This window comes from Mycobacterium appelbergii, from assembly GCF_032883035.1.
GTDB classification, from domain to species: Bacteria; Actinomycetota; Actinomycetes; order Mycobacteriales; family Mycobacteriaceae; genus Mycobacterium; species Mycobacterium appelbergii.
The window spans coordinates 57,672-114,457 of record NZ_JAMQTH010000010.1 but is presented as its reverse complement, the minus strand read 5'-3'; the positions used below and the strand labels follow the sequence as shown (position 1 = coordinate 114,457).

Annotated in this window: 54 protein-coding genes and 2 tRNA genes (2 of these 56 cut by a window edge); 28 read left to right on the top strand and 28 right to left on the bottom strand. The window is 65.4% G+C overall.

The window, feature by feature from the left end; genetic code table 11:
• Positions 1-659 carry the 3' portion of an MCE family protein gene (locus M1247_RS22990; protein ID WP_317158700.1) on the top strand. 1,081 nt of this gene lie to the left of the window's left edge, so the window shows 659 of its 1,740 coding nt (coding positions 1,082-1,740); its start codon lies off the left edge, out of view; the stop codon is at positions 657-659.
• 70 nt (positions 660-729) lie between these two features.
• Here the strand turns inward: M1247_RS22990 and M1247_RS22985 are convergent, their stop codons facing one another.
• Complete coding sequence (locus M1247_RS22985; protein WP_317158699.1) at positions 730-1,236, bottom strand: Rv2253/PknI dimerization domain-containing protein; 507 nt, start codon at positions 1,234-1,236, stop codon at positions 730-732.
• 191 nt (positions 1,237-1,427) lie between these two features.
• On the opposite strand from M1247_RS22985, the gene M1247_RS22980 reads away from it, so the two are divergent.
• Positions 1,428-1,820: a hypothetical protein gene (locus M1247_RS22980; protein ID WP_317158698.1), complete on the top strand. Its 393-nt coding sequence runs from the start codon at positions 1,428-1,430 to the stop codon at positions 1,818-1,820.
• Positions 1,821-1,860: 40 nt separating this feature from the next.
• Here M1247_RS22980 and M1247_RS22975 read toward each other — a convergent pair whose 3' ends face one another.
• From M1247_RS22975 to M1247_RS22965, 3 genes are all read right to left on the bottom strand, one after another.
• Positions 1,861-2,289, bottom strand: coding sequence for an Rv2576c family protein (locus M1247_RS22975; RefSeq protein ID WP_317158697.1), 429 nt, complete (start codon positions 2,287-2,289; stop codon positions 1,861-1,863).
• A gap of 3 nt (positions 2,290-2,292) precedes the next feature.
• Positions 2,293-2,763, bottom strand: a complete 471-nt coding sequence (locus M1247_RS22970; RefSeq protein ID WP_410506924.1) for a hypothetical protein — start codon at positions 2,761-2,763, stop codon at positions 2,293-2,295.
• 180 nt (positions 2,764-2,943) lie between these two features.
• Positions 2,944-4,221: a cytochrome P450 gene (locus M1247_RS22965; protein WP_317158696.1), complete on the bottom strand. Its 1,278-nt coding sequence runs from the start codon at positions 4,219-4,221 to the stop codon at positions 2,944-2,946.
• A 189-nt stretch (positions 4,222-4,410) separates the two neighbouring features.
• Here M1247_RS22965 and M1247_RS22960 point away from each other — a divergent pair, with 189 nt between their 5' ends.
• The gene (locus M1247_RS22960; protein WP_317158861.1) at positions 4,411-5,016 is read left to right on the top strand and encodes a TetR/AcrR family transcriptional regulator; all 606 of its coding nucleotides are present in this window, start codon (positions 4,411-4,413) and stop codon (positions 5,014-5,016) included.
• Here the strand turns inward: M1247_RS22960 and M1247_RS22955 are convergent.
• The 7 genes from M1247_RS22955 to M1247_RS22925 form a co-directional block, all read right to left on the bottom strand.
• Positions 5,013-5,453 (bottom strand): hypothetical protein, encoded by a 441-nt coding sequence (locus tag M1247_RS22955; protein ID WP_317158695.1) that lies wholly within the window; start codon positions 5,451-5,453, stop codon positions 5,013-5,015. The two genes, M1247_RS22960 and M1247_RS22955, sit on opposite strands and share 4 nt — an antisense overlap.
• A 30-nt stretch (positions 5,454-5,483) precedes the next feature.
• Positions 5,484-6,212 carry a hypothetical protein gene (locus M1247_RS22950; protein ID WP_317158694.1) on the bottom strand — a complete coding sequence of 243 codons (729 nt, stop codon included), beginning with the start codon at positions 6,210-6,212 and terminating at the stop codon, positions 5,484-5,486.
• Positions 6,209-6,340, bottom strand: coding sequence for a hypothetical protein (locus tag M1247_RS22945; protein WP_317158873.1), 132 nt, complete (start codon positions 6,338-6,340; stop codon positions 6,209-6,211). Before M1247_RS22945 ends, M1247_RS22950 begins: the two co-directional genes overlap by 4 nt.
• Positions 6,341-6,358: 18 nt before the next feature.
• On the bottom strand, positions 6,359-7,159 hold the full coding sequence (locus tag M1247_RS22940; RefSeq protein ID WP_317158693.1) for a CbbQ/NirQ/NorQ/GpvN family protein: 801 nt from the start codon (positions 7,157-7,159) through the stop codon (positions 6,359-6,361).
• Between the two features lie 31 nt (positions 7,160-7,190).
• Positions 7,191-8,723 carry a nitric oxide reductase activation protein NorD gene (locus M1247_RS22935; RefSeq protein ID WP_317158692.1) on the bottom strand — a complete coding sequence of 511 codons (1,533 nt, stop codon included), beginning with the start codon at positions 8,721-8,723 and terminating at the stop codon, positions 7,191-7,193.
• A 192-nt stretch (positions 8,724-8,915) separates the two neighbouring features.
• Positions 8,916-9,647, bottom strand: coding sequence for a hypothetical protein (locus tag M1247_RS22930; RefSeq protein WP_317158691.1), 732 nt, complete (start codon positions 9,645-9,647; stop codon positions 8,916-8,918).
• Positions 9,648-9,687: 40 nt separating this feature from the next.
• The gene (locus M1247_RS22925) at positions 9,688-10,290 is read right to left on the bottom strand and encodes a TetR/AcrR family transcriptional regulator (protein ID WP_317158690.1); all 603 of its coding nucleotides are present in this window, start codon (positions 10,288-10,290) and stop codon (positions 9,688-9,690) included.
• Positions 10,291-10,473: 183 nt separating this feature from the next.
• Here M1247_RS22925 and M1247_RS22920 point away from each other — a divergent pair, with 183 nt between their 5' ends.
• From M1247_RS22920 to M1247_RS22905, 4 genes are all read left to right on the top strand, one after another.
• Complete coding sequence (locus M1247_RS22920) at positions 10,474-11,217, top strand: hypothetical protein (RefSeq protein WP_317158689.1); 744 nt, start codon at positions 10,474-10,476, stop codon at positions 11,215-11,217.
• A complete protein-coding gene (locus M1247_RS22915) occupies positions 11,214-11,972 on the top strand; it encodes a hypothetical protein (protein WP_317158688.1) in 759 nt (252 codons plus the stop codon). Before M1247_RS22920 ends, M1247_RS22915 begins: the two co-directional genes overlap by 4 nt.
• A gap of 92 nt (positions 11,973-12,064) precedes the next feature.
• Positions 12,065-12,586, top strand: a complete 522-nt coding sequence (locus tag M1247_RS22910) for a cytochrome c oxidase subunit 3 (RefSeq protein WP_317158860.1) — start codon at positions 12,065-12,067, stop codon at positions 12,584-12,586.
• Between the two features lie 5 nt (positions 12,587-12,591).
• Positions 12,592-12,891: a cytochrome C oxidase subunit IV family protein gene (locus M1247_RS22905; protein WP_317158687.1), complete on the top strand. Its 300-nt coding sequence runs from the start codon at positions 12,592-12,594 to the stop codon at positions 12,889-12,891.
• Positions 12,892-12,978: 87 nt separating this feature from the next.
• Here M1247_RS22905 and M1247_RS22900 read toward each other — a convergent pair whose 3' ends face one another.
• Both M1247_RS22900 and M1247_RS22895 read right to left on the bottom strand, forming a co-directional pair.
• Positions 12,979-14,124 (bottom strand): thiolase family protein, encoded by a 1,146-nt coding sequence (locus M1247_RS22900; RefSeq protein WP_317158686.1) that lies wholly within the window; start codon positions 14,122-14,124, stop codon positions 12,979-12,981.
• Between the two features lie 13 nt (positions 14,125-14,137).
• A complete protein-coding gene (locus M1247_RS22895; protein ID WP_317158859.1) occupies positions 14,138-14,569 on the bottom strand; it encodes a Zn-ribbon domain-containing OB-fold protein in 432 nt (143 codons plus the stop codon).
• Between the two features lie 85 nt (positions 14,570-14,654).
• On the opposite strand from M1247_RS22895, the gene M1247_RS22890 reads away from it, so the two are divergent.
• Positions 14,655-15,176 (top strand): VOC family protein, encoded by a 522-nt coding sequence (locus tag M1247_RS22890; protein WP_317158685.1) that lies wholly within the window; start codon positions 14,655-14,657, stop codon positions 15,174-15,176.
• Between the two features lie 10 nt (positions 15,177-15,186).
• Here M1247_RS22890 and M1247_RS22885 read toward each other — a convergent pair whose 3' ends face one another.
• Complete coding sequence (locus M1247_RS22885; protein ID WP_317158684.1) at positions 15,187-15,903, bottom strand: enoyl-CoA hydratase/isomerase family protein; 717 nt, start codon at positions 15,901-15,903, stop codon at positions 15,187-15,189.
• A 57-nt stretch (positions 15,904-15,960) separates the two neighbouring features.
• Here M1247_RS22885 and M1247_RS22880 point away from each other — a divergent pair, with 57 nt between their 5' ends.
• From M1247_RS22880 to M1247_RS22855, 6 genes are all read left to right on the top strand, one after another.
• A complete protein-coding gene (locus M1247_RS22880; protein ID WP_317158683.1) occupies positions 15,961-17,502 on the top strand; it encodes an AMP-binding protein in 1,542 nt (513 codons plus the stop codon).
• 80 nt (positions 17,503-17,582) lie between these two features.
• Positions 17,583-18,773 carry an amidohydrolase family protein gene (locus tag M1247_RS22875; protein ID WP_317158682.1) on the top strand — a complete coding sequence of 397 codons (1,191 nt, stop codon included), beginning with the start codon at positions 17,583-17,585 and terminating at the stop codon, positions 18,771-18,773.
• On the top strand, positions 18,770-20,278 hold the full coding sequence (locus M1247_RS22870) for a FadD3 family acyl-CoA ligase (protein ID WP_317158681.1): 1,509 nt from the start codon (positions 18,770-18,772) through the stop codon (positions 20,276-20,278). The genes M1247_RS22875 and M1247_RS22870 overlap by 4 nt, the downstream gene beginning before the upstream one ends.
• A 143-nt stretch (positions 20,279-20,421) precedes the next feature.
• A complete protein-coding gene (locus tag M1247_RS22865; protein ID WP_317158680.1) occupies positions 20,422-21,252 on the top strand; it encodes an Rv1363c family protein in 831 nt (276 codons plus the stop codon).
• Complete coding sequence (locus tag M1247_RS22860; protein WP_317158679.1) at positions 21,249-21,875, top strand: Rv1363c family protein; 627 nt, start codon at positions 21,249-21,251, stop codon at positions 21,873-21,875. Before M1247_RS22865 ends, M1247_RS22860 begins: the two co-directional genes overlap by 4 nt.
• Positions 21,876-21,974: 99 nt before the next feature.
• Positions 21,975-23,234, top strand: a complete 1,260-nt coding sequence (locus M1247_RS22855) for a low temperature requirement protein A (RefSeq protein WP_317158678.1) — start codon at positions 21,975-21,977, stop codon at positions 23,232-23,234.
• 3 nt (positions 23,235-23,237) lie between these two features.
• Here M1247_RS22855 and M1247_RS22850 read toward each other — a convergent pair whose 3' ends face one another.
• A complete protein-coding gene (locus tag M1247_RS22850; RefSeq protein ID WP_317158677.1) occupies positions 23,238-24,506 on the bottom strand; it encodes an MFS transporter in 1,269 nt (422 codons plus the stop codon).
• Positions 24,507-24,815: 309 nt separating this feature from the next.
• Here M1247_RS22850 and M1247_RS22845 point away from each other — a divergent pair, with 309 nt between their 5' ends.
• Positions 24,816-25,424 (top strand): MerR family transcriptional regulator, encoded by a 609-nt coding sequence (locus M1247_RS22845; RefSeq protein WP_317158676.1) that lies wholly within the window; start codon positions 24,816-24,818, stop codon positions 25,422-25,424.
• A 15-nt stretch (positions 25,425-25,439) separates the two neighbouring features.
• Here M1247_RS22845 and M1247_RS22840 read toward each other — a convergent pair whose 3' ends face one another.
• The 4 genes from M1247_RS22840 to M1247_RS22825 are packed head-to-tail and all read right to left on the bottom strand — an operon-like array spanning position 25,440 to position 29,371.
• Positions 25,440-26,240 carry an ABC transporter permease gene (locus M1247_RS22840; RefSeq protein ID WP_317158675.1) on the bottom strand — a complete coding sequence of 267 codons (801 nt, stop codon included), beginning with the start codon at positions 26,238-26,240 and terminating at the stop codon, positions 25,440-25,442.
• On the bottom strand, positions 26,240-27,079 hold the full coding sequence (locus M1247_RS22835) for an ABC transporter permease (RefSeq protein ID WP_317158674.1): 840 nt from the start codon (positions 27,077-27,079) through the stop codon (positions 26,240-26,242). Before M1247_RS22835 ends, M1247_RS22840 begins: the two co-directional genes overlap by 1 nt.
• Positions 27,058-28,263 (bottom strand): ABC transporter substrate-binding protein, encoded by a 1,206-nt coding sequence (locus M1247_RS22830; RefSeq protein WP_410506927.1) that lies wholly within the window; start codon positions 28,261-28,263, stop codon positions 27,058-27,060. The genes M1247_RS22835 and M1247_RS22830 overlap by 22 nt, the downstream gene beginning before the upstream one ends.
• A 22-nt stretch (positions 28,264-28,285) precedes the next feature.
• Complete coding sequence (locus M1247_RS22825) at positions 28,286-29,371, bottom strand: ABC transporter ATP-binding protein (protein ID WP_317158673.1); 1,086 nt, start codon at positions 29,369-29,371, stop codon at positions 28,286-28,288.
• A gap of 680 nt (positions 29,372-30,051) precedes the next feature.
• Between M1247_RS22825 and M1247_RS22820 the strand changes: the two genes are divergently transcribed.
• Genes M1247_RS22820 through M1247_RS22810 form a run of 3 tightly spaced genes read left to right on the top strand, consistent with a single transcriptional unit; the run spans position 30,052 to position 41,097 of the window.
• Entirely contained in the window at positions 30,052-39,285 is a 9,234-nt protein-coding gene (locus tag M1247_RS22820; protein ID WP_317158672.1) for a polyketide synthase, read from the top strand.
• Between the two features lie 44 nt (positions 39,286-39,329).
• Entirely contained in the window at positions 39,330-39,722 is a 393-nt protein-coding gene (gene acpS, locus M1247_RS22815) for a holo-ACP synthase AcpS (RefSeq protein WP_317158671.1), read from the top strand.
• 31 nt (positions 39,723-39,753) lie between these two features.
• The gene (locus M1247_RS22810) at positions 39,754-41,097 is read left to right on the top strand and encodes a dipeptidase (RefSeq protein ID WP_317158670.1); all 1,344 of its coding nucleotides are present in this window, start codon (positions 39,754-39,756) and stop codon (positions 41,095-41,097) included.
• On the opposite strand, the gene bcp is transcribed toward M1247_RS22810, so the two are convergent.
• Positions 41,094-41,567 (bottom strand): thioredoxin-dependent thiol peroxidase, encoded by a 474-nt coding sequence (gene bcp, locus M1247_RS22805; RefSeq protein ID WP_317158669.1) that lies wholly within the window; start codon positions 41,565-41,567, stop codon positions 41,094-41,096. The two genes, M1247_RS22810 and bcp, sit on opposite strands and share 4 nt — an antisense overlap.
• Before the next feature lie 103 nt (positions 41,568-41,670).
• Here bcp and M1247_RS22800 point away from each other — a divergent pair, with 103 nt between their 5' ends.
• The 3 genes from M1247_RS22800 to M1247_RS22790 all read left to right on the top strand — a co-directional run bounded on the left by M1247_RS22800 (position 41,671) and on the right by M1247_RS22790 (position 43,279).
• Positions 41,671-41,898 carry a DUF3618 domain-containing protein gene (locus tag M1247_RS22800; RefSeq protein WP_317158668.1) on the top strand — a complete coding sequence of 76 codons (228 nt, stop codon included), beginning with the start codon at positions 41,671-41,673 and terminating at the stop codon, positions 41,896-41,898.
• A 76-nt stretch (positions 41,899-41,974) separates the two neighbouring features.
• Entirely contained in the window at positions 41,975-42,112 is a 138-nt protein-coding gene (locus M1247_RS22795) for a hypothetical protein (RefSeq protein WP_317158667.1), read from the top strand.
• Positions 42,113-43,108: 996 nt separating this feature from the next.
• The gene (locus M1247_RS22790) at positions 43,109-43,279 is read left to right on the top strand and encodes a hypothetical protein (RefSeq protein WP_317158666.1); all 171 of its coding nucleotides are present in this window, start codon (positions 43,109-43,111) and stop codon (positions 43,277-43,279) included.
• A 70-nt stretch (positions 43,280-43,349) separates the two neighbouring features.
• On the opposite strand, the gene M1247_RS22785 is transcribed toward M1247_RS22790, so the two are convergent.
• Positions 43,350-43,425 (bottom strand) — tRNA-Lys (locus M1247_RS22785).
• Between the two features lie 152 nt (positions 43,426-43,577).
• Between M1247_RS22785 and M1247_RS22780 the strand changes: the two genes are divergently transcribed.
• Positions 43,578-44,798: a L,D-transpeptidase gene (locus tag M1247_RS22780; protein WP_317158665.1), complete on the top strand. Its 1,221-nt coding sequence runs from the start codon at positions 43,578-43,580 to the stop codon at positions 44,796-44,798.
• A gap of 91 nt (positions 44,799-44,889) precedes the next feature.
• The gene (locus tag M1247_RS22775; protein ID WP_317158664.1) at positions 44,890-45,261 is read left to right on the top strand and encodes a nuclear transport factor 2 family protein; all 372 of its coding nucleotides are present in this window, start codon (positions 44,890-44,892) and stop codon (positions 45,259-45,261) included.
• Between the two features lie 4 nt (positions 45,262-45,265).
• On the opposite strand, the gene M1247_RS22770 is transcribed toward M1247_RS22775, so the two are convergent.
• Entirely contained in the window at positions 45,266-45,733 is a 468-nt protein-coding gene (locus M1247_RS22770; RefSeq protein WP_317158663.1) for an SRPBCC family protein, read from the bottom strand.
• A complete protein-coding gene (locus tag M1247_RS22765; protein ID WP_317158662.1) occupies positions 45,730-46,416 on the bottom strand; it encodes a DUF899 domain-containing protein in 687 nt (228 codons plus the stop codon). Before M1247_RS22765 ends, M1247_RS22770 begins: the two co-directional genes overlap by 4 nt.
• 136 nt (positions 46,417-46,552) lie before the next feature.
• On the opposite strand from M1247_RS22765, the gene M1247_RS22760 reads away from it, so the two are divergent.
• On the top strand, positions 46,553-47,320 hold the full coding sequence (locus M1247_RS22760; RefSeq protein ID WP_317158661.1) for an SDR family oxidoreductase: 768 nt from the start codon (positions 46,553-46,555) through the stop codon (positions 47,318-47,320).
• 268 nt (positions 47,321-47,588) lie between these two features.
• Here the strand turns inward: M1247_RS22760 and M1247_RS22755 are convergent.
• Positions 47,589-47,661: transfer RNA gene (locus M1247_RS22755), tRNA-His, on the bottom strand.
• 41 nt (positions 47,662-47,702) lie between these two features.
• The gene (gene orn, locus M1247_RS22750) at positions 47,703-48,350 is read right to left on the bottom strand and encodes an oligoribonuclease (RefSeq protein ID WP_317158660.1); all 648 of its coding nucleotides are present in this window, start codon (positions 48,348-48,350) and stop codon (positions 47,703-47,705) included.
• 109 nt (positions 48,351-48,459) lie between these two features.
• Here orn and M1247_RS22745 point away from each other — a divergent pair, with 109 nt between their 5' ends.
• Complete coding sequence (locus M1247_RS22745; RefSeq protein WP_317158659.1) at positions 48,460-50,037, top strand: helicase HerA-like domain-containing protein; 1,578 nt, start codon at positions 48,460-48,462, stop codon at positions 50,035-50,037.
• A gap of 121 nt (positions 50,038-50,158) precedes the next feature.
• Here M1247_RS22745 and cmrA read toward each other — a convergent pair whose 3' ends face one another.
• The gene (cmrA, locus tag M1247_RS22740; protein WP_317158658.1) at positions 50,159-50,965 is read right to left on the bottom strand and encodes a mycolate reductase; all 807 of its coding nucleotides are present in this window, start codon (positions 50,963-50,965) and stop codon (positions 50,159-50,161) included.
• 43 nt (positions 50,966-51,008) lie between these two features.
• Between cmrA and M1247_RS22735 the strand changes: the two genes are divergently transcribed.
• Positions 51,009-52,307, top strand: coding sequence for an MFS transporter (locus M1247_RS22735; RefSeq protein ID WP_317158657.1), 1,299 nt, complete (start codon positions 51,009-51,011; stop codon positions 52,305-52,307).
• On the opposite strand, the gene M1247_RS22730 is transcribed toward M1247_RS22735, so the two are convergent.
• Together M1247_RS22730 and M1247_RS22725 are read right to left on the bottom strand one after the other, a co-directional pair.
• Positions 52,304-53,068: an MmpS family transport accessory protein gene (locus tag M1247_RS22730; protein WP_317158656.1), complete on the bottom strand. Its 765-nt coding sequence runs from the start codon at positions 53,066-53,068 to the stop codon at positions 52,304-52,306. The genes M1247_RS22735 and M1247_RS22730 overlap by 4 nt on opposite strands.
• A gap of 36 nt (positions 53,069-53,104) precedes the next feature.
• Positions 53,105-53,737, bottom strand: a complete 633-nt coding sequence (locus tag M1247_RS22725) for an SACE_7040 family transcriptional regulator (RefSeq protein ID WP_317158655.1) — start codon at positions 53,735-53,737, stop codon at positions 53,105-53,107.
• 82 nt (positions 53,738-53,819) lie between these two features.
• Here M1247_RS22725 and M1247_RS22720 point away from each other — a divergent pair, with 82 nt between their 5' ends.
• Positions 53,820-55,361, top strand: a complete 1,542-nt coding sequence (locus M1247_RS22720; protein WP_317158654.1) for a carboxyl transferase domain-containing protein — start codon at positions 53,820-53,822, stop codon at positions 55,359-55,361.
• A gap of 17 nt (positions 55,362-55,378) precedes the next feature.
• Positions 55,379-56,786, top strand: the 5' portion of a protein-coding gene (locus M1247_RS22715) for an ATP-binding protein (RefSeq protein WP_317158653.1). The gene runs 578 nt beyond the window's last position; 1,408 of the gene's 1,986 nt are visible here — the first part of the coding sequence; it begins with the start codon at positions 55,379-55,381; the stop codon falls past the right edge of the window.

The following is a 56,786-nucleotide window of genomic DNA, read 5'->3' as shown; positions in this document are numbered from 1 at the left end:
CGGTCCGCGGTGCGCGCAACTATCCGTGCATGGAGCATCCGGGTAAGCGTGCTCCCACGGTCGAACTGTGCAACGACCCCAAGGGATTTCAGCCGCTGGCGCAGCGGCAGCACACCCTCGGTCCGTACCCGTTCGATCCGAACCTGGTCTCCCAGGGCATACCTCCCGACTCCAGGGTGGAACTCGACGACAACACGTTCGGGCCGATAGACGGCACTGCACTACCGCCGGGTGTGGCAGTTCGTGCACCTGCGCCGCTGCCGGAACCGCAAGGGCCACCGAGTTTCCCGGCCATGGGACCGGGCGCGCTCCCACCGGGACCGGCGATCTTCCCCGAACCACCTGTCCCGGGGCAGGGGCCTCCACCCGAACCGGATCTGGATGCGGTGCCGACGCCACCCGGACAGCTTCCGCAAGAGGTGCCGGTACCGCATGGTCCGCCGGCGGGTTCACCGATGGACCCGTCCGCACCGACCACATCGATGGATCCGGTGACTGCGCCTGCCGGTTACTCCGGTGGCGGCCCGACCGGCCCGTCGCTGGCGATCAGTAAGTACAACCCGCGGACCGGGGAGTACTCGGGCGAGGACGGCAAGCTGTACAAACAGGCCAACCTGACGACCACGGCCAAGTCGTGGCAGGACATGCTGCCGATCTAGACCGTCATGAGACGGAACCGGCCTCGGGCTTTTCCCGTGGCCGGCTTTCGTTATGGCGGAAGCGGTTTCGCTAGATCTTCTTCATGTAGAAAGGCGCCCGAATGGCAGGCCAGAGATTGCGCCCACACGATCCACTGGGTCCGGTGGTCTGCTGTTCGCCGGTGTACTCGCTCGACGCCAGGTCCACGTGTCCGTCAACTCCCACCGGGTAGAGCTTGTATACCTGCAGGCCCTCGATCGGGGTTCCGTCCGCACAGAACCGCCATTCCGGGACCGATCGCTTGACGTAATACAGGCCGTTCTCCGTGTAGATCGGTGCAGACCAACCCTGGTCACTGTTCACCGTGCCTGCGCAGTCGGTAGGCGAGACGCATTGGGTGCTGATGGTCCAGGTGGCGCGCTCTGACGGTTGGTCCTCGTAGCGTTCATTGACCTTGGCCCAGTCGCCGTTGACCGATGTGGCGAATGTTCCGTTGATTCCCCAGTCCGTTTCGGCAGTGGCAGATCCGGCGCCGAAACCGATCATGGTGGCTGAAGCGACGGCCGCCGCGGCCGCGATTCGCTTGATAGCCGGCATGCGGCAGCTCCTTTGCTGATAGGCCCATTCTCGCCTTAGGAGAATAACAGTTGCGATGAAACCGCTTCATGGAATCGGTGCCCCCGACCGGAGCGCTCGGTGAGGTCCTGCGGCTACGGTCAGGCGGATGAAGTATTCTTCTCCGAAACAGAGAATTTAGTTTTCAGATATGAGAAAGTGGCAACGTGCGTGTGACGGTGGTGGCCGCGGCGGCTTCAGCTATTGTCGCCGGAACGCTTGCTGCTCCGCAGGCTAATGCGGGACCGCAAGCTTGCAATGATGCATTCTGCGTCCCGGGTATCACGCCGAATGTGGTGTTGGGCTCCAATTGTGACAACACCACCTACTTCGTGTTCGGGGTGGCCCAGGCGGGCCCGTCGATCCGGCCCGGTCGGCTGGTGTTCTGCGGCTCGCCCCGGCGGTACGAGCCGCGTTGGTTCCGGTCGCCACCCATGGCCGGGATCCGCGACGAGAACTCTCCCTGCCCAAGTGAACTCAACATGGTGGCGCAGGCGCCAGACGGTCTGTTCCTGACCTGCGTGCCGATGAACGACGAGGCCGTTTGGCGGCGTGGAGACGCATAAGTTTCTGACAACAGTGCGACTGTGCGGTTGGGCTCTGGATTCACCAATTACGTAGCGAGCACAGCGCGCCCTTGTCGCCACTGTCGGTCTTGACGACCGTACCGTCCACCTCGAGCTGACAGGTGAATTGCGGAGGTGCGATGTTCGGCGCATCGCCGCTTTGCACAGTGACCATGGCCCACGAATCAGGGTCGGCCAGCATTGCATCGTGGACCCACGGCTGATTCGGCCCGATGTCGGCTTGCGCCTTCGGGCTGAACTCGTACGGGTTGTGGCTGTAGTCCGACCAGGTCGGCGGGTCGGTGTCGCGGTAGTAGATCTCGGCCCAGAACGGGGCATCGGCCGTCACGGTATAGCGGACGTGATGGAGTACCGGGTCGTCGGCAGAGGCCGCAGGGGCCGCCGCGATCCCGCCACCCAGCACTGCGAAAGTAGTCGCGACAATGGTGATACCCGCCGTTGGCCGCATCGATCACATCCTCGTGAGGGTGAAGGGGTAGGTCAGTGAACCGCCAGGTGCGCCATCGCATCCCGCGTCGAACGACGAAACCATCTCTCCCGCGAGGGTCGTTTCGTCCCAGGTGTAGACGTCGTGGGTGGGAATCGTCGGCCCGTAGTAGATGTCGCCGCAGCGCAGCCCGAACGGGTCATCGATGACCAAGGTGTAGCGGCCGTCCGCCAACTCTGCCCGGCCGAGGCTTTGCTGCGCCTTGGCGATCGGTTGCGGAAGCATTTGGACTTCGATGCAATCACGCAGCTTGGAGTTGTCGGCCGCGCGGCAGGCGGTAACAGCCGAGACGACCCAGGTGTGGAAATCGCGGCGGTCCGGTATGTGCAGGTTGTAGTTGCCGAAGGGCATGGCTGCCGAGGCGGGTGGAGCCGATACGACGGTGGCCGACACGAGGACGGCACCCAATACGGTGCCCAGCAAGCCGGATTTCAACGGGTCCCCTCCAGGATTCGGAGCTGCTCGGCAGAGCATAGAACGCAATCGGCCACGGGCGCGCCGAAATCAGAGTCTTGCGCTCGTCCATGAGAGTGTGCTTCTCATAATGGGAGAATAGCATCCTCGGTCCTATGGCCCGAAGATAAGCCGAGGATGCTATTCGCGTGGTTGTGCCGGCTATCGCACCGGATCGAACTTGATGTGCAGTTCGGTGAGCCCGCGCAGGATGAAGGTCGGCTCATAGGTGTACCGGCGGTCGTCGGCGGGCCCGTGATGCTCCTCGTCGATGGTGATGTCGGCCATCCGGTCCAGGATTCGCTCCAGGGACACCCGGCCCTCGACACGGGCCAGTGGGCCGCCGGGGCAGCTGTGCACACCGCGTCCGAAGGCGATGTGCTCGCGGACGTTCTTGCGGTCCAGGCTGAACGTGTGCGGATCCTCGAACCGGATCGGATCGCGGTTGACCGCCCCGGGGCACACCATCAGCGTGGTGCCCGCGGGCACGTCGACCCCACCCAGCTCCGTGTGCTTCTTGGCCAGCCGGAACTGGCTCTTGACCGGGGCGTCCATCCGCAGGGCCTCCTCGACGAAGGTCGGGATGCGGCTGCGGTCATCTCGCAATGCCTGCTGGATGTCCGGTCGATCCCCGAGCACACGCAGCGACGCGGACAGCAGTTTGGTGGTGGTTTCCTGGCCCGCGGCGAACAGGAACGTCGCCGAGCGCACCACGTCGATCACCTCGGGCGTCGAACCGTCGGGGTACTTGGCGGTGGCCAGGGCCGTGAGGACATCGTCCTGGGGGTCTTTGCGACGCGCTTCGAGGTAGGCGACGAACTTGTCGTCCAGCCAGGCCAGCGGGTTCATCGCCAACTGGTCGCCGTCGAGTGAGCCGACGATCGCGCCGGGGCGTGGGGCGCCGAGCACCTGGCGGAATTCGTCGTGATCGGACTCGGGTACCCCGAGCAGGTCGGCGATCACCAGCAGCGAGAACGGTTTGGCGTAGGCGGACAGGAACTCGCAGGAGCCGTTGGCGATGAAGTCGTCGAGACACTCATCGGCGAGGCGCCACATGAAGTCCTCGTTCTCCTTGAGCCGTCGCGGTGTCAGCAACCGGTTCAGCAGCGAACGGGCATTGGTGTGATCGGGCGGATCCATCGTCACCATGTGCTCGAACATCGGCAGTTCGGTGCGATGCTGCTCGATCTGCTCGGTGATGTCCTCGCCCTCGGGAGCGAATGGCAGCGGCGGGAACGGTCCGCCCACCGCGATGCAGGAGGAGTAGGTGTCGGTGTCCTTCAGGACTGTGGTCGCCTCTTCGAAACTGGTGATCGCGAGCACGCCGTAGTTGGGCTCCCGGACCACCGGGCATTTGCTGCGGAGATGATCGAAGTACGGATGGGGGTCGGGAACCAGTGACTGGTCAGTGAAGTAGTCGATGGTGTCGTAGTCGGTCATGTGCGATGCCTCCCGAAATCAAGGTGCGCTGCGGTGGTTTCGCGTCGGGCTGCAACCGAGCGAAGGAAAATATGAAAAGTGCTGAGCACCTGCTTAGCATGACGTTAGAGTCGTGGTCAAGATCACGGGGCAGGACAAAGTTACGATCAGGTTCACGCAAGGTGCGTGATGAACGGAAGAGGGGTCGGCATGGGATCGGCGCGAAGGATCGGGGCGCCGGACGCAAAGAACCGTCTCGTACTGCTCGACGCCGCCGAAGCGTTGATGATCGACGATGGCTACGCCGCGGTGACCTCGCGCCGGGTCGCGGAGAAGGCCGGCCTGAAACCACAGCTGGTGCATTACTACTTCCGCACCATGGACGACCTCTTCCTGGCGGTGTTCCGCAGGCGCGCCGAAGAGGGACTGGCGGCACAGGCGAAGGCGTTGGATTCGCCGCAACCGCTGTGGGCGCTGTGGCGGTTCGGCACCGACCCGAGTGCCACCCGACTGACGATGGAGATCACCGGTCTGGCCAACCATCGAAAGGCGCTGCGGACTGAGATCGGCCACTACGCCGAGCGGTTCCGTGAGGCGGAGACGAAGGCGATCACGGCTGCGCTGCAGCGCTACGGGGTCGACGCCAGCGAGGTGCCGCCGGTGGTCTGGGCCTTCATGGCCACGAGTGTTTCGCGGGTGATGGTCATGGAGCAATCCATCGGCATGTCCGCCGGTCATGCCGAGGTGCTGGCGTTCTGTGAGGACTGGCTTCGACGCCTCGAAGGCGATCCGCTGCCGGTCGAGGCGTCGGCCTAGGCCGGTCCTGCGCCGTCGCCGCCCTGCTGCGCGGCCGCCTGCCGAGCCTCGCGCTCGTCGTGAATACGCACGAGTTCACGGAACCCGAGCCGGTGATACTTCGGAACCGGCTGGACACCCCACTCGTCCTGGGCGGTGTCCTTGCCTTCGGCACCCTCAGGCGGACCCAACGGTGGATACGGCACCTTGCACTCCAGGGTGTCATCGGAGTAGCGGACCTTCAGCAGCTCACTGCAGACCTCGGTGAGGCTCAACGTCGGGTAGCCGTAGTACACGGCCATGAAGGGCAGGGTGAACGCGCCTTCGATGACCAACGCGATCAGGCACACCAGCACGGCGCGTTTGATGTAGCGGTGCATCCGGGCGTAGTACGGCGTCGTACCCGGCGGTAGTTCCTCGGATGTCTGTTCGCCGGGGGATTCGGGTGTGGTCGTCACAGGTGCTCCTTGGACTGGGAAGGACGATGCTCAGTCGGTGAAGATCTCGCGGTTTACCGTGTGCAGGTAGGGGATTGCGAGGAACGGGGTGATGTAGAAGATGTCGTAGAGCCACCAGCCGATGACCGGAAAGACCACCCCGGCGTAGCGCACGTCGGCGTACATGGTCATGTTGAGCACGTAGGCACACCAGATGACGATGCCCATCCAGCAGGTGATGATCATCCACTGGTGACCCCAGCGCTTCATCTGCAGGAAGCCGATCGCGGCGGCCACGCGCATCGAGAAGACCGTCAGGATCAGGCCGATCACATAAGCCTTTTCGCCGGTGCCCGACGAGCCGCCGACCCACATCTCGTTGTAGTGCCAGAAGTAGCCGGCATCGAACATGTTGCCCCAGCCGATCATCAGGACCCGGTTGATCAGCGTGTGGTTGCCGATCATGTCCAGTGCCCAGCCCAGGCTGTTGAGCATCCCGTCGATCAGCACCAGGTAGCCGATCAGGGTGACGATCATCGGGCGCACCGACATGCCGGCGCGTAACGCCTGGCGTTGCAGCCACACTCCGCGCATGAAGATCGGGAAACCGATCAGGCCGGGTGCCCACATCCCCATCAGCGCGGCACCCACGATCATCCACTTGTCGGCGCGGCGCTGGGCCAGGCGCGACTCGTCGTGATGTTCCTCCAGGCTCAGTGAACCATCGGCACCTGGCTGCGGCTTTCCGGCCGAACCACGGTTGATCAGTGGGACTTTCACAGGTACCACCAGCCGCGGGCGAAGGACATGTACAGCTGGATTCCGAACATCGACAACAAGAAGCCGTAGATGACGATCTGGACGATGATCAGCGCCTTCTTACGGTTGCGCTCCTGTTGATCCACCATGACGGGGGTCTCCCTTCTCTACCGGGTCGAGTTGGTGTCGGCATCGGCCAGGCCGGCCGCGGCGATTTCATGCAGACCCTCGGTGATGGCCCCGTCGCTGGACAGCGGGGCGAGGATGCAGGCTTCTGCGGCTTCCAGTTCGGTGGCACCTGATGCGATCAGATGGGCAGCGGTGACGAGCACCCGTGTCGACGGTGGCTCGAAATGGAAGGCCACGTCGGCAGTTCTGATCGCAGTGGCACAGCGCACCAGCCGTTTCGCGGCGGCCGGATCAATGCCCGCTTCCGCGACGATCACCTCGGCTTCGCGGTCGGGCCGGAGATAGCGCATCGGGAGTGTGACGAAGCGCTGCCGGAAGGACGGTTTGAGTTCCTTGAGGGAACTGCGATAAGCCGGGTTGTACGAGCAGACGAGCATGAAGGCCTCTGGTGCTTCGACGATTTCGCCGGCCCGGTCCAGATAAAGTGCGCGACGGTGGTCGGTCAGTGAGTGCAGAATTGCCAGTGAGTCGTGCCGGGCCTCGACGACCTCGTCCAGGTAGCAGATGGCTCCGGATTTCACCGCTCGGGTCAGCGGGCCGTCGGTCCAGATCACGTCGCCACCGGTCACCATGAACCGGCCGACCAGATCGGAGCTGGTCAGGTCGTCGTGACAGCTGATGGTGACCACCGGCCTGCCCAGCAGCAGCCCCATGTGCTCGACCAATCGGGTTTTCCCGCATCCGGTGGGCCCGGTGAGCATCACCGGCAGGCGCTGGTGGTAGGCCTGCTCGAACAGTTGAACCTCGTTGCCGCCTGCGTAATAGGTGTCGGTGGTCATGTTTCCTTCCGGCTGCGGGACACGTCGGGTGTCACGCAGCGACGAGTTCGCGGTGGACATGGGCAAGGACGCGGGGGAGTTCGTCAACCCGGCGGATGCGTTGAGATCGGCGGGGGCCGAAGATCTCCGGCAGTGGGTCGACCCGGGCCGGGCCGACGCCGATGTAGTAGATCGATACGCCAGCGTCGCCCGCTTCTTCGACGGCATGCGCGGCGTCGGCCCAGGCGTAGCGGCCCTCGTAGCCTTCGTCGGAGATCATGCCGTCGCCGATCACGATGAGCAGGCGCCGCTCCGACGGCTGCTCGAGCAGCCGACTGGTCAGGTGGCGCAGTGGCGCTCCGAGCCGGGTGTATCCACCGGTGCTGAGGCCGAGTTTCCCCGGTGGCACGAACCTGCGGTCCTCGAAGCCCTTGAGACAGTTGACCTCGACGCGGTGGCGGGTGTTACCGGTGAACGAGAAGATGCCGTGTCGTTCGCGGGCCAGACTCATCGCCTGGGAAAGTGCGTCGGCACAGGACAACTCGAGCCTGAAGATTCTGCCGCCCTGCACGCCCAGCGATGAACTGCCGTCGAGGAGCAGGGCTGTGGTGACGTCGCGGCTGGTGGGCAGCAACTCGCGGAAGATGCGGGGTTCGACCGCTTCGCCGGTCGTCAGGTCGACGTAGTGGTTGACGTACTGTTCGACATCCAGATCGGACCCATCCTCGAGCCGGTTTCGCATCGCACGATGAGTGTGTTCTTCGAACCACTTGCGCAAATCGGCTGACACGGCGCTCGGTTCGCGATTGTGGCTGCCATGGGATCGTTCCAGGACGGCGACGTGGTCACGCATGAAGCTCTGGGACCACGCGTTCCATTCGGGGTAGGGAATGCCGGGCCGGTGGTCCGGGGTGACGTCCCGGTCGTTGTCCTGGGGCCGGCTCGGCGGGGGCAGATTGGAATTTCGCACACCGCCGTCACCGCCGATGGGCACCGAATGGGGCTGAGGAAGCCGTTTCTGCGTCGACGTCCACGGCAACCGGCCGAATGTCCGGCGTAGCTTGTCCGACAGTCCCTGCGGCGCCGTGTATGCCGTGGGCAGCCTGCCCAGGAGCGGGTCGACTGCCAGCGGCTGTGATGTGTGGGCCAGCGCGACTGCCCGGTTGAGCATTTCCTCGGCACCCACCTCCTCGGTGATCACCTGGAGAGCAGGCAGCAGCCGCCGTATTTCGCTCAGCAGCCCCGGCCAGTTGGCTGCGATCCATCCGGCCGCGACACCCGACTCGATGTGGGTGAGCGCGAGAAGCTCGCGGGTCGTCAGTTCATTGAGCCGGTAGCCGGCGATGGCGTCCTTGGAAGGCGAACATTGCAGGGCCACACCGCATGTGAGTGTCCTTCGGGTCCAGTCACGGCTGGCAGGCGGGTGTGGGACGTAAACGGTGTCCAGCGTCGAGTTGAGTGAGAAGCTACGGTGTTCGCCGGTGACTAGGCGTGCGGCGGTGCGGCGGTGCTCGCTCAGCGCGAAAGCGGTCAGAGCGCAACTGCGTTCGAGAGCCATCGCAGAGGTGTCGGTGAGATCGGACATGGCGCTTGCGGCCCGCTAGAAGGTGCCGAGGTTGGAGAACAGCCAGTACCAGAACCAGATGACCAACCCGGTGCCGCCCCATGCGGCTGCATACCGAAGGATCTCCCAGGCCCAATCCATTTCAGACCTCTTCGCTCGTGGGTGGTTCAACGATGACCTATGAACTGACTTGAGTCAATGAAATTCTGTAACTCAGTCGGTGAATATCTCGCGGTTCACCGAGTGCAGGTAGGGGATCGCGAGAAACGGGGTGATGTAGAAGATGTCGTAGATCCACCACCCGATGACAGGCAGCACCACGCCGGCGTAGCGCACGTCGGCGTACGTGGTCATGTTGAGTACGTAGACACACCAGATGACGATGCCCATCCAGCAGGTGATGATCATCCACTGGTGACCCCAGCGCTTCATCTGCAGGAAGCCGATCGCCGCGGCGATCCGCATCGTGAAGACCGTCAGGATCAATCCGATTTCCAGGGCCTTTTCGCCGGGTCCGGAAGCACCGCCGATCCACATCTCGTTGTAGTGCCAGAAGTAGCCGGCATCGAACATGTTGCCCCAGCCGTTCAACAGAACTCGGGCCAACAGGGTGTGGCTGGCCACCAGGTCCAGTGCCCATCCGACGGTGTTGATGGCGGCGTCCACGATGACGCAATAGCCGATCAGGGTGACAAGCATCGGGCGCACGGTCAGGCCATCGCGTCCGGCCTTGCGGAGCAGCCATACGCCGCGCAGGAACAGCGGTAGGCCGAAGACGCCCAGTGCCGCGGTGCCGATCAGCAGGCTGCCGGAGATCAACCACTTGTCGGCGTGCCGCTGGGCCTGCCGGGACAGCTCCAGGTGTTCGTCGAGGCCGCTCCCCGAGACTTTTGGTGCGTGTTCGCGTTTGGTGCCACGGCCACCACCTGGGGTGGGCAAGTTCATGTCGACTGACTATAGTCAATCGGTGCGGCTAGTCAATCGGCTATTTGGCGCCGATGCTCCGTAAGGTTCTCGCGGTGTAGTCCTCGAGGATGACGCCTTGTTCCGGCCACTGATGGGTGGTGGTCAGCAGTGCATAAAGGCCGAGGAGGAAGAACACCGCACTGTTCACCGGGTTCACATCGGGGTCGACTGTTCCGTGGGTCTGAGCATGCGCGATCTCGCGGGCGCACGTGACGACCACGGGATGCCGACCGCTCTCATCGGTGGCGGGCCGTGTCGGTGAGAAGTGCAGTGCCAGAAAGTCCTTGAAGAGGAGTGCGCCGAGTCTGCGTTCGAGGCCCCGCACCAGTCGGATCGACTCGTCCAGTGTCGCCGTCAGGTTGCGATTCGTCGTGGTGAAGCGGTCGAGCTGTTTGGCGATCCGGCCTTCTTCGCGCCGTTCCAGTTCGAGCAGCACGTGCTCTTTCGTCGGGAAGTGGAAGAAGAACGTGCCGTGCGCAACGCCCGCGGCTGTAACGATCGCGTTGACGTCGGCCGCCGCGAGGCCGGATCGCTTGAACTCGGCGATGGCGGCCCCCAGTAGACGTTCGCGGGTTTGCAGCCGCCTGACCTCCCGCGCTGAAGGCTTGTCCGCCAAGGCCATCCGTACAGAATATCGACGGCCGGCCGGATTTAATTGACTTCAGTCAATATCGGGCATCGCGATGCCACCACGGTGGCATCGGGTGCTCAACGCGATCACCGTTGACGCGGGCCGGCGGCCGGGTTACCGTCAGTTGAGTAGCCGATCGGCTAGTCGATGTCAGTGGAAGGGCTTACCGGGCCGATGAGCACCAAGGCGCAGTGGATCAGTCTCTGGAGTACGGTCTTCTTCGTCGGCGTCATGGCCGTGGCGTTCCTGGCCTTTCCTGGCTTCTTCCCGCCGATGTCCCCGCAGCTCAGTGCCGATCAGGTCGCGGCGTTCTACGCGGAGAACACCGCGATGATCCGGTTCTCGATGATCACGTTCAACCTGTGCGCGGTCATGCTGATCCCGTTCTTCATGGTGATCGTGATCCAGATGAAGCGGATGGCCACCCCGAGTCATGTGCTGGCCTACAGCTACATCGGAGCAGTCTCGACCGGTGCGACGATGTTCGCCATCGCCGACATCATATGGCTGGTCGCGGCGTTCCGGCCCAACCGCGATCCCCAGCTCATCCAGTTACTGAACGATCTGGCGTGGCTGATCTTCATCGCACCCGTGGGCATGTTCGTCGTGCAGAATCTGTGCCTCGCGCTGGCGATCTACCTCGACGCGGGCAGTCGGCCGGTGTTTCCGCGATGGGTCGCGGTGTTCAGCATCGTCACCGCCGCGGCGATGACGCCGGCGATCTTCGCCGTGGTCTTCCAGAGTGGTCCGTTCGCCTGGGACGGTGCGGTGTCGTTCTGGCTTCGTATCGGCGCGTTCTGCCTCAACATCACGGTCATGTTCTTCGTGCTGTGTGCCGTCGTCAAACGTCAGGCCGTCGAGCAGGCCGACCGGCGCAGGGTCACCGAATCGGTTGCGCCGGAACCGGTGACGCGATGAGCGCGCCGACAGTGGTGGCGCCCGTCGCCGGTGAGCCCACGACGCACTGGACCCGTCGACCCAAGATCGACCAGTGGATCTGCTGGTGGACCATTCCGATCTTCTATCTCCTCTTCGGGTTGATCTTCGTGGTGCTGACCCGCGTGATGCCGCCGCCGCGCCCGGACATCACCGACGATCAGATCGTCGACTTCTTCCTGGCCAATGCGCTGACCATCCAGATCGGTTTTGCCCTGCTGATGTTCTTCATCGGATTCACCGGTATGGCAAACGGTCTGGTCGCCCTTCAGATCAAACGAATGTCCGTGGCACCGGTGTTCGCCTACGGCTATATCGCGTCGCTCGTGGTGGGGGCGGTGCCGGGTTGCCTGATGGCCTCGTTCTGTTTTCTGGCCGCGGCGATGCGTCCGGATCGGGATCCGCAGATCATCGCGATGTTGTACGACATGGCGTTGCTGTCCTTCGTCGGTTCACTGGGCTGCTTCTGCACCCAGAATATGGTGCTGGCGCTCGCGATATTCCTCGACAGGAACGACATCCTGCCGAAATGGCTGGCATACATGTCGATTTGGATGGTCGTCACCGAACTACTGGCGGGGCCGGTCTTCATCTTCACCGCGGGCCCGCTGGCCTGGAACGGATCGATCAGCTTCTACATGGGCACCGTCATCTGGGTGACCTGGCAGTTCTGCCTCATCTGCCTGCTGTACCGAAACATCAAACGGCAGTCACCCGACGAACAGATCCAGGACTGATGACGCACACCGGGCCAGCGGTATCCACGGTCGACGAGGCACCGAAAGGTGCTGGTGTCAAAGGTGAGACGCACCTCCCCGGCGATAAGAACATGTGGGTCTTCATCCTCGGAGACCTGATCATCTTCGCTGCCTACTTCGTCATCTACCTGATCTACCGTAGCCGTCAGCCGGGGTTGTTCCTCGAGTCGCAGCAGCACCTGAGCATCAACTTCGGGGTGGTCAACACGTTGGCTCTGCTGGCAAGTTCCTGGTTCGTCGCCCGCAGTGTGATCATGGCCCGTACCGGCGACCCCGCGCGGGCGATGCGGTTGACCGTCTATGGCGGCATGTGTGGCGTGGTGTTCATGGCGATCAAGGCCGTCGAATGGTCGGCGAAGATCGGCCAGGGTCTGACCTTTCCCAGTAACGACTTCTTCATGTTCTACTACCTGCTCACCGGGGTGCATCTGTTCCATGTCGCACTCGGGTTGATCTTCCTGGAAGTCAACTACTTTGAGCTGCGTAACCCGAGGCTGCGACGGATGTCGATGGTGGAAACCGGCGCGATGTACTGGCATCTGGTCGATCTGCTGTGGATCGTGATCTTCACGCTGGTCTACGTGATGAGGTGAGGGCGATGACGCTGACGGACACCAAGACGACCGCCAGGTCGCAATCGCGGACCGCGACCTACGTATGGCTCGTGCTCAGTGTGCTCACCGTGTTGTCGTGGTGGGTCGGCCCGGTCCGTGCCGGCGCCGGCCTGGAACCGAGTGTGCCGATCACCGTCCTGGTGCTGGCTCTGGGACTGGTGAAGTGCCGGCTGGTGTTTCGCTACTTCATGGAACTGCGGACAGCGCCGGCGTGGCTGCGCTGGGCCACCGACGGTTGGTTGGTGGTGCTGTGGGGCGCGGTGCTCGCCATCTACCTCTGGTGACCTTCTCCGGCGAGCAGACAGCTAGGTACCCGGGAACGCGCATTCCAGGGGACCTAACTGTCTGCTCGCGGGGGAACTGGAGGGAAATTACAGCGAGAGGATGGTGGCCGAGGCGGTGCCGGGGGCACCGTAGACCTGGGCCAGGCCCACCCGCGGGTTGCCCGGCACCTGACGTTCGCCGGCCTCACCGCGTAATTGCCGGACCAACTCGTGCATCTGGCGCAGACCGGAAGCCCCGATCGGCTCGCCGTTGGCGATCAGCCCGCCGTCGGTGTTGACCGGAATCGACCCGCCGATCTCGGTGGCACCGTCGGCCAGCAGCTTCTCCTGCTCGCCGTCGGCGCACAGGCCGGTCTCGGCCATGTGGATGACCTCGGCGCCGGCGTCGGTGTCCTGCAATTGGGCGATGTCGATGTCCTCGGGGCCGATGCCCGCGGCCTCATAGGCGGCTTTGGCGGCATAGACCGTCGGTGAGGCATCCTCGTCAAGTGGAGCCGAGGTGGCATGCACCTCGTAGGCGCCGAACGTCCTGGTGCGAATCTCACTGGCCCGCACAAACACCGGCTTGTCGGTGTACTTGTGGGCGATGTCGGCGCGACACATGATCACCGCGGCGGCGCCCTCGTCGGGGGCGCAGAACATGTATTGGGTCAGCGGGTAGTTGAGTGTCGGCGAGTTGAGGATCTCCTCGACCGAGATGGGCTTGCGACGGAACGCATTCGGGTTCAGCTCGCCGTTGCGGAAGTTCTTGTTGGCCACCCGGGCCAACGTTTCCTGGCTGATGTTGTGCTTGTGGATGTAGTGGTTGGCCTTCATCCCGAAGAACTTGGTGGTGACGAACTGTCCGTTCTCGGCGTACCACTGCGGCAGTGCCAGCTTGGCCGGGTCATCGGTGAACGCCCCGCGTGGGTGCTTGTCGAGCCCGATCGCGATGCCGATGTCGTACTTGCCGAGCCGGATGGTGTCGGCGGTCTGCTGGATCGCGCTGGCCGCGGTGGCGCAGGCGTTGAACACGTTGGTGAAGGTGATGCCGGTAAGCCCCACGAGGCGGGTCACCGCGTCCGGGTTCGACACCTCGTAGCTGCCGCCGAAGCCGAACTGGACGTCCTTCCAGGCGATCCCGGCATCGTCGAGCGCGAACTGGATGGCGTCGGCGCCCATCTGCATGGCGGTCTTGTCGAACCGGCCGAACGGGTGCAGGCCGACCCCGATGATGGCGACGTCATTGGTCATGTGCGGGTCCTCTCTACACCGGCTGGAACGCGAAGGTGACGATTTCGGAGCCGTCTTCGTCGGTGGTGAACGGGATCATGGTGAGTTCGACGTCCATGCCGAATTGCAGTTTGGCGGGGTCGTTTTCGGTGAGGCGGCCTTCTACTCGGATGACATCCTCGAGTTGGACCAACCCGACGCCGAAGGGGACGAAGTCTTTGCCGGTGGGGCCCTTGTAGGGGGCGCCGGGTGGGAAGCCCTGGGTGGTCCAGGCGATCAGGGTGCCGCGACGGGGGAGCAGGACCTCTTCGGTGTTGCCGCCCGAGCATTTAGGGCAACGGGCCTGGACCGGAAAGGTGGTGGCCGAGCAGTCGGCGCAGCGGCTGCCGATCAACTGGGCGTTCTCATCGGGCCACGTCGAGATCTCCGGGGCGAGAGCAATCTGGGTTGACACATCGCTGACGATAACTGGAAATGCAATTCTCGTCTAGTGAGAATCAACTATCATCAGGCCATTCGAACCGTCTCGTATCGGCAAAACCGGAGGTGCCATGAGATCGGTCCTGCCCGGTGCGATATGTCAGATCGGCTATGTGGTGACCGACCTGGACGACATCATCGATCACTGGCTGCAGATGGGCGTCGGTCCGTGGTTCGTCATCCGCGCCTTGCCCCAGCACGTGCTCTACCGGGGCGAACCGTGTGACGTCACCCTGTCCCTTGCGTTGTGCAACAGCGGCGAGATGCAGATCGAGTTGATCCAACAGATCGGTGATACACCGAGCATTTTCACCGAGTTCCTCGGCGCGACGGGCGGAGGCTTCCACCAATTGGCCTACTGGACCTCCGATTTCGAGGACACTGTGGCCAGGATCAGCGCTGCCGAATGGCCCATGGTGTGGTCCGGCGGTCGGCGCGAAGGGGTGCGTTTCGCCTATTTCGAGCCGCCCGCCGGCGCCGCCGTCGTCGAGATCATGGAACTCACCGAGGCTTCCGCCGGCATGGCCGCGTTCGTCAAAAAGGCGGCACAGGAGTGGGACGGCAGCGATCCGATCCGCGAACTGGGGCCCTGACCCCACGCTGTCATTTCCCCTTGTTCATCACCTTGTCGGCCGCGGCCCAGTGCTCGTCGGATGCCCACAGGCGCGCGAACGCCGCAACCGCTTCGGTGGTGGGCACTCCCGAGATCACCCGTTTGATCTCACCGGCCGGCGGGCTCGCCAAGGTGCGGGCGATGTTGCGCCATCCCTCGGTGAACTGCGCACGTGGCAGTACCTGATCGATCAGTCCGACACGCTGCGCTTCCGCCGCGTCGAGCACCCGTCCGGTTCCGGCCAGCAACAGCGCGCGACTGCGACCGACCAGTGTTGACAGCCGTTCGGCACCGCCCCACGCCGGCATGATCGCCAGTGCCACTTGATTGAAGCCGATGCGGATGTCGTCGGCGGCGATCCGGATGTCGGCGGCGACGGCCACTTCGGCGCCGCCGCCGAGCGCGTGGCCGTTGAGCGCGGCGATCACCGGTCCGGGAAAGCCGGCGATGCGGTCACAGATCGAACGCATCCGCCACGCCATGGCGGACGCTTCAAGTTCGGTTCGCAGCGCGGCCAGCTCCTTGAGGTCGCCTCCGGAGACGAACGCCCGATCGCCTGCTCCGGTGATCGCCAGGGCGGACGCGCCTGCTGCACCGTCGAGCGCCTTGTCCAACTCGTCCATCGTGTCCAACGAAATGGCGTTGCGGGCGTGCGGTCGGTCGATGGTGATGACCGCCAATCCGTTGTCGCACTCAAGGTCCACCATACGCGTTCTCCGGTTCCGGTATTGGCATTCTCGTCAAGGGAGAATAGCATCGCCGTCGTGCGCGACATCCCCGTTGAGCTGACCAAACGCTACGTCGAGGAAGGGTGGTGGCGGCCCGAAACTCTGGGGCAGATGCTGGCCGACGGGCTGGCCGCAAGCCCGGACACGGCATTTCATGTGCACTCCGCGGTGAGGCCGTACACCGGGCAGTTCCGCGACGTCGAACGCACCGCGCGGCGGCTTGCCGCCGGACTGCGTGACCGGGGCGTCGGCGCAGGGGATGTGATGGCCCTGCAGCTGCCGAACTGGATGGAGGCCGCCGCGGCGTTCTGGGCGTCGGCATTCCTGGGAGCGGTGACGGTGCCGATTGTGCACTTCTACGGCCGTAAAGAACTCGGTCACATCCTCGGCACCGCGAAGCCGAAGGTATTCATCACCACCGAACAGTTCGGGCGGATGGCGTTCGATCCGGATCTGTGCTCCGAGGTGCCGATCGTCGGGCTGGTCGGTCGGCCGTCGTTCACCGACCTGCTCGCCGACGAACCCATGGACGGCACTTTGTCGGCCGACCCGGCCAGTCCCGCGCTGATCGCGTTCACCTCCGGTACGACCCGTGATCCCAAGGGCGTCGTCCACAGTCATCAGACGCTCAGCTGTGAAACCCGTCAGCTGCTGGAGAACTATCCGCCGAATCGGGGTCGTCAACTCACCGCCACGCCGGTGGGGCATTTCATCGGTATGGTCGGCGCCTTCCTGATCCCGGTGCTCGAAGGCGCCCCGATCGACCTGTGTGACGTGTGGGATCCCGGTCAGGTGTTGGAGTTCATGGAACGCGATGGCCTCTCGATCGGAGGCGGCCCACCGTATTTCGTCACCAGCCTGCTGGACCACCCGCAGTTCAACGACAAGCACCTGGCGCGGATCACCACGGTCGGACTGGGCGGGTCGACCGTGCCTGCCGCCGTGACGCGCCGGCTGGCGGCCCTGGGCATTTTCGTCTTCCGTTCCTACGGCAGCACCGAACACCCGTCGATCACCGGATCGTCACCGTCCGCGCCGGAGGCCAAAAGGCTTTATACGGACGGTAATCCGAGGCCGGGAGTGGAGATCCGGTTGGGGCCCGACGGTGAGATCTTCAGTCGCGGACCGGATTTGTGCCTCGGCTATACCGACGATGCCTTGACCGCGAACTCGTTCGACGAGGACGGTTGGTACCGCACGGGCGACGTCGGCGTCCTCGACGACGACGGCTATCTGACCATCACCGACCGGACCGGTGACCTCATCATCCGCGGCGGGGAGAACATCAGTGCCCTCGAGGTCGAGGAGGTGCTGCTCGCGATGCCGGAGGTGATCGAAGTGGTGGTCGTCGCCGCCCCCGACGCGCGCCTCGGCGAGCGGGTCGCAGCGGTGCTGAGGATCAGGTCCGGCCACGCCATGCCCACCCTGGAGCGGGTGCGGGAGCATTTCGAACGGGCCGGGGTGGCCCGGCAGAAGTGGCCCGAGGAACTGCGCGAGGTCCCTGACGGCGAGGACTTTCCCCGTACCGCGAGCGGCAAGGTGCAGAAGTTCCTCATCCGCCGATCGTTCAACGCCTGAGCACCCGCAACTCACCGGAGCGGCATTGCAGCGCTCGCAGTATGAGAATATGATTCTCTCGATCTGAAAAGGAGCATCTCATGGGTCAACTGTCGCATCGGGTCGACATACCGTTTCCGCTGTTCGACGCGGACAACCACCTCTACGAGCCGCCGGAGGCGATGACCAAGTACCTCCCCAAGGAGTACAAGGACGTCGTCCAGTACGTCGAGGTCAACGGCCGCACCAAGATCGCGATCCGCGGCCAGATCAGCAACTACATCCCGAACCCCACGTTCTCGCACGTCGCCAAGCCGGGCGCGTGGGAGGAGTACTTCAAGTTCGGCAACCCCGAAGGCAAGAGCAAGCGCGAACTCTTCGGTGAGCCCATGCGGTCCATCCCGGCATTCTTCGAGCCCGGCCCGCGCCTGGAACTGATGAACGAACTCGGCATCGACCGCTCGCTGATGTTCCCGACGCTGGCCAGCCTGATCGAGGAGCGGCTGCGCGACGATCCGGTCGCGATCCACGTCATCATCCACTCGCTCAACCAGTGGCTCGACGAGGTGTGGGGGTTCAACTACCAGAACCGCATCTTCACCACCCCGGTGATCACCCTGCCCATCGTCGAGAAGGCGATCGAAGAGCTGGACTGGGCGGTCAAGCGCGGTGCCCGGGCGATCCTGATCCGCCCGGCTCCGGTGCCCGGGTTCCGCGGACCGCGGTCGTTCGCGTTGCCCGAGTTCGACCCGTTCTGGCAGAAGTGCGTCGAGTACGACGTGTTCGTCGGCATGCATTCCTCCGACAGTGGATACTCGCGTTACACCTCCGAATGGGACGGCGCCGCGCAGGAGATGTTGCCGTTCCAGACCAACGCGATGTCGATCCTCAACGAGTGGCGCCCGATCCAGGACGCCGTGGCGTCGTGGGTCATCCACGGTGCGCTGTTCCGGCACCCGAAGCTCAAGGTCGGGATCGTCGAGGCCGGCTCGAAATGGATGTTCCCCCTGCTGGACTCCATGGCCGAGGTGTACAAGAAGGCTCCCGAGGCCTTCGTCGGCAATCCGATGGAAGAGATCAAGAACCGGATCTACGTCAGCCCGTTCTATGAAGAGGGCATCGATGACCTCATCAATCTGATCGGCGTGGACCAGGTCCTCTACGGTTCCGACTGGCCGCACCCGGAGGGCCTGGCCGAGCCGACGCACTATGTGACTGCACTGGAACACCTCTCGATGGAGGACCAGGCGAAGATCATGGGCGGCAATCTCGGTCGCCTCGTCACGGTGTGACGCGACACAACTGGCAGACCATCCCGGAGATGGTCTTGAGCGCAGCGGACCGGTTCGGCGACGCCGAAGCCGTCGTCGACTATGGCGACAATCTGGCTGGGGCCGACGGTCCGCTGCGCCTCACCTTCACCGAGCTCACCGACCGCGTGCGCCGCGCTGCGGGCGCGTTCAAAGGTCAGGGCATCGACAAGGGGGACCGGATCGCGATCTGGGCGCCCAACTCCGCGCAATGGATGATCGCGGCGTTCGGTGCGGTGACCGCCGGTGCGGTGGTGGTGCCGGTCAATACCCGGTTCAAAGCCGACGAGGCCGCCGACGTCATTGTGCGTAGCGGTGCGAAAGTCGTGTTGCGGCAACAAGGTTTCCTCGGGCAGGAGTTCGAGGTTCCGCCCGGGGTGCCCGCTGTCGAGTTGAAATCGGACTTTCTCTCCAGTGGGGTTCCGTTCGACGCTGCAGGGGTGGACGGGTCCGACATCGCCGACATCATCTATACATCGGGGACGACCGGGCGCCCCAAGGGCGTCATGATGAACCATCTGCAGACGCTGCGGTTGTACGCCGAATGGTGCGATCTCGCGGATCTGCGGGAGGGTGACCGCTACCTGATCGTCAACCCGTTCTTCCATACGTTCGGATACAAGGCGGGCTGCATCGCCTCGCTCATCCGCGGTGCCACCGTGGTGCCGGTTCCGGTGTTCGACGTCGATGCCGTGGTGGGGCTGATCGGGGCCGAACGCATCACCATGTTGCCGGGACCGCCGACGCTGTACCACTCGCTGCTGGCCGTGCCGGACAAGTCGAAGCTGGCGACGCTGCGGGCGGGTGTGACCGGCGCCGCCGACATTCCCGTGGAGTTGGTCCGCCGGGTCCATGAGGAGCTGCCGTTTCAGACCTTGGCGACGGGTTACGGGCTGACCGAGGCCGGTACGGCGACATTGTCGCGGCCCGGGGATTCGTTCGAGGACATCGCGACCACCGTCGGCACGGCCTGTGACGGCATCGAAGTACGCATCGCCGACGACGGCGAGGTGCTGGTCCGCGGGTACAGCGTGATGCAGGGCTACTTCGACGATCCGGTGGCCACCGCCGAGTCGATCGACGGCGACGGCTGGCTGCACACCGGCGACCTCGGCACGCTTGACGAGGCTGGCCGGCTGCGCATCGTCGGCCGCAAGAAGGACATGTTCATCGTCGGCGGCTTCAATGCCTACCCCGCGGAGATCGAGGGATTTCTGCTGGAGCATCCCGCGATCGCTCAGGTCGCTGTGATCGGTGTCGACGACGAGCGCCTCGGACAGGTCGGCAAGGCCTTTGTGGTGCTCAAGGAGGCGGCGGCCGGTGGGGATTCCGTTTCCGGGCGGGATCTGATTGCCTGGAGCCGTGAGCGCATGGCAGGGTTCAAGGTCCCGCGGCAGGTGGAGTTCCTCGATGAACTGCCACTGAATGCCACGGGCAAGGTGATGAAGGATCAGCTTGAGACCCGGATGCAAGCTGGCCAACGCTGAGCCTTCGCACAGCATGTAAACATCATTTCCGCAGGAAAATACGCATATCGAGCCCACGGAACAATCAGGTATCGTCGAGTCACTATCAAAAACTGATAACGGCATTCTCATTACGCAGGCTGCTGAACGGACAGGAGGTAGGCATGCCGTCCCGCAAGCCTTCGTCGCCGTCGCCGGTGCTCGACACCGGAGACAGCGACGCGTCGCCAAGTGACGTCCTGGCCCTGGCTGAACAAGCCGAGGCAGAGGCCGAGGAAGCCGAGGCGGCGGCCGCTGCGGCGCGCGCCAGGGCGCGGGCGATCCGGCTGCGCCGGGAGGCGGCGGAAGCCGCGGCGGAGGATGCACCGGCCGACGACACACCGGCCGACGACGCACCGGCCGACGAGGCGCCGGCCGGTGACGACGAGCCGAAAGCGGACGACAACGAAGCAGCCGATGATCCGGTCGGCGACTCGGCCGCGCCCCGCAAGCGTCTGCGACTCCCCGGCGGCCGGACGGCCAAGATCGTGGGCGCCGGTGTCGCGGTCGTCGTGACGGCGGCCCTCCTCGCGGCCAGCGGATACATGGTCTGGCATCACAACCAGGCTCAGAACGAGCAGCGCCGGGCCGCAGAGTTTGCCGCCGCCGCCCGCCAGGGTGTCGTGACGTTGATGTCGCTCGATTTCAACCACGCCAAGGAGGACGTCCAGCGGATCATCGACAGCTCGACCGGCGAGTTCAGAAAAGACTTCGAAGACACAGCCGGCGATTTCACCAAGGTGGCTGAGCAGTCGAAGGTGGTCACCGAAGCCAGCGTCAACTCCACCGCTGTCGATTCCATGACGGACGATTCCGCCGTCGTACTGGTTGCGGCGACCTCGAACATCACCAACGCCGCAGGCGCCAAGCAGGATCCACGCAACTGGCGACTGAGCGTGACTGTCGCCAGGGACGGAGACCAGATCAAACTGTCGAAAGTCGAGTTCGTGCCGTGACCCTCGATCAGGACACCGACGAGGTGGTGGCGGACGAGACGTCGGCGGCCACGTTCGAAGACGATGACGCACGCGATGTAGACGCCGCGGACGACGCGCAGGCACCGGTTGGTGAACGCGTCGGCTTCCGGCAGACCGTCAAAGCCAAGCTCCTGCCGATCCTGCTCGGGGTGGCGCTGATCGTGTCGGCGACCCTGGCGGGCGTGCTGTATTTCACCCAGTTCCGGCCGGATCAGCAGACCGACGCCGCAGCGGCAGAGGTCGCCGTCAAAGCGGCCACCGAGGGAACCGTTGCGCTACTGTCCTACGCCCCGGAGAGTCTCGACAAGGATTTCGCCACTGCGAAGTCGCACCTGACCGGTGATTTTCTGTCCTACTACACCGATTTCACCACCAAGGTGGTGACGCCGGCGGCGCAGCAGAAGAAGGTGAAGACGACCGCCACCGTCGTCAACGGGGCGGTCTCGGAGTTGAAACCGGACTCGGCAGTGGTGCTGCTGTTCATCAACCAGACCACCACGAGCCAGGAGAACCCCGACGGGGCATTCGCCGTGAGTAGCGTCAAGGTCGGCATGACCAAAGACGACGGCCGGTGGCTGATCTCGTCGTTCGACCCGGTCTAAAGAGTTTTTCGCCAGTCGCGCACCACTCTCGACGCCGTCATGCGGTGAAATATAGACGGCCTGCTTCCGCCGGCCGCTGCCGTCGAGAGGACGCGACCCGTGAGCGAGGGTGACCCGAAGCTGCCGGTGCAAGTACACCGGATACACCGGATGACCGGCCGTGACCCCCATGAGCAGCACCGCGTCGCTACCCCGCTCGAGTTGCTGTTCGACCTGACATTCGTCATCGCCTTCGGTGTCGCGGCATCGCAGTTCGCGCATCTGATGGCCGCGGACCACGTCGGCGCCGGGCTGGTGGGATTCGGCTTTGCCACCTTCGCGGTCTGGTGGGCGTGGATGAACTTCACCTGGTTCGCGTCGGCGTACGACACCGACGACTGGATCTACCGGCTGATGACGATGCTGCAGATGGTCGGCGTCATCATCCTGGCGCTCGGCCTGCCGCAGATGTTCGCCTCTGTAGAGCACGGTGGCCACGTCGACAACGCCGTGATGGTGGCCGGCTACGTGGTGATGCGTATTGCGTTGGTGGGGCAGTGGTTACGCGCTGCCAAGCAGGATCCGGAACACCGGTCGGCGTGCCTGACGTATGCGGGCGCGGTCACCATCGCCCAGATCGGGTGGATCGTCCAGATCTTCGCGCACACCTCGGTGACGGTGTTCTTCGTCTGTGCACTGGTACTCATCGTCGTGGAGGTGTCCGGCCCGTTGCTCGCCGAACGCCGGATGGGTACCACGCCGTGGCATGCCCACCACATCGCGGAACGGTATGGCCTACTCGCGATCATCGCCCTCGGTGAAGGCGTGGTCGGCACGGTGGCCTCGCTGTCGGCAGCGGTCGGCGAGCAGGGTTGGTCCACCGGAGCGGTGTTGCTAGCGGTCGCCGGAACCGGCCTCACGTTCGGTATGTGGTGGGTGTACTTCCTGATACCGGCCGGGGAGTTGCTGCATGCCCACCGCGAAATCTCATTCGGATACGGGTACCTGCACATCGTGGTGTTCGGCTCGATCGTGGCCACCGGTGCCGGGCTGCATCTGGCCGCCTACTACATCGAAGACCAGTCCCAGCTGGGATCGGTGGCCACTGTGGTGGCGGTCGCGGTCCCCGTCGGCACCTACCTTGTGGCGATGTTCGCGGTCTACTCACTGTTGGTGGCGGACTTCGACATCTTCCACACGCTGCTCCTCGGGCTCGCCGCGGCGGCATTGGGGGCCGCGATCGCGATGGCTGCCGCGGGCATCGCCATGGCGCTGTGCCTGCTGGTGGTCACCGCGGCACCCATGGTGGTCGTGGTGGGCTTCGAGCTGATCGGCCACCGCCACGCCAGGACGATCATCGCCAGGCGGCTGGCTGCGTGACGGTCACCGGGACGGGTGAGCTTCGAATCCTTCCAGCAACATGCGTTCCTGTTCGGCCCGCATGAGCCTGCGGGTCTTGGTCCGGGTGATGAGGATGCCGACCGTGGCCAGGATCCACACCGCGTACTGCACGGTCCAGGCCAGTCGGAACGATTCGGCCGAATAATCCCCGAGGCGGCCCAGGATCAACCCCATCGTCTGCATCACCAGCAGCGCGGCCAGGAAGCCACCCATGTTCACCATGCCCTGCGCGGTGCCCAGAGTGGCGCTCGGATTGAATGTGCGGGCGAAGTCGAACCCGACCATCGAACCCGGGCCGCCCACCGAGATGACGACGACGAGTATCACCAACAACCACAGTGGCGCCCGGCCGGGCAGTGCCAGCACCACGGTCCAGATCAGTGCGTTGCTGGCCATGATCGACAGCACGAGCCGCGAGCGCCGATGTGGGTGTCTGCCGGTGAAAATGCCGATGAGCACGCCTGCGGTGATCGCGGCCACCACCGAGGCGGTCAGTAAGGCACCGGCGACAGTGGTCGACAAGCCCTGCGCCACTGTCAGATACGGCACCCCCCACATCAGGGTGAAGGCCGTCACCGAGAACTGGGTGCCCATGTGGGTGAAGAACCCCAGCCGGGTGCCGGGCCGCAGCCAGACCGTTTTCACGCTGGCCAGAATGTCGCCGACGGTAGTGGACTCGGTGCTCACCACCCGACCGCCCGGGCCGTCGCGAACCACCAGGAATGCCAACGTCATCGCCAGCACGCCGAAGGCGGCCACCGAGACGTACGCGGACGTCCATCCGGACCCGGTCAGCACCGCGAGGAAGGGCACCGCGGAAAGCACCTGGCCGAGCTGACCGCAGATGCCGGTCAGCTGTGTCACCAGGGGTACCTGACGGGGCGCGAACCAGTGCGGCACGAGTCGCAGCACGGAGATGAACGTCATCGCGTCGCCCAGGCCGACCACGGCGCGCGCGGCGATCGCTGCAGGCAGTGACTCGCTGACCGCCAGCACCAGCTGACCGGAAGCCATCAGGGCGGCGCCGCAGACGATGAGCAGTCTGGAGCCGAACCGGTCCAGCAGGAGTCCCGCGGGCACCTGCGCAGCGGCGTAGACGATCACCTGCAGGACAACGAATGTGGAAAGTACACTCGGGCTGGCGGCAAACCTGTCAGCGGCCTGAAGGCCCGAGACGCCGAGGGTGGTGCGATCGAGCACCGCAACGATGTAGGCGAGCAGTCCGGTGGCCCACACGATCCAGGGACGCACGCGGTGCCTTTCGCCGGTCAGGTTTGTCGGTTGTCTTGCGACATGGTCTCGCACCGGCGGGGCTGCTTGCCAATTGCGGCATGGTGAATTCGCTCACCGCAGCGATGTGAAATCAAACCTATGAGTTGGCTGTAATTGCATTCTTGCGTTCGTGAACACATTGGGCGTCTTGTATATCCGCAGATGATAGGTCTGCGTATCGGTTTATCGGCCATTGCACGGCTGACGTTACGAATTCGCTCGTACGGTTTGAGTCAAGGTATGGTGGCGGTATGAATTGCTGTCCCAGCTGGCGTGGAGGGCTCGGGGTTGGCTGAGTATCGGCTGGACGATCTGGCTCAGCTCTCCGGGGTCAGCGCACGCAACATCCGGGCGTACCGCGAACGCGGTCTGCTCGATCCGCCGCGCCGTGTCGGGCGCTCGGCGTACTACGGTGAGCCCCATCTGGCCCAGTTGAAGGCGATCAGCCAGCTACTGGGAAAAGGGTTCAACTCCGCGCATATCGCGGAGTTCTTCAACAGTCTGCGCGACGGTCGGGATCTGGCCGACATCCTCGGAATCCCGCGGACCGCGTTGAACAGACCTGCCCACCGGCTGCAGATCAGTTCGGCCGACGATGACGCCCGTGCACTCGTTCGGCTCGGGCTCGCCGAGGTTGTCGACGATTCACTGATGCTGACCGATCCCGCGCTGGGTGAGTTGGTCGCCCACGCCGACGATCAGCGGCTGTATGTGAGGACGATCGTCCGGGTCGCCGAATCGACGGGTGCCGCGGTCGACGGTGTGGCCGCCCTGGCGGTCGAGGCGCTGGCCGAGTGCACGGCAGGCGCGCCCGAGCGGAGTTGCCGTGAACTCGCGCAGGCTGTCGTGGCAGGCAGCCTCGACCGGGCACTGCGGCGCCGGACCGCCACGGACTAGCGTTCGCGCCGGCGATCACATCCGGGCCGCGGCGGGATCGCCGCCGAAGCGGCCGGCAAGCCACACCGGAACGATCGCCAGCACGGTCAGCGCGGCGGCCACCACGTTGATGACCGGTGCCTGATTGGGCCGGAACAGGTTGGAAAAAATCCAGATCGGCAGCGTCTGCACCGTGGGCCCGGTGGTGAACGTGGTGACGACGATCTCGTCGAATGACAGCGCGAAGGCCAGAATGGCCCCGGCCAAAAGTGCGCCCCGCATCATCGGGAAGGTGACGAACCGGAATGTCTGCCACGCCGACGCGCCCAGGTCCGCGGAGGCCTCCTGCAGGCTGGTACCCATCTGGCGCAGCCGCGCCTGCGTGTTGTTGAACACGATGACGACGCAGAAGGTCGCGTGGGCGATGATCAGGGTTGCCAGCCCGAGCGTCATCGCCAGGACCGAGGTGAAGGTCGCGTTCAATGCGATTCCGGTGACGATGCCCGGCAGCGTGATCGGCAACACCACCAGGAAACTCACCGTGGACCGGCCGAAGAAGCGATAGCGCTGAACGGCGAAGGCGGCCATGGTGCCCAGGACCAGTGCAATCGTGGTGGCGCCCAGCGCCACCACCGCCGAGTTCGCCAACGCCTTCCACATGCCGGTGCTACGCGCGGCGTCGCCCCACCACGCCAGGGTGAAGCCGGTCGGTGGAAAGGCGAATGTGCGGGAGGCGTTGAACGCGTTGAGCAACACCAGCAACAGCGGCGCGTAGAGAAACATCAGGGTCGCGACGGTCCAGACCCCCAGTGCCCGCCGACCGGTGGTGGACAGCATCAGAGCGTCTCCAAGGCGCCGGTGCGACGCATCGCCAGCAGGTACGCGACGATCGCGACCAGCGGGATGATCGACAGTGCCGCGGCCAACGGCTGGTTGTTGGCGGTGACCAGCTGTCCGTAGATGATGTTGCCCAGCATCTGGGTCTTGCCTCCGACGATGGTCACCGCGATGTAATCGCCCAGCGACAACGAGAACGTGAAGATCGAGCCGGCCGCGATCCCGGGGAACACCAAGGGGACCAGTACCATTCGCAGTGTCGACAGGTCGGATGCGCCGAGGTCGGCACTGGCGTCGACGAGGGCGTCCGGAATACGTTCGAACGCCGCGTAAACCGGGATGACCATGTACGGCAGCCAGAGGTAGGCCAGGGTGATGACGGTGGCGGTCAGCCCGTAGCCGGGGGTGTAGCCCGTTGTCCACGACAGCGGCCCCTCGGGGGACAGCAACATCCGCCACGCATAGGCCTTGACCAGATAGCTGGCCCATAGCGGTGTGGTCACCGCAACCAACAACCCCACCCGCATCCTGGGTGTGGCGACCTTGGCCATGTACAGGGCCAACGGCACCGCCAGTACCGCGCAGACGGCGGTGACCGTCAGGGCCACCCCGACGGTGCGGATGGTCGCGGTCCGGAACACGTCGTCGGTCAACACCCGCACGATGTTGTCGCCGGTGAATGTCCGCACCACCGCGCCGGTGAATTCGTCGGTGCCCCAGAACGACGAAATGAGCAATACCGCAAGAGATCCCAGGTATGCGACAACAAGCCAGGCGAGTGGGGGCGTCAACAGCAACGCCAGCCGCACCCGTCGGGTCAGCCCTTGATCTGCTGCCACTTGTCGACCCACTCGCTGTAGGCCGTGCAGTCGTCGCCGCTGCCGTCGACACAATGGGTCTGCGGGGTGGTCCAGTAGCTGATCTGGTCGGCGAAATCCGCGTCGGTGGCGTGGTAGATGTCGCAGAAATCCTGCTCGGTGGTGTGCTCGCAGGCCTTCGCCTGTGCGGGCGCCTCACCGAAGTACTCCGCAACCTGGGCGTTGACCCCCGGTGAGGTGACCCAGTCCATCCACTTGTACATGCAGTTCGGGTGAGCGGCCTTGGCGGACACCATCCAGGTGTCCGACCAGCCGGTGGAGCCCTCCTTCGGCAACACGGTATTGACCGGCACCTTGTTGTCGGCGCCGATGGTGTTGGCGATCACCTGCCAACTGGTGCCGATCACCGAGGTGCCGGACTCGAACGCCTGCACCTCCTTCGTGTAGTCGGACCAGTATTCGCCGATGTTCTCCCGTTGCGCTTTGAGCAATTCGGTTGCGGCATCGAGCTGTTCGGAGGTCAGCGAGTACGGATCGCTGATGCCGAGGTCTGGTTTGGTCTTCGACAGATACAGTGCCGCGTCGGCGATGTAGATGGGGGAGTCGTAGGCCGTCACCCTGCCCCTGTACTTGCTCGCGTCGTCGAACACCGCCGCCCACGAGTTCGGCGCGTCTTGAACGACATTGATGTTGTACATCAACAGATTCGCGCCCCAGCCGTGCGGTATCCCGTACATCTGGCCGTCGACGGAATTCCACGGCCGATCCTTGAGGAACGATGAGATCGTCTCGTAATTGGGCACGAGCGTGGTGTTCACCGGGGCGACATCGCCGGCGTAGATGAGTCGCAGTGTGGCGTCGCCGGAGGCCGAAACCCCGTCGTACTGGCCGGTGCGCATGAGTTGCACCATCTCGTCGGATGTGTTGCCGATCTTGACGTTCACGTCGCAGCCGGTCTGCCGCTCGAACGGGGTGACCCAGTCGATGGACTTGTCGTTGGAGCCGTCCTCGACATAGCCCGCCCAGGCAATCAGGTTCAGCTGCCCTTCACCATTGCCGATGCTGCTGGGCGGCTCCATCTCCGGCGGGGAACCGCCGGGCCTCCCGGCTGGTTCCGAACCCGAGCAGGCGACCACCAGGACCGCACATGAGGCGAGGACGAAACCGGTACGAATGAAACCGTTACGGATGCCGAGGTATTGCATTCTCGAGCCCTTCGTCAGTAGATCAGCCATCGAGGTGGTGGATGGCAGATTCCGGCCAGGCCAACGTGACCGGCGTGCCATGTTGCAACCCGGGCGGCAGCGTCGCGCTGGCGGTCAGCGCGCTGGCGGTCAGCGGTACTCCGGTGGCGGTGCCGGCCGAGATACGGGTCAGTGGGCCGGCGTAGATCACTTCGGAGACGGTGGCCTCGACGGCCCGGTGGCCTGGAGGCGGCTGGGATCCCGCTTCGAGCACGGCGATTCGTTCCGGGCGCACCGCCAGTGGCCCGGGGCTGCCGAACACCGCCTCGGCGGCTACGCCGTCGAGGACGTTGGAGGTACCGACGAAGTCGGCGACGAAGCGGTTGGCGGGATGCTCGTAGACATCGCGAGCGTTGCCGATCTGCTCGATTCGCCCGGCATTGAACACCGCCAGCCGGTCACACAGGGTCAGTGCCTCGTCCTGATCGTGCGTGACGATCACGAACGTGATGCCGACATCTCGTTGGATGGCCTTCAATTCGAGCTGCATCTGTTCACGCAACTTGAGATCCAGCGCACCGAGTGGTTCGTCGAGCAGCAGTACCTGCGGGCGCCCTATCAATGCCCGGGCCAACGCGACCCGTTGGCGCTGCCCGCCGGACAGCTGGCCCGGCCGGCGCGGCGCCTGGTCGGTCAGACGCACCATGTCCAGCGCATCCGCCGTCCGGCGACGGCGCTCGGCTTTCGGCACGCCCCGCACGCGCAGCCCGTACTCGACGTTCTGCGCCACGGTCATGTGCGGAAACAGGGCGTACTCCTGGAACACGGTGTTGACATCCCGATGCCGCGCGGGCACGTCTGTGACGTCGATGCCGCCGAGTCGGACACTGCCTGCGGTCGGGTTGTCGAAACCGGCGATCATCCGCAGCACGGTCGTCTTTCCTGAGCCGGACGGGCCGAGGATCGCGAACAGTTCGCCGTCGGCGACCGAGAGGTCGGCATGGTCGACCGCGACGATCGGATGGCGGGAGTCGCCGAAAACCTTCCGGAGGCCGATGAGTTCGATACGCGCGGTCCCCGTGGTTGCGGCGGGTGCGCCGGGCGGCGTGCTGACCATCCCCGAAGGCATGGCTCATCGTATGAATTCGGCCGTAGGTATGCGGTGCCATTAGCGATTTCGCGTAAATGCACGGCTGGAGCCACGGATTTCGTAGTCTCCTGCGGGTTCCTACGGGTCCTGCGGCGTCCGGCTCGAAAGCCCGCGTCGGGCAGCGGGACGGAAAAACTTACCGACTAGTAAGCTCCGCCAGCAAACTTCTGCCCTCAACCGGTACGGTTCGCTGGACAGACGGAGTGCGGTTGTCGACTCGTAAGCGCTCCGCTCAGGCCGTTTCGGCGCCAGGAAATTTTAGATAACGATTAGATAACAATACTGCCTTGATCTGCGCAGTTATGCCTACTCAACCGTAACCACCTGCATGCAGGACGTTTGTCCCGAACGGCTTCGGTCGCCGTTCAACCCGGTGTTACGTTACCGCCGGTTACCCATGCGTAGAACTCGCCAGTAACCAATCTGGTGGGACAGAGCACACCGCCTCTTATGCCACTCTTAGTAGGGCAGGAATGCCAGCGGAACCTGTCCGGACCGAGCCGGGCCGGGCCGCATTCCGACCGGATTCGACGTTGAATCGCCGATGGCCTGACGCCCGGGGAGCCCAGGGCGCCCCTGAGACCAGAGCCGCAGGACCTAGGCAGACCCCGCGACCGCCGTATGCGACAGCACCAGAGCACCACGAGGAGATAGCGCCAGTGACGATCTACGAACACGAGCGGGTGTCCGCCGGTTGGAGCGACGAATCCGGATCCGACGGTACGGCGGCCGACTCCACTCACGCGCTCGTGGACCGGCTCAGTGCCGGCGAGCCCTATGCCGTGGCCTTTGGCGGCCAGGGCAGCGCCTGGCTGGAATCCCTCGAGGAGCTGGTGTCCTCGGCCGGTATCGAGTCGGAGCTGGCCACGCTTGCCGGAGAAGCCGAACTGCTGCTGGAGCCGGTGGCATCCGAGCTGGTGGTGGTCAGGCCGATCGGCTTCGAGCCGCTGCAATGGGTCAGGGCGCTCGCCGCCGAGGAGCCCGTGCCGTCGGCCAAGCAGCTGACCTCCGCCGCGGTCTCGGTGCCGGGGGTGCTACTCACCCAGATCGCGGCAGGACGTGCGCTGGCCCGTCAGGGGATGGACTTGATCGCCACCCCGCCGGTGGCCGTCGCCGGGCACTCCCAGGGCGTGCTGGCCGTCGAGGCGTTGGCTGCCAAGGGTGCCAAGGATGTCGAGCTGCTGGCGCTCGCGCAGTTGATCGGCGCCGCGGGCACGCTCGTGGCCCGCCGTCGCGGCATCACGGTGCTGGGCGACCGCCCGCCCATGGTCTCGGTCACCAACGCCGAGCCCGAGCGCATCTATGAGCTTCTCGAAGAGTTCGCCGCCGATGTCCGGACCGTGCTGCCCCCGGTGTTGTCCATCCGCAACGGTCGCCGATCCGTTGTGATCACCGGCACACCTGAACAGCTGTCTCGCTTCGAGCTCTACTGCAACCAGATCGCTGAGAAGGAACAAGCGGAGCGCAAGAGCAAAGTTCGCGGTGGCGCGGTATTTGCCCCGGTCTTCGATCCGGTTCAGGTCGAGGTCGGTTTCCACACCCCGCGACTGTCCGACGGCGTCGACATCGTCGGACGCTGGGCCGAGACCGTCGGTCTCGACGCCGGCCTCGCCCGGGAGATGACCGAGGCGATCCTCGTCCGCCAGGTGGATTGGGTCGACGAGATCACCGAGCTGCACGAGGCCGGTGCCCGCTGGATCCTCGATCTGGGCCCCGGGGACATCCTTACCCGGCTGACCGCGCCGGTGATCCGCGGGTTGGGCGTCGGCATCGTGCCCGCCGCGACGCGTGGCGGCCAGCGCAATCTGTTCACCGTCGGCGCGGTGCCCGAGGTGGCCCGTCCGTGGTCCAGCTACACCCCGGGCGTGGTGTCTCTGCCCGACGGTTCGGTCAAGCTCTCGACGAAATTCACCCGGCTCACCGGACGCTCGCCGATCCTGCTCGCCGGGATGACCCCGACGACCGTGGACGCCAAGATCGTCGCCGCCGCGGCCAACGCCGGTCACTGGGCCGAGCTCGCCGGCGGTGGCCAGGTCACCGAGCCCATCTTCAACGACCGCATCGCCGAACTCGGCACGCTTCTGGAACCGGGCCGGGCGATCCAGTTCAACACCTTGTTCCTTGACCCGTACCTGTGGAAGTTGCAGGTCGGCGGCAAGCGGCTGGTACAAAAGGCACGTCAGTCGGGCGCACCGATCGACGGCGTCGTGGTCAGCGCGGGTATCCCCGACCTCGAAGACGCGGTCGAGTTGATCGGCGAGCTCAACGACATCGGCATCAGCCATGTCGTGTTCAAGCCGGGCACCGTCGAGCAGATCCGGTCCGTGATCCGGATCGCTGCCGAGGTTCCCACCAAGCCGGTCATCGTGCACATCGAGGGTGGCCGCGCCGGCGGGCACCACTCGTGGGAAGACCTCGACGACCTCCTGCTGTCCACCTACTCGGAACTGCGGTCGCGGTCCAACATCACCATCTGTGTCGGTGGTGGCATCGGGACGCCCGCACGCTCGGCCGAGTATCTGTCCGGACGCTGGTCGGAGACCCACGGTTACCCGCTGATGCCGATCGACGGCATTCTGGTCGGCACCGCGGCGATGGCGACGCTGGAGGCCACCACTTCACCCGCGGTCAAGCAGATGCTGGTCGACATCAAGGGCACCGACCAATGGGTGGGCGCCGGAAAAGCCCAGGGCGGCATGGCCTCCGGGCGCAGCCAGCTCGGCGCGGACATTCACGAGATCGACAACACCGCATCACGCTGCGGCAGGCTGCTCGACGAGGTCGCCGGCGACGCTGAGGCCGTCGCGGCACGCCGTGACGAGATCGTCGCGGCGATGGCCGACACCGCCAAGCCGTACTTCGGCGATGTCGGTGACATGACCTACCTGCAGTGGTTGCGCCGCTACGTGGAGCTGGCGATTGGCGACGGCAGCAGCACCGCCGACACGAAGAAGGGCCACTCGCAGTGGCTGGACATCACCTGGCGGGATCGCTTCGAGCAGATGCTCAAGCGCGCCGAGTCCCGTTTGCATGCACAGGATTTCGGTCAGATCGAAACTCTCTTTGATGATGAGCAACTCCTCGAGGACCCCAAGGCCGCGCTGGCGGCGCTGGTGGCGAGGTATCCGGACGCCGCTTCGGTGCAGCTGCACCCGGCCGACGTCCCGTTCTTCATCGAGCTCTGCAAGACACTGGGCAAGCCGGTCAACTTCGTTCCGGTCATCGACAAGGACGTGCGCCGCTGGTGGCGCAGTGACTCGCTCTGGCAGGCCCACGATGCCCGCTACTCGGCCGATCAGGTCTGCATCATCCCCGGCACCGCCGCGGTGGCCGGCATCACCCGCGTCGACGAGCCCGTCGGCGAGCTGCTGGACCGCTTCGAGCAGGCCGCCGTCGATGAGGTGCTGTCCTCGGGTGTGCAGCCGGTGGCCGTGCTGTCCCGACTGCAGCGTCGCAATGACGTGACGGGCCCGCTGGCCGTGCTGCTCGATGCACCCGATGTGGTGTGGGCCGGCCGCATCGCGGTCAACCCCGTGCACCGCATCGCGGCGCCGTCGGAGTGGCAGGTCCGTGAGGGTTCTGAAGATCGTTCCGCCACCAATGCTTCCACCGGCGCCCGGCTGGAGGTTGCCGACGCCGAGCACGTGGTGCTGTCGGTTCCGCTCTCGGGCGTCTGGATCGACATCCGCTTCACCCTGACCGACGCGATCCACAGTGGTGGTGCGCCGATCGTCGACGTCGACGACGCCTCGACCGCCATGCGCGCGGTCCTGGCGATCGCCGCGGGCGTCGAAGGCCCGGATGCGTTGCCACCCGTCACGGACGGGGTAGCCCGGCTCACCGTTGCCTGGGACCCCGAGCGCGTCGCCGATCACACCGGTGTCACCGCCACGTTCGGCGCCCCGTTGGCGCCGACGCTGACTGTCGTGCCCGACGCCCTCGTCGGTCGCTGCTGGCCGGCGGTGTTCGCCGCGATCGGTGCGGCCGCGACTGGCGCCGGATTCCCGGTGGTCGAGGGTCTGCTGAGCCTGGTGCACCTGGACCATGCCGCTGAGCTGCTGGCGACGCTGCCCGCAGAGCCAGCTGAATTAACCGTCACCGCAACGGCTTCGGCCGCGGTCGACACCGAGGTTGGCCGCGTGGTGCCGGTCGCGGTGTCGGTGTTCACCACCGACGGTGTCGAGGTGGCCCGGCTTGAGGAGCGGTTCGCGATCCGCGGCCGCACCGGCGAGGCCGAACTGACGGACCCGCTGCGTGCCGGTGGTGCGATCTCTGACAATGCCACCGACACCCCGCGTCGCCGCCGGCGCGACGTCGCCGTCGGCGCCCCGGTCGACATGCGGCCGTTCGCCATGGTGTCCGGCGACCACAACCCCATCCACACCGATCGTGCGGCCGCGCTGCTGGCCGGCCTGGAATCACCGATCGTGCACGGGATGTGGCTCTCGGCCGCCGCGCAGCACGTCGTCACCGCCACCGACGGCAAGGCCGTCCCGCCGGCCCGTCTGGTCGGCTGGACCGCCCGCTTCCTCGGCATGGTGCTGCCCGGCGATGAGATCGACTTCCGGGTGGACCGGGTCGGAATCGCCGTCGGCGCCGAGGTTCTCGAGGTCACCGCGAAGGTCGGTACCGATCTGGTGATGTCGGCGACCGCGCGTCTGGCTGCGCCCAAGACCGTCTATGCGTTCCCGGGCCAGGGCATTCAGCACAAGGGTATGGGCATGGAGGTCCGGGCCCGGTCCAAGGCGGCCCGCAAGGTGTGGGACTCGGCTGACAAGTTCACCCGCGAGACCCTGGGCTTCTCGGTGCTGCACGTGGTCCGGGACAACCCGACCAGCCTGATCGCCTCCGGCGTGCACTATCAGCACCCCGAGGGCGTGCTGTACCTGACACAGTTCACCCAGGTCGCCATGGCCACCGTCGCGGCGGCTCAGGTCGCCGAGATGCGGGAGCAGGGTGCCTTCGTCGAGGGTGCCATCGCGTGTGGCCACTCCGTCGGCGAGTACACCGCTCTGGCGTGTGTGTCCGGTGTCTACGAGCTCGAAGCGTTGCTGGAGGTGGTGTTCCACCGCGGCAGCAAGATGCATGACATCGTGCCGCGCGACGAGCTGGGCCGCTCCAACTACCGGCTGGCCGCGATCCGGCCGAGCCAGATCGACCTCGACGACGCCGACGTCAAGGACTTCGTCGCCGAGATCGCCGAGCGCACAGGTGAATTCCTGCAGATCGTGAACTTCAACCTGCGTGGTTCGCAGTATGCGATCGCCGGTACGGTCCGTGGCCTTGAGGCGCTGGAGGAGGAGATCGAACGGCGTCGCGAGATCAGTGGCGGCAAGCGGTCCTTCATCCTGGTCCCCGGGATCGATGTGCCGTTCCACTCGGAGGTGCTGCGGGTCGGTGTTGCCGACTTCCGCCGCAGCCTCGAGCGCGTGATGCCACGCGGCCAGGACCCGGCGCTGATCGTCGGCAAGTACATCCCCAACCTGGTGCCACGGCCGTTCACCCTGGACCGTGACTTCATCCAGGAGATCCGGGATCTGGTGCCGGCCGAGCCGCTCGACGAGGTGCTCGCCGACTACGACACCTGGCTCAACGAAAAGCCGACCGAGCTGTGCCGCAGGGTCGTGATCGAGCTGCTGGCCTGGCAGTTCGCCAGCCCGGTGCGCTGGATCGAGACGCAGGACCTGCTGTTCATCGAGGAGGCCGCAGGCGGTCTCGGTGTCGAACGGTTCGTCGAGATCGGGGTGAAGTCCGCCCCCACGGTGGCAGGCCTGGCAACCAACACGCTCAAGCTGCCCGAGTATTCGCACAGCACAGTGGAAGTGCTGAACACCGAGCGCGATGCCGCGGTCCTGTTCGCCACTGACACCGATCCCGAGCCCGAGCTCGACGAGCCTGCGGCCCCCGCGGCTGAGGTCGTCCCAACGGAAGCCGCCCCGGCACCCGCAGCCGCTCCGGCGGCTCCGTCGGGCGGCCCGCGGCCCGACGATCTGACCTTCGACGCGTCGGACGCCACTGTGGCGCTCATCGCGCTGTCGGCCAAGATGCGCATCGACCAGATCGAGGGGCTGGACTCGATCGAGTCCATCACCGACGGTGCGTCGTCGCGGCGCAATCAGCTGCTCGTCGACCTGGGCTCAGAACTGAACCTCGGCGCCATCGACGGCGCCGCGGAGGCCGATCTCGGTGCGCTCAAGGGCCAGGTGAGCAAGCTCGCCCGGACCTACAAGCCTTTCGGCCCGGTGCTTTCCGATGCGATCAACGATCAGTTGCGCACCGTGTTCGGTCCGTCCGGCAAGCGCCCGGCCTACATCACCGAGCGGGTCACCAAGACCTGGGAACTCGGTGCCGGTTGGGCCAAGCACGTCACCGTCGAGGTGGCGCTGGGCACCCGCGAGGGCAGCAGTGTCCGCAGCGGCGACCTGGGCAGCCTGCACGCGGGAGCGTTGCCGGACGTCGGCAGCGTCGACAAGGTCATCGACGGGGCCGTCGCGGCAGTTGCGGCCCGTCAGGGCGTGGCCGTGTCGTTGCCGTCGGCCGGCGGTGCCGCCGGCGGAGTGGTGGATTCGGCCGCTCTCGGCGAATTCGCCGAGAAGGTCACCGGACCTGATGGTGTGCTGGCCTCGGCCGCGCGCCTGGTGCTGGGCCAGCTCGGGCTGGATGCCCCGGTGAGTGCTCCGGAGTCGGCAACCGACGCCGAGCTGATCGACCTGGTCACCACCGAACTCGGTTCGGACTGGCCACGATTGGTGGCGCCGGCATTCGATGGCCGCAAGGCTGTGGTGTTCGACGACCGCTGGGCCAGTGCCCGTGAGGACCTGGTCAAGCTGTGGCTGGCCGACGAGGATGAGATCGACGCAGAATGGCCGCGGCTGTCTGAGCGGTTCGAAGGTGCCGGACATGTCGTTGCCACCCAGGCCAATTGGTGGCAGGGCAAGGCGCTGGCAGCCGGCCACAACGTGCACGCGTCGCTGTTCGGCCGCATCGCGGCCGGGGCGGAGAATCCGGGCCGGGGTCGCTACAACGACGAAGTCGCCGTGGTGACGGGTGCGTCGAAGGGATCGATCGCGTCCGCAGTCGTCGGGCAGTTGCTCGACGGCGGCGCCACGGTCATCGCCACCACGTCGCGGCTCGATGACGACCGGCTGGCGTTCTACAAGCAGCTGTACCGCGACAACGCGCGGTTCGGTGCGACGCTGTGGGTGGTTCCGGCCAACATGGCGTCCTACTCCGACATCGACAAACTGGTCGAGTGGGTGGGCAATGAGCAGGTCGAAAGCCTTGGACCCCAATCGATCCACCTGAAAGATGCGCAGACCCCGACGCTGCTGTTCCCGTTCGCGGCGCCGCGCGTCGCGGGTGACCTGTCCGAGGCGGGCTCTCGCTCTGAGATGGAGATGAAGGTGCTGCTGTGGGCCGTGCAGCGGCTCATCGGCGGGCTGTCGACGATCGGCGCCGAGCGCGACATCGCTTCGCGGCTGCACGTGGTGCTGCCCGGCTCGCCCAACCGCGGCATGTTCGGTGGCGACGGTGCCTACGGTGAGGCGAAGGCGTCGCTCGATGCGCTGGTGAACCGGTGGAGTGCCGAGACATCCTGGGCCGAGCGGGTCAGCTTGGCGCATGCGCTGATCGGCTGGACCAAGGGCACCGGACTGATGGGCCACAACGACGCCATCGTCAGCGCGGTCGAAGAAGCCGGCGTGACGACCTACACCTCCGCGGAGATGGCAGCCATGCTGCTGGACCTGTGCACTCCTGAGTCCAAGGTCGCCGCGGCGAACGCACCGATCAAGGTGGACCTGACCGGTGGTCTCGGTGACATCAAGCTCGACATGGCCGAGCTGGCTGCCAAGGCCCGCGAGGAAATGTCCGGTGCGGCTTCCGAAGACGGTGAATCCGACGCCGAGGACGGAACCATCTCCGCGCTGCCGTCGCCGCCGCGTGGCTACGACCCCGCTCCGCCGCCGGTATTCGACGATCTCGACGTGGACCCGGCGGACCTGGTGGTCATCGTCGGCGGTGCCGAGCTCGGCCCGTACGGTTCGTCGCGCACGCGTTTCGAGATGGAGGTCTCGGGCGAATTGTCCGCGGCCGGTGTGCTGGAGCTGGCGTGGACGACCGGACTGGTCAAGTGGGAAGACGATCCCAAGGCCGGGTGGTACGACACCGAGTCCGGCGAGCTGGTGCCCGAATCGGAGATCGTGGAGCGTTACCACGACACCGTGGTCGAGCGTTGCGGCATCAGGGAATTCGTTGACGACGGCGCGATCGACCCGGACCATGCCTCGCCGCTGTTGGTGAGCGTGTTCCTGGACAAGGACTTCAGCTTCGTGGTGTCCAGCGAGGCCGACGCGCGTGCGTTCGTGTCCTACGATCCGGAACACACTGCGGCCCGGCCGGTGCCGGACTCCAGCGATTGGCAGGTGATCCGTAAGGCGGGCACCGAGATTCGAGTTCCGCGCAAGACCAAGCTGTCGCGGACCGTCGGCGCCCAGATTCCCACCGGGTTCGACCCGACGGTGTGGGGCATCACCCCGGACATGGCCAATTCCATTGACCGGGTGGCGTTGTGGAACATCGTCGCGACCGTCGACGCATTCCTGTCGTCGGGCTTCACCCCGACCGAACTGATGCGGTGGGTGCACCCGAGCCTGGTGGCCAGCACGCAGGGCACCGGCATGGGCGGCATGACCTCGATGCAGACCATGTATCACGGCAACCTGCTCGGGCGGGCCAAGCCCAACGACATCCTGCAGGAGGTACTGCCGAACGTCGTTGCCGCACACGTTATGCAGTCCTATGTCGGTGGATACGGCGCGATGGTCCATCCGGTCGGCGCGTGCGCCACCGCAGCGGTCTCGGTCGAGGAAGGGGTGGACAAGATCCGCCTCGGCAAGGCCGACCTCGTGGTGGCAGGCGGTTTCGACGACCTGACGCTGGAGGCCGTCATCGGCTTCGGTGACATGGCGGCCACCGCCGACACCGAGATGATGCGGGCCAAGGGCATCAGCGATTCGAAGTTCTCGCGCGCCAACGACCGACGCCGGCTCGGGTTCCTCGAGGCGCAGGGTGGTGGCACCATCCTGCTGGCTCGTGGCGACCTGGCCGCCAAGATGGGTCTACCGGTGCTGGCCGTGGTGGGTTACGCGCAGAGCTTCGCCGACGGTGTGCACACCTCGATCCCGGCTCCGGGACTGGGTGCGCTGGGCGCCGGTCGCGGCGGCAGGGATTCGGCGCTGTCCCGCTCGTTGGCCAAGCTGGATGTGGGTGCCGACGACATCGCGGTGATCTCCAAGCACGACACCTCGACACTGGCCAACGATCCCAACGAGACCGAACTGCACGAGCGGCTGGCCGACTCGATGGGTCGCTCGCAGGGTGCGCCGCTGTTCATCGTGAGCCAGAAGTCGCTGACCGGGCACGCCAAGGGTGGTGCGGCGGTGTTCCAGATGATGGGCCTGTGCCAGATCCTGCGTGACGGCGTCATTCCGCCGAACCGCAGCCTGGACTGCGTCGACGACGAACTGGCCACCTCCGGTCACTTCGTCTGGATGCGCGAGGCCATGGACCTGCGCGGGAAGTTCCCGCTCAAAGCCGGTCTGGTGACCAGCCTCGGGTTCGGTCACGTGTCGGGTCTGGTGGCGCTGGTGCACCCGGAGGCGTTCATCGCCGCGCTGGATCCGCAGGAGCGGGAGAGCTACCGCAAGCGCGCGCATCAGCGCACGCTGGCCGGTCAGCGCCGGCTGGCCTCGGCCATCGCCGGTGGGCGTCCGATGTACGAGAAGCCCGCGGACCGACGGTTCGATCATGATGGGGCCGAGAAGCGGCAGGAAGCGGCGATGTTGCTGAATGTCGATGCGCGGCTCGGCGATGACGACCTGTACGTGCGATGAGCGCGCTTGCGCGAAGAGCAGATAGGTTGAGTTAGCGTTCCTTCATGGCAATAGTCGGAGTAGGCATCGATCTGGTTTCCATCCCCGATTTTGCCGAGCAGGTGGATCGGCCGGGAACGGTTTTCGCCGAGACGTTTACGCCGGGTGAGCGCCGGGACGCCGCGGACAAGAGTTCGTCGGCGGCCCGGCACCTGGCGGCGCGGTGGGCGGCGAAGGAAGCGGTGATCAAGGCCTGGTCGGGTTCGCGGTTCTCCAAACGGCCCAAGCTGCCGGAGGGTATCCACCGTGACATCGAGGTGGTCACCGATATGTGGGGCCGTCCGAAGGTGCGACTGTCCGGCGAGATCGCCAAGCACCTGGAGAGCGTCACCATCCACGTGTCGCTGACCCATGAGGCCGATACCGCGGCCGCGGTGGCCATCATCGAGGAGCCCTAGGTCTCTCGACAGGGCCGCTACGCTCGTCAGCATGAGTGACGTGGTGGCACGGGTGCAGCAGGTATTGCCGTCGGTACGGTCCGATCTGGAGGATCTGGTCCGTATCGAATCGGTCTGGGCCGATCCGGCCCGCCGAGATCAGGTGCAACGAAGCGCCGAGGCCGTCGCAAAGCTGTTGTCCGAAACCGGGTTTCCCGAGGTCAAGATCGTCAGCGAGGGCGGCGCGCCAGCCGTCATCGCGCACTATCCGGCACCCCCTGGCGCACCGACGGTGCTGCTCTACGCCCACCACGACGTGCAGCCTGAAGGGGATCGGTCGCAATGGCTTTCCGACCCGTTCGAGCCGACCGAACGTGACGGCCGACTGTACGGTCGGGGGACAGCCGACGACAAGGCCGGTATCGCAACACATCTGGCGGCTATCCGGGCATTCGACGGTAAACCGCCGGTCGGAGTGACAGTCTTCGTCGAAGGCGAGGAGGAATCCGGCTCCCCGTCACTGGGTGCGCTGCTGGCCGCGCACAGGGACGCGCTGGCCGCCGATGTCATCGTCATCGCGGATTCGGACAACTGGAGCACCGAGCAGCCGGCACTCACGATCTCGCTGCGCGGGCTGGCCGACTGCGTGGTGGAGGTCGCCACGCTGGACCACGGTCTGCACTCAGGACTGTGGGGCGGCGTGGTGCCCGACGCGCTGAGCGTGCTGGTGCGCTTGTTGGCCAGCCTGCACGACGACGACGGCAATGTCGCAGTGGCCGGTCTGCACGAGGGCAGCGCGGCCGACGTCGACCGCGGTCCCGACTGGGTCAGGCGGGAAGCGGGCCTACTCGAGGGCGTGGCCGAGATCGGTTCAGGCTCAGTGGTGGAACGTATGTGGGCCAAGCCGGCGGTGACCGTCATCGGCATCGACACCACGCCGATCGACAGGTCGTCGAACACCCTGATCCCGCGGGCCCGCGCCAAAGTCAGCATGCGGGTGGCGCCCGGCGGCGACGCCCGTGTCCACCTCGATGCGCTGACCCGTCACCTCGAGCAGCATGTGCCGTGGGGCGCCCAGCTGACGGTCACCCCCGGCGATGTCGGTCAGCCATATGCGATCGACAGCACCGGGCCGGTGTATGACGCTGCCCGCGCGGCTTTCGCCAAAGCGTGGGGCACCGATCCGGTGGATATGGGGATGGGTGGTTCCATCCCGTTCATCGCCGAATTCGCCGCAGCCTTTCCCGCCGCGACGATCCTGGTGACGGGCGTGGAGGATCCCGGGACCCAGGCGCACAGCATCAACGAAAGCCTGCACCTGGGCGTGTTCGAGAAGGCAGCGACCTCTGAGGCGTTGTTGCTCGAGGCGCTGGCCGGTCCTGTGGCCCGTCGCTAGACAGACAGGTCGCGGCGCAGCTTTGCGACGTGGCCGGTGGCCCGCACGTTGTACTGCGCGACTGCGATCTTGCCCTTCTCGTCGACGACGAACGTCGAGCGGATCACGCCCTGAACTGTCTTGCCGTACATGGACTTCTCGCCGAACGCGCCCCAGGCGGTGAGCACCGCGCGGTCCGGGTCTGAGAGCAGGGGGAATGTCAGTCCCTGCTCGTCGCGGAATTTGGCCAGCTTCGCGGGTTTGTCCGGCGAGATCCCCACCACGTCGAGTCCGGCGCCGTTGAGTTCACCGAGACTGTCACGGAAATCACACGCCTGCTTGGTGCATCCAGGTGTGGACGCGGCGGGGTAGAAGTAGACGATCACTTTGCGGCCCCGATAGTCGCCGAGCTTGACGATGTTGCCATCAGCGTCGGGCAGGCTGAACGCGGGAGCAGTGTCTCCCACCTCGAGGCGTGGGGTTGGCGGCATGCGCGGGTGTCCCTTCTCGTCGACCGGTGCGGTCCAATAGGTGCAGGCTGATCTAGGGTAGTTCGGCAGGGCAGCACGACATGGAGCGGCTTGGAGGAGCACAGTGGTGAACCGGGATCCGGACAGCATCAAGCAGGACATCGACCAGGCGCGCGATCAGTTGGCGTTGACGGTGGACTCGCTGGCCGAACGTGCCAATCCGCGGCGGCTCGCCGATGACGCCAAGAGTGGTGTGATCGAGTTCGTCAAGAAGCCGGTCGTGACGGTGTCGCTGGTAGGTGTCGGCGCGCTGGTCGTCTTCATCGTGATCCGCCGCGTCAAGCGGCGCTGACCGCGTCAGTAGTTCGCCGCTAGGCGGCTCGGAGCAGGCCGCCGCTCAGCGGCGGCGCCCCGGAAGCAGCCAATCCGTGAGCGAGAAGCTCGGCGGGTTCGCGATCCTGCCCAACCGGCTGCAGCTGTGTATCACCAAGGGTTGTTGCGCAGCAACAAACGCGCCGGCAGGCTCGTTGGTGCCGTCCGCGCTACCAGGGGTGATCATCAGCTAAGACCTCGGTTTCTTGGCGTCATCGCCGGTGATGCTTGATCATGATGTTGCAGCTAACATCAGAGTAGCAGCCTTTTTCACCTCTGACCAGGTATCTAACGAGAGTTTTGGACTTATCAGTAACTTGCGCACGCGTCAACCGTATGAAGCGTCGCCGCTGGAGGCGCTTTGGCTGCGAATGACTGGCGCATTCCGGTCGTGCATAACGTGGTCGAATTTCGACCGGAAGTCGCGGCTTGCCGCAATCTTTCAATCGTTGCTGATGCAAGCGGGCGGGAATGCGGCTGATGTCAATGGCGCGGCTCGCCGGCGGCGACTGCGGCGCGCGTGCCGATTCACGCGCGGTAGTGGATTGTTTGCTGGCGGATCCGTGTGGCACCGGAATGAGGGCGTGGTGCCACGTTCGGGTGGCGTCCGCGCCACGCTGGCAAACGACATATTGCCTGCATTGCAAGGCATTTCCGCTGGCCGTCCGGCGAACCGCGGTGAAGTCTAAGACCTGTCGCAGAGCATAGTGTGAACGGCTCTTATTCCACGATCGGTTGCTACTGCATAGTCGTCCAGCTAAGGTCGGGGACAGGTCCCGGGCCGGGGGATACGGGCGGGGGTCTGAGCGGTATCGCAATGCACACTAACCGTGTGACTAGGGGAGATTCGCAATGCAGCAAACATCATTGAGATTTGCCGTCATCGACACTATTGCCGCCTCGGGTGCTCATAGTGCCTGGTGTTCACATAATTCCCACGGCTTGGACAACGAAGCCAGGACCCGCGCCCGCGAAGTCGTAACGAGTGCCGATCGCGGAGTCGAAGAGTCCGCTGCACCGTGCGAACACGCGCCGGTTGATCGCGGCGCGCTGGTTCCCGCAGTTCCGTGGGGCTGTGACAACGACGGCAGAGCGGGCGCCAAGGTCGAGATCCGCTGACAGTAATCCGACGACTCCCACGGCGCAGGTGGCGCCGCCGGGAGTCTTCGTCACAACCGAAGTAGGGGCATATGGCGCAGGTGAGCGACGAAACCCTCGGCGACGTACGCAGGGAGCTCGACCGATTCAAGAGTGAACAAGACCGTGACCGCGGATATGCCGCGGCTCATCTGGCAGGCGCGGTCGAAATGTTGCTGGAGGAAGCCGAGCAGAGCATCGGCGAGCGATATCAGGCCGGCTAGACGTGCCGGGGGCCAACGGGCCGGAAAAGACGAAGATCGGGCCGGCTCCGGCCCGATCTGTCTTGACAACTGGTGCGCCGTCAGGGTTTCGAACCCCGGACCCGCTGATTAAGAGTCAGCTGCTCTACCAACTGAGCTAACGGCGCGCGTGGAAGACAATAACAGGCCGCGCGACCAACGGCGAAATCCACCCCGCCCGACCGGGGGTGAAACGCGGTGGTGAGCCGCACGTCCAGATTGCCCTTAGACTATTGCCAGAATTGGTTGGCCCGACGGTCGTGGTGAAGTGGAGCAAGAAATGTGGCAGGTCCAGACGGTGGCCCGTCCGCGCCGGAGTCGACTCCGCTGGGTGGTCTTCGCCATGGTCCCCGCTGTGATGGTTGGGCTCACTGCCTGCGGTGACGACCCGACACCACCGCCGGCATCCGTGATCACCGATAAGGGCACCCCGTTCGGTGATCTGTTGGTTCCGAAGGTCAACGCGTCGGTGACCGATGGTGCGGTCGGTGTGACGGTCGACTCGCCGGTAACGGTGAGTGCCGAGAACGGCGTCCTGGGCGGCGTCAGCATGACCGACGAGGACGGCGCCGCGGTTGCGGGAGCGCTCAGCCCAGACGGGCTGACCTGGTCGAGCACTGATCCGCTCGACTACAACGAGCAGTACACGCTGAACGCCCAGTCGCTCGGACTGGGCGGCGTGACGAACCGCAGGCTGACCTTCGAGACGCATTCTCCGGAGAACCTGACCATGCCGTACGTGCTGCCCAACAACGGCGAGGCCGTCGGCGTCGGCCAGCCGGTGGCAGTCCGGTTCGACGAGAACATCACCGATCGGTTGGCAGCTCAACGGGCCATCACGATCAAGACCGATCCGCCCGTCGAGGGCGCGTTCTACTGGCTCAACAATCGCGAAGTGCGTTGGCGCCCAGCGCGGTACTGGAAGCCCGGCACGTCAGTGGATGTGACCGTGAAAACGTACGGCGTCGAGCTGGGTGACGGATTGTTCGGCCAGGGCGATGTCACCACTCACTTCACCATCGGTGACGAGGTCATCGCGCGTGCGGACGACAACACCAAGACGCTCACCGTCCGCCGCAACGGCGAGGTCGTCAAGACCATGCCGATATCGATGGGCAAGAACAGCGCCCCGACCAACAACGGCACCTACATCATCGGCGACCGCTTCGACACCCTCATCATGGATTCGTCGACCTACGGCGTTCCGGTCAACTCGGCCAACGGATATCGCACCGAGGTCGACTTCGCCACCCAGATGTCCTACAGCGGCATCTACGTGCACGGCGCACCCTGGTCGGTCGGCAGCCAGGGTTACAGCAACGTCAGTCACGGCTGTCTCAACGTCAGCACCTCCAACGCACGCTGGTTCTACGAGAACACCAAGCGCGGCGACATCGTGGAAGTCGTCAACACTGTTGGGACCGTGCTGCCCGGCACGGACGGGCTGGGCGACTGGAACATTCCGTGGGAGCAGTGGCGTGCCGGCAATGCCAGTACCTGATCGCGCTCGATTACGTCCGCGGTAATCGACACGGCTTACTTTTGCGGTGAATCTGGTGCAGTCCAGTTCATTCCGTGAGAGAGGCCATGACATGACCGACGTGATCGACGCAACCGACACCGTCACCAACTACCTGAAGACCTGGAATGCCACCGACGCCGCAGACCGGCAGGCTCTGCTCGAACGGTATTGGGCTGCGGGGGCCACCTACACCGATCCGCTGGCCGATGTGACTGGCGCCGAGGAGATTTCCGTGGCCATCGGCGCGGTGCACGACCAGTTTCCCGGATTTGTCTTCACTCTGGTCAGCGGACCCGACACCCACCACCGTCAGTCGCGCTTCCAATGGGGATTGGGCCCGCGTGACGCGGATCCGGTGGTGGTGGGGTTCGATGTGCTGACCACCGACGGGCAGGGCCGTATCCAGACCGTGCTCGGATTCCTCGACAAGGTCCCGGGCTGATCCCTTAGCGCACCGAACGATCGAGGGCGGCAAGCGATTCAGTGATGAATCCTTCGGGGAACGGGGGCATTCCACCGATCTGATCTGCGAAGCTCTGCGGGGTCTCGGTCCAGTCGTAGGTGAGGGTGACGTCGGTGGCCTCGCCGTTGGGGGCCAGGTCGTAACGCCAGAACCAACCGCCCGGAGCGTGGGCGCCCGAGTCGTCGAGCTGACCGGGCACCCACGCGATGGTGCGGTCCTGGTCGAATTCGGTGACCAGGTTGTGCATCACGTAATGCCCGCCCGCCGCCACCAGAAACATGTTGACGGCGAAGATCTGACCGGTCCCGGTGATGGGGTGTGGGTCGATGGCGTCGCGCACCCAATCGCCGGGCTCGGTGTCCTTGTGGCGCGCCGGGTCGGTCAGGACGGCGAATACCTGCTCGGGCTTCGCGGCGATGGTGCGGGTGACGACGTAGCGCTGGTCGGTCATCGATGATCCTCTCCATAGAGGTGGGCAATGTCGGGGCTGTCCAGCCAGCCTGAATAGGTGGGCCGTTTGGGCCAGCCGTCGGGTGAATCGAGCCACTCCTCCTGCCGGCCCCAGGGCAGCAGGTCGATGAGTGCGAACGTGTGACTGAGCTGCTCGGTGCCGCGGCCGTTGGTGTGCCAGGTGCGGTAAACCGTTTCGCCGTCACGCAAGAAGACGTTGACGGCGAAACCTTCATCGGGTGCGGCGTCGACGTCGGCACCGAACGGGCTGTCCGACGATGAGTACCAGTCCATCTTGTTGCCGACTTTGGCGCGGTAGGCCAGCGCCTCGTCGATAGGTCCGTTCGTGACGATCACGAACCGGGCGTCATAATTCGCGAGGAAATCCAACCTGGTGAACTGCGACGTGAATCCCGTGCAGCCGCCGCACTGCCACTCTGCGCCATCGGTCCACATGTGGTGATAGACGATCAGCTGTGACCGGCCCTCGAACACATCGGCCAGCCGAACCGGTCCGTCGGCTCCGGTGAGCGTGTAGTCCGGCAATTGCACCATGGGTAGGCGGCGCCGGGCAGCGGCGATCGCATCCAGTTCCCTCGTCGCGGCCTTCTCGCGCTGCCGAAGCTCGTCGAGTGCGGTGCGCCAGGTCCCGTGGTCGACCACGGGCGGCATTCCTGCGGTCATCCGGTCCTCCTTGTGCTGTGAGATGAACGTCGTTGTGCTGTATTGACCCACCGCGCGGACCAAACTCATCGCACGCGGTACTGTCCGACGAGGCAAGGGTGACCTAACGAAATCGCGGAAGTGGGTGAATCCGGAAATGAGCGGCCAACGCGTCGACGTAGCTGGGCTGCGTCTCCTCGTCGTCGGAGCTTCGTCGGGCATCGGACATGCTGTGGCATGCAGTGCTGCCGAGCGCGGTGCCAAGGTTGCCGTGGCGGCCCGTCGAACCGATCTGTTGCGGACCCTGGCCGACACGATCGGAGGGTCGGCGTTCGAACTCGACGTCGAGGACCCCGCGGCGATCAATCGAGTCGTGGCCGGCGCGGCGGAGGCGTTGGGCGGTTTGGACGCCGTGGTATTCACGAGCACGGTCGTGCCGTTCGCCCACATCGAGGACACCGACGTCGCCACCTGGCTACACGCATTCAGTGTCAACACCGTGGGCGCCAACAACGTGCTGCGGGCAGCGGTCGGGCACCTGTCCGAGAACGGTGTGGTGCTGATCGCCTCGAGCCACGACGTCGGTCGGCCACGTGCCGGCGTGGCGGCCTACAGCGCGAGTAAGGCCGCGCTCGACGAGATCCTGCATTCCTGGCGCAGTGAGCACCCGGAACTGTCCCTGATGCGGGTGGGCATCGGCCCGACCGACGGCACCGAGATTCTGCGCGGCGCCGACCGTGACCTGCTGGCCCAGTTGTTCGAGTCGTGGGTGGAGCACGGGCAGCTTCCCGAGCGGATGTCCGCGTTACGCGATGTCGCCAACACCGTGGTGTCCCTGGTGACTGCAGCGTACGAAAACCCCAGTGTGGTACCCGAATTCGTGCAATTGGCGCCGCGTATCAAGAAGCCTGCCGACGCGTCGTAGTCGGTGGGCGGGCGGGCGAATCGCGTCGTCCCTTTCGATGCGCGCTCGTGTGCTGGGGCGTCCAACGGCCGCGCTGCCGGTCGAACGGCGTCCACCCGCTGCAGATGGTGGACACGGCCCACTGGTCCGGTGTCAGCCAGTCTGCCTCCCACGAACGTGAAACCTCTGCGACTCCTCGGCACTTTTTTCGCTGAGGTTTCACACTCGCGGAGGTGAGGAGGCAAACGAAAACGCCGCCCGCTTGCGCAGACGGCGTTTCCCCTATCGGGGTGGCTGACGGGACTCGAACCCGCGACAGCCAGGATCACAACCTGGTGCTCTACCAACTGAACTACAGCCACCATCGCTGCCGAGCCTTTCGGCACACGCAGCGTCGTAGATACTAGCCGCTCGGATGCTGCAGTGCCGAATCGTTTGTCGATGTGTCGTCGCGAGGCGGCCCCAGCTCGCCGGCGATCGCGGCAATATCGCTGGTCGAAGGCCCGGGCGGCGCCACGAAGGCCGTCGCGCGGTAGTACTTGAGCTCCCGGATGGATTCGTGGATATCGGCCAACGCGCGATGCGCCAGACCCTTCTCGGGCTGGCCGAAATAGATGCGTGGATACCAGCGGCGGCACAGCTCTTTGATCGAGCTGACGTCGATCATGCGGTAGTGCAGATAATCGTCGAGCTTGGTCATGTCGCGGGCGATGAAGCCCCGGTCGGTGGCGATCGAGTTGCCGGCCAGGGGGGCGGTCTTCGCCTGCTTCACGTGGCCGCGGATGTAGTCGAGCACCATCTCCTCAGCTGTCGCCACGTCGACGGCGGACGATCGGACCTCTTCGGTCAGCCCCGACCGCGCGTGCATCTGCTTGACCACGTCGACCATTGACGACAGCGCTTCGTCGTCGGCGTGAATCACCACGTCGAGGCCGTCGCCGAGGATGTTCAGGTCTGCATCGGTGACCAGAACCGCGATCTCGATGAGCCGATCGGACTTGAGGTCAAGGCCGGTCATCTCGCAGTCGATCCATACCAGTTCTTCTCGCACGAAGGTCCACAGTATTCCCACGCCCGACAATCAGCCGCCCAGACCCACCTGTTGGCCAGTAGTGTCAGGTCCCGAATTGGCTTGTACGCGCAAACGGGAGGACCGTGGCATGACCACCGAATCGACAGCAACCCCTGCGCAGCAGATCGCTGCCGGATATGCAGTCGAAGGCCAGGCTCTTGAATTGGGCACCGTCGTCGTTGACGGCACCGTCGACCCGGCCGCGCAGGTGCGCATCCCGTTGTCGATGGTCAACCGGCACGGGCTGATCGCCGGCGCGACCGGCACGGGCAAGACGAAATCGCTTCAGGTGATCGCCGAGCAGCTCTCGGCGGCGGGCGTGCCCGTGCTGATGGCCGACGTGAAGGGCGATCTTTCGGGACTGTCGCGGCCCGGCGAGACCGACGAGAAGGTCGAGCAGCGCGCCAAGGACACGGGGGACAGCTGGGCGCCGACGGCGTTCCCGGTGGAGTTCCTGTCCCTGGGGACCGAGGGCGTCGGGGTGCCGGTGCGGGCCAGCATCACCAGCTTCGGGCCGATCTTGTTGTCGAAAGTGTTGGGCCTCAACGCTACTCAGGAGTCGACGCTCGGGCTTATCTTCCATTGGGCCGACCAGAAGGGTCTGCCGCTGCTGGACATCAAGGACTTGCGTTCGGTGATCCAGTTTCTCACCAGCGATGAGGGCAAGCCGGAGCTCAAGGCCCTCGGTGCGGTGTCGACGACGACCGCGGGCGTCATCCTGCGGGCCCTGGTGAACCTGGAGGCCGAGGGTGCCGACACGTTCTTCGGTGAACCTGAGCTGGAGCCCAAGGACCTGCTGCGCACCGACGAGGCGGGCCACGGCGTCATCAGCCTGCTGGAACTGGGGGCCCAGGCCGCGCGGCCGGTGATGTTCTCCACGTTCCTGATGTGGGTGCTGGCCGATCTGTTCACGACGCTGCCGGAGGTGGGTGACGTCGACAAGCCGAAGCTGGTGTTCTTCTTCGACGAGGCGCACCTGCTGTTCGCCGACGCGTCCAAGGCGTTCCTGGAGCAGGTCGAGCAGACGGTCAAACTGATCCGCTCGAAAGGCGTCGGGGTGTTCTTCTGCACCCAGTTGCCCACCGATGTGCCCAACGAGGTGCTGTCCCAGCTCGGCGCGCGGGTGCAGCACGCGTTGCGGGCGTTCACCCCTGATGACCAGAAGGCGCTGTCCAAGACGGTGCGGACCTACCCCAAGACCGAGGTCTACGACCTGGAGAAGGCGCTCACCTCGCTGGGCATCGGTGAGGCGGTCGTCACCGTGCTCTCCGAGAAGGGGGCCCCGACGCCGGTGGCGTGGACGCGCATGCGCGCACCGCGGTCGTTGATGGACACCATCGGCAGTGAGGCGATCACAGCCGCAGCCAAGGCCAGCGCACTGCAGGCCACCTACGGTCAGACCGTCGACCGGGATTCCGCCTATGAGCGGTTGGCCGCCAAGCTGGCGCCGCCATCACAGGAGGGCGGTGAGGCAGGCGGGTTCGCGGGCGCGGAGGCATCCGGTGAGGTCGCACCGATGCCCGCACCGGCTCAGCCCGAGGAGCCCGGGTTTTTCGAGAAGATGGCGTCCAGTCCGGCGTTCAAGAGTGCGATGCGCTCGGCGGGCACGGTCATCGGCCGCGAGATCACCCGCAGCATCTTCGGCACGGGCCGACGCCGACGCTGACGCTGACGCGCATCCCGATCCCGCCGAAATGGCATTCCAGCAGGAAAATGTCGAGTAGCGGCCTGCTGGAATGACGTTTCGGCGGGAAACTCAGCAGGAAACTCGGCGGAGAATGGGCAGACTAGTCGCCGCCGAGCTTCTTGTAGACGGCGCCCACGATCGGCGTGACGATCGCGCGCGGCGCATACCCACTGGCCATCGACATGGCTTTGGAGGTCACCCCGGGCACGATGCGCATCTTGTTGCGCTCCAAGCCATCCAGTGACAGCTTCGCGGTGTATTCGGTCGAGATCCACAAAAAGTCGGGGATGAGCTTCTCGACCAGTGACTGCTGGGAGGGGTCCGGTAGGTCGGTACGGACCGGGCCCGGCGCCAGCACCGTGACGTGCACACCCGCACCTTTCACCTCGCCGCGCAGCGATTCACTGAAGGTGTTGGCGAATGCCTTGGAAGCCGCGTAGGTCGCGTTGTTGGGGATGGGCGAATTGCCTGCCGCCGAACCGGAGATCAGGATGCCGCCTGCTTTGCGTTGCACCATGCCCGGCAGCACCGCGAGGACGAGGTCATGCACGCCAAGGACATTGAGCTGTACCTGGGCCTGCTCGCCGGCCGGATCGAGTGCCACGACGGGGCCGAACGTCGCGGTGCCTGCGTTGGCACACAGGATCGAGATGGTGCGGGAGCCCAGCTCCTCACACAGGGTGGCCCTGGCCGCGGGATCGGCGAGATCCACCGCACGCACCTCGACGGTCACGCCGTAGCGGTCGGTGAGTCGCTGAGCCAGTGCGCTCAGCACCTCTTCGCGTCGCGCGGTGATGATCAGGTGGTGGCCACGGGCAGCAAGCTCGGTGGCCAACGCCTCGCCGATGTTCTGCGAAGCGCCGGTCACCACGGCGCGGGCATCCGGGCTGGGAGCGGGTACTGGCATGCGGCTCATCCTAGAAGTACCCGTGAGCCCTAGAGTGACGGTCATGATGAACCCCGGGCGGGCGCGGGTGCTCGCGTGGGCATTGTGGGACTGCGGCGCGACGGGTGTGAACGCAATCGTTGTCACGTTTGTGTTCTCGGTGTATCTGACCGGCTCCGTCGGAGCCGACCTCCCTGGCGACACCACACCGGCCAGCTGGCTGGGCCGCGCCATGACGATCGCGGGTCTGGTGGTGGCGGTACTGGCGCCTGCCACCGGTATCTGGGTCGATGCGCCGGTTCGGCGGCGCCGGGTATTGGCGCTGACGACCGGTGCGGCCGTGGTGTTGACGTCGGCGATGAGCCTGATCCGCGACGACCACCGCTACCTGATGCCAGGGCTCATCCTGTTGGCCTGCGCGGCCGCCTGCAACGAGATCGCGACGGTGCCGTACAACGCGATGCTGCGGCAGTTGTCCAGCCCGGAGACGTCGGGGCGGATTTCGGGGCTCGGCCTGGCCATGGGCTACGCAGGCAGTGTCGTGCTGTTGCTGTTGGCCTATGTCGGCTTCATCGCCGGTGACGGCGACACCCGTGGGCTGCTGGGCATTCCGATCCAGGACGGACAGAACGTGCGGGCGGTGATGCTGCTGACCGCGGTCTGGTTCATGTTGTTCGCGCTGCCGATGTTCGTGGTGATTCCACGGGTGACCGATGCGGGCCCCATCGACCGGGTCGGCTTCTTCGGCGCCTACCGCAAGCTGTGGGCCGAGATCCGCAGCGAGTGGCAACGTGACCACAACGTCGTCTACTACCTGGTGGCCAGTGCGGTGTTCCGCGACGGGCTGGCAGGGGTGTTCGCGTTCGGAGCGGTGCTCGGTGTCAACGTCTACGGGATCTCCGAGGCAGACGTGCTGTTGTTCGGGATCAGCGCGTGCGTGATCGCGGCGGTCGGGGCCGTCACCGGTGGGTTGCTCGACGACCGGGTGGGTTCGAAACCCATCATCGTCGGATCGCTGGTCTGCCTGATTGTGGTGGGGCTGAGCCTGCTCGCGTTGTCAGGACCGGTGGCCTTCTGGGTGTGTGGTTTGTTGCTGTGCCTGTTCATCGGTCCGACGCTGTCCTCGGCACGGACGTTGATGTTGCGGATCACCGCTGACGGCAAGGAAGGTGTGGCTTTCGGGCTCTACACCACCGTCGGACGGGCGGCGTCGTTCCTGGCGCCCTGGTTGTTCTTCACGTTCATCGACGTGTTCGGCACCGACCGCGCCGGGATGGGGGGCCTGGTCCTCGTGCTGGCCCTGGGCCTGGCGGGGATGCTGGCGGTTCGTACCCCCGGCATGGTGCGCGCCCAGCCGGCCTAGCCGCCGGGGGTGGCGCCCACGCAGATCGTCAGGCCCGTGCCGACGTTGTGCTGGGTCTGGACCCCGTTGACCGTCACCGTGCAGCCGACCTCCGGGCCGAAATTGATGATGCTGACGCTGGCGGTCTCCGCGGCCGGTTGGGGCAGCTCGACCTGCTTGCTCCACGGCAGCATCACGTTGAACTCGGTCTGCAGCATGCTGCCGGTGTCCAGATACGTGATGTTGATGGCCCGGCCCTCACCGGTCACCTCGTAGGTGACGGTCTCGGTGGCGCCCGGAGTCGTCGGCGAGGTGGGTGGCCCCGTGGTCGGTCCCGGGATCGGTCGTGGGGCCCGTGACGTTGTCGGTGGGGCGGTTCTCGGCGTGCTGAAGGTCGGTTCGGGCGTGATCGGTTGCGGCGCCCGGACGGTCTCCTGACGCGAACCGTTGGCGATCACCAACGCGATGACCAGACCGACCACGACGAGCACGGCGACCGCGGCCAGCACCCAGAGCCACATCCGGGGCTCCTGACTGCCAGGTTCCGGCGGCTCGGTGCCGCCGGGCGGCGGTGGATAGCCGGCGCCGTACTGGCCGGTCGCGCCGGGGTCATACCCGTACGGCGGGTAGGACGGGTACTGCTGGGTCGGGGTGGGTCCGGCCGGGTAGGCGGCGTTGTACGGCGGCTGGCCCGCGTAGGCCGGATCTGGATAGTCCACGGGTTCATTGCTGCCGAGCTGTTGGGTCGGTTCGCCCCCGTCACGGCGCGGTGAATCGGTCATGCCCACCTCATGGCTGCAGGGTACCGGTGCGGGTGCTCAGTCTGCTTCGACGCAGGCCGCACGGCGGGACTGGAGTGCTGCGAGGGTCATCCGACGCAATACGGCCCGCGATCCAGCGGTGTTCGACTGCGCCTTGGCAACACCTGGTTTCACGCTGTACGGCGTGGAGTTGAGCAGCCCGAACGCGGCGTGGGCCATCAACCTGGCCTCGTCTTCTGCCAGGGCGGGGTCGAGCTGGGAGAGCACCTGGACCCAGATCTCGACGTACTGGCGCTGCGCCCGGCGGACCTGACGTTTCGCGGTGTCGGGTAGGTGTCCGAGATCCCGGTCCTGGATGCGGATCAGGTCCGATTCGCCGAAGGTGAAGTCGAGGTGGAAATCAACCAGACGGTCGAGGGCGTCAAGAGGATCCGGTGAGCCCGCGATGACCTCCCGCGCGCCGGCAAGCAGCCGGGTGCTGATCCCGACGAGCAACTCGACCAGCAAGGCCTCTTTGTTGGGGAAGTGTCGGTAGATGGCAGGCCCGCTCACCCCGACGGCCGCGCCGATGTCCTCCAGCCGGACTGCCAGATAACCGCGTTCGGCCACCAGTCGCTCGGCCGCCGCGATGAGCTGGCTGCGCCGATCGGACTTGGCTTGACTGCGGCGGGTCGTGGCGCTGGCCGACATGACGCCTCCGGAGGGTAGACAACTCGGTTAATCGTGACTAACATACCATGAGTTAGTCGTCATTAACTCAAATCGGAGTTGCATGTCATCGCATCGGGACGAGCATCTGGCGTTGGTCGCACAGTTGCGTACGAAACTGGCAGCCGCCGCACTCGGAGGTTCCGAACGTGCGCGCGAGCGCCATGTCAGCCGCGGCAAGCTGCTGCCGCGCGACCGGGTCGACGGCCTGCTGGACCCGGGCAGCCCGTTCCTCGAGGTCGCTCCACTCGCTGCCGACGGCATGTACGACGATGACTGCCCGGGTGCCGGGATGATCGCGGGCGTCGGGCGGGTATCGGGCAGGGAATGCATGATCGTCGCCAACGATGCGACGGTCAAAGGCGGGACCTACTACCCGATTACGGTCAAGAAGCATCTGCGTGCGCAGGAAATCGCGTTGCAGAACCGGTTGCCCTGCATCTACCTGGTCGATTCCGGGGGAGCGTTCCTGCCGCGACAGGATGAGGTCTTCCCCGATCGCGACCACTTCGGCAGGATCTTCTTCAACCAAGCGACCATGAGCGCCGCAGGCATCGCCCAGATCGCCGCGGTCCTCGGCTCATGCACCGCGGGTGGGGCTTACGTCCCCGCCATGAGCGACGAGGCCGTCATCGTCCGCAATCAGGGCACCATCTTCCTCGGCGGTCCGCCGTTGGTGAAGGCCGCGACCGGCGAGGTGGTCACCGCCGAGGAACTGGGCGGCGGCGACCTGCACTCCAAAACCTCCGGCGTGACCGATCACCTGGCCCACGATGACCGCGACGCACTGCGCATCGTGCGCAACATCGTGGCCACCCTCGGTCCGGCCGAGTCGCCGCCGTGGTCGGTGACGCCCACGCGGGAGCCGGTGGCCGACCAGGCTGAGCTCTACGACGTGGTGCCGGTCGATGCCCGCGCGCCCTACGACGTCCACGAAGTCGTCACCCGCATCGTCGATGGCGGCCAATTCAGCGAATTCAAAGCCGAATACGGCACGACTCTGGTCACCGGGTTCGCCCGCATCCACGGTCATCCGGTCGGCATCATCGCCAACAACGGCGTGCTGTTCGGCGAATCCGCCTTGAAGGGCGCCCATTTCATCGAGCTATGCGACAAGCGCAAGACGCCACTGTTGTTCCTGCAGAACATCTCCGGATTCATGGTGGGGCGCGACTACGAGGCCGGTGGCATCGCCAAACACGGCGCCAAGATGGTGACCGCCGTGGCGTGTGCCCGGGTACCCAAGTTGACGGTGGTCATCGGTGGCTCCTACGGCGCAGGCAACTATTCGATGTGTGGGCGTGCCTATTCGCCGCGATTCCTGTGGATGTGGCCCAATGCCAGGATCTCGGTCATGGGCGGTGAGCAGGCAGCCTCGGTGCTGGCCACTGTTCGCGGCGACATGACCGACGAGCAGGCCGAGGAATTCAAGGCGCCCATCCGCGAACAGTACGAGCACCAGGGCAACCCGTACTATTCGACGGCCCGGCTCTGGGATGACGGTGTGATCGATCCGGCGGATACCAGAACCGTCCTCGGGTTGGCTCTTTCGGTTGTCGGCCAGGCTCCGCTGGAGCCGGTCTCCTACGGCGTATTCCGGATGTGATGATGAGCTCAAGTTCGATGTTCGAAACCGTTCTGGTGGCCAACCGCGGCGAGATCGCCGTGCGGGTGATACGCACCTTGCGTGCCATGGGAATTCGTTCGGTCGCGGTGTTCAGCGAGGCCGACGCCGGTGCCCGCCATGTCATGGAAGCCGATGTGGCGGTGTGTATCGGCCCGGCTGCGGCCCGGCTGAGCTACCTCGACATCGAGGCCGTCGTCGACGCTGCCAGACGCACCGGCGCCCAGGCCGTGCACCCCGGATACGGCTTTCTGTCCGAGAACGCCGCGTTCGCCGCGGCGTTGCAGGCGGCCGGGATCGTGTTCATCGGTCCGCCGGCCGCGGCGATCGCGACCATGGGCGACAAGATCGCGGCCAAGGCCGCGGTGTCGGAGTTCGGTGTTCCTGTGGTGCCCGGCATTTCTCGCCCAGGGTTGACCGACGAGGATCTGATCGCGGGTGCGCCCGAGGTCGGCTTCCCGGCGCTGGTGAAGCCGTCTGCCGGTGGCGGTGGCAAGGGCATGCGGGTCGTTCACGATGCCCGCGAACTCCCGGCCGCACTGGTCTCGGCCCGCCGGGAAGCCGGCGCCGCGTTCGGCGACGACACGCTGTTCCTCGAACGGTTTGTGCTGCGGCCCCGCCACATCGAGGTGCAGGTGCTCGCCGACAACCACGGCAGCGTCATCCACCTCGGGGAGCGCGAATGCAGCCTGCAGCGGCGTCACCAGAAGGTCATCGAGGAGGCGCCGTCACCGCTGCTGGATCCGGCGACCCGGGCCCGGATCGGGGAGGCGGCCTGCAACACCGCGCGCAGCGTGGACTACACCGGCGCGGGCACCGTCGAGTTCATCGTCTCCGCGGACCGGCCCGACGAGTTCTTCTTCATGGAGATGAACACCCGGCTGCAGGTGGAGCACCCGGTGACCGAGATGGTCACCGGCGTCGACCTCGTGGAGCAACAGCTGCGGATCGCGGCCGGGGAGAAGCTGGCCATCGGGCAGGACGACATCGTGATGACCGGGCACGCCGTGGAGGCACGCGTGTATGCCGAGGACCCGGCCAACGGCTTCCTGCCGACCGGCGGCCCGGTGCTCGCGGTCAGTGAACCCACCGGTGCCGGAGTGCGGGTCGATTCCGGGTTGGCGGCGGGCACCGTCGTCGGCAGTGACTACGATCCGATGCTGGCCAAAGTCATTGCCTACGGCGAGGATCGAACCGCTGCGCTGCATGCCCTGGACCGCGCGCTGGCCGACACTGCGGTGCTGGGCCTCACCACAAATGCCGAGTTCCTGCGCTTCCTGCTGGCTGATCCTGATGTCGCCGCAGGCCGCTTGGACACCGGTCTGTTGGACCGTCGGGCACCGGAATTCGTCCCGGCCGCCGTCGGCGACGAGCAACTGATCGCGGCGGCGGCCTACCATTGGATCC

Bases quoted from the DNA above. Each gene is read 5' to 3' on its own strand.
- M1247_RS22985 (WP_317158699.1), bottom strand. From the start codon at position 1,236: ATGCCGGCTATCAAGCGAATCGCGGCCGCGGCGGCCGTCGCTTCAGCC.
- M1247_RS22975 (WP_317158697.1), bottom strand. From the start codon at position 2,289: ATGCGGCCAACGGCGGGTATCACCATTGTCGCGACTACTTTCGCAGTG.
- M1247_RS22965 (WP_317158696.1), bottom strand. From the start codon at position 4,221: ATGACCGACTACGACACCATCGACTACTTCACTGACCAGTCACTGGTT.
- M1247_RS22960 (WP_317158861.1), top strand. From the start codon at position 4,411: ATGGGATCGGCGCGAAGGATCGGGGCGCCGGACGCAAAGAACCGTCTC.
- M1247_RS22945 (WP_317158873.1), bottom strand. From the start codon at position 6,340: ATGGTGGATCAACAGGAGCGCAACCGTAAGAAGGCGCTGATCATCGTC.
- M1247_RS22940 (WP_317158693.1), bottom strand. From the start codon at position 7,159: ATGACCACCGACACCTATTACGCAGGCGGCAACGAGGTTCAACTGTTC.
- M1247_RS22935 (WP_317158692.1), bottom strand. From the start codon at position 8,723: ATGTCCGATCTCACCGACACCTCTGCGATGGCTCTCGAACGCAGTTGC.
- M1247_RS22930 (WP_317158691.1), bottom strand. From the start codon at position 9,647: ATGAACTTGCCCACCCCAGGTGGTGGCCGTGGCACCAAACGCGAACAC.
- M1247_RS22925 (WP_317158690.1), bottom strand. From the start codon at position 10,290: ATGGCCTTGGCGGACAAGCCTTCAGCGCGGGAGGTCAGGCGGCTGCAA.
- M1247_RS22920 (WP_317158689.1), top strand. From the start codon at position 10,474: ATGAGCACCAAGGCGCAGTGGATCAGTCTCTGGAGTACGGTCTTCTTC.
- M1247_RS22915 (WP_317158688.1), top strand. From the start codon at position 11,214: ATGAGCGCGCCGACAGTGGTGGCGCCCGTCGCCGGTGAGCCCACGACG.
- M1247_RS22910 (WP_317158860.1), top strand. From the start codon at position 12,065: ATGTGGGTCTTCATCCTCGGAGACCTGATCATCTTCGCTGCCTACTTC.
- M1247_RS22905 (WP_317158687.1), top strand. From the start codon at position 12,592: ATGACGCTGACGGACACCAAGACGACCGCCAGGTCGCAATCGCGGACC.
- M1247_RS22900 (WP_317158686.1), bottom strand. From the start codon at position 14,124: ATGACCAATGACGTCGCCATCATCGGGGTCGGCCTGCACCCGTTCGGC.
- M1247_RS22890 (WP_317158685.1), top strand. From the start codon at position 14,655: ATGAGATCGGTCCTGCCCGGTGCGATATGTCAGATCGGCTATGTGGTG.
- M1247_RS22885 (WP_317158684.1), bottom strand. From the start codon at position 15,903: ATGGTGGACCTTGAGTGCGACAACGGATTGGCGGTCATCACCATCGAC.
- M1247_RS22875 (WP_317158682.1), top strand. From the start codon at position 17,583: ATGGGTCAACTGTCGCATCGGGTCGACATACCGTTTCCGCTGTTCGAC.
- M1247_RS22865 (WP_317158680.1), top strand. From the start codon at position 20,422: ATGCCGTCCCGCAAGCCTTCGTCGCCGTCGCCGGTGCTCGACACCGGA.
- M1247_RS22840 (WP_317158675.1), bottom strand. From the start codon at position 26,240: ATGCTGTCCACCACCGGTCGGCGGGCACTGGGGGTCTGGACCGTCGCG.
- M1247_RS22830 (WP_410506927.1), bottom strand. From the start codon at position 28,263: ATGCAATACCTCGGCATCCGTAACGGTTTCATTCGTACCGGTTTCGTC.
- M1247_RS22825 (WP_317158673.1), bottom strand. From the start codon at position 29,371: ATGCCTTCGGGGATGGTCAGCACGCCGCCCGGCGCACCCGCCGCAACC.
- acpS (WP_317158671.1), top strand. From the start codon at position 39,330: ATGGCAATAGTCGGAGTAGGCATCGATCTGGTTTCCATCCCCGATTTT.
- M1247_RS22810 (WP_317158670.1), top strand. From the start codon at position 39,754: ATGAGTGACGTGGTGGCACGGGTGCAGCAGGTATTGCCGTCGGTACGG.
- bcp (WP_317158669.1), bottom strand. From the start codon at position 41,567: ATGCCGCCAACCCCACGCCTCGAGGTGGGAGACACTGCTCCCGCGTTC.
- M1247_RS22790 (WP_317158666.1), top strand. From the start codon at position 43,109: ATGGCGCAGGTGAGCGACGAAACCCTCGGCGACGTACGCAGGGAGCTC.
- M1247_RS22780 (WP_317158665.1), top strand. From the start codon at position 43,578: ATGTGGCAGGTCCAGACGGTGGCCCGTCCGCGCCGGAGTCGACTCCGC.
- M1247_RS22775 (WP_317158664.1), top strand. From the start codon at position 44,890: ATGACCGACGTGATCGACGCAACCGACACCGTCACCAACTACCTGAAG.
- M1247_RS22770 (WP_317158663.1), bottom strand. From the start codon at position 45,733: ATGACCGACCAGCGCTACGTCGTCACCCGCACCATCGCCGCGAAGCCC.
- M1247_RS22765 (WP_317158662.1), bottom strand. From the start codon at position 46,416: ATGACCGCAGGAATGCCGCCCGTGGTCGACCACGGGACCTGGCGCACC.
- M1247_RS22760 (WP_317158661.1), top strand. From the start codon at position 46,553: ATGAGCGGCCAACGCGTCGACGTAGCTGGGCTGCGTCTCCTCGTCGTC.
- M1247_RS22745 (WP_317158659.1), top strand. From the start codon at position 48,460: ATGACCACCGAATCGACAGCAACCCCTGCGCAGCAGATCGCTGCCGGA.
- cmrA (WP_317158658.1), bottom strand. From the start codon at position 50,965: ATGCCAGTACCCGCTCCCAGCCCGGATGCCCGCGCCGTGGTGACCGGC.
- M1247_RS22735 (WP_317158657.1), top strand. From the start codon at position 51,009: ATGATGAACCCCGGGCGGGCGCGGGTGCTCGCGTGGGCATTGTGGGAC.
- M1247_RS22730 (WP_317158656.1), bottom strand. From the start codon at position 53,068: ATGACCGATTCACCGCGCCGTGACGGGGGCGAACCGACCCAACAGCTC.
- M1247_RS22725 (WP_317158655.1), bottom strand. From the start codon at position 53,737: ATGTCGGCCAGCGCCACGACCCGCCGCAGTCAAGCCAAGTCCGATCGG.
- M1247_RS22720 (WP_317158654.1), top strand. From the start codon at position 53,820: ATGTCATCGCATCGGGACGAGCATCTGGCGTTGGTCGCACAGTTGCGT.